General features: G+C 73.9%; 47 protein-coding genes (1 of these 47 cut by a window edge). 14 read left to right on the top strand and 33 right to left on the bottom strand.

Going from position 1 to position 56816, the window contains the following annotated elements:
• On the bottom strand, positions 1-1895 hold the 5' portion of the coding sequence (locus tag AB0Q96_RS27730; RefSeq protein ID WP_365330225.1) for a UPF0182 family protein. 1078 nt of this gene lie to the left of the window's left edge; 1895 of the gene's 2973 nt are visible here — the first part of the coding sequence; its start codon is at positions 1893-1895; the stop codon falls past the left edge of the window.
• Between the two features lie 200 nt (positions 1896-2095).
• Between AB0Q96_RS27730 and AB0Q96_RS27725 the strand changes: the two genes are divergently transcribed.
• Entirely contained in the window at positions 2096-2647 is a 552-nt protein-coding gene (locus tag AB0Q96_RS27725) for a PPA1309 family protein (protein ID WP_365330073.1), read from the top strand.
• A gap of 31 nt (positions 2648-2678) precedes the next feature.
• On the opposite strand, the gene AB0Q96_RS27720 is transcribed toward AB0Q96_RS27725, so the two are convergent.
• The 4 genes from AB0Q96_RS27720 to AB0Q96_RS27705 all read right to left on the bottom strand — a co-directional run bounded on the left by AB0Q96_RS27720 (position 2679) and on the right by AB0Q96_RS27705 (position 5890).
• On the bottom strand, positions 2679-3767 hold the full coding sequence (locus tag AB0Q96_RS27720; RefSeq protein WP_365330071.1) for a PDZ domain-containing protein: 1089 nt from the start codon (positions 3765-3767) through the stop codon (positions 2679-2681).
• Between the two features lie 43 nt (positions 3768-3810).
• Positions 3811-4047, bottom strand: coding sequence for a hypothetical protein (locus tag AB0Q96_RS27715; RefSeq protein WP_365330233.1), 237 nt, complete (start codon positions 4045-4047; stop codon positions 3811-3813).
• A 180-nt stretch (positions 4048-4227) separates the two neighbouring features.
• Positions 4228-4701: a molybdenum cofactor biosynthesis protein MoaE gene (locus AB0Q96_RS27710; protein ID WP_365330069.1), complete on the bottom strand. Its 474-nt coding sequence runs from the start codon at positions 4699-4701 to the stop codon at positions 4228-4230.
• Positions 4702-4780: 79 nt separating this feature from the next.
• A complete protein-coding gene (locus tag AB0Q96_RS27705) occupies positions 4781-5890 on the bottom strand; it encodes an SDR family oxidoreductase (protein WP_365330067.1) in 1110 nt (369 codons plus the stop codon).
• Positions 5891-6101: 211 nt separating this feature from the next.
• On the opposite strand from AB0Q96_RS27705, the gene AB0Q96_RS27700 reads away from it, so the two are divergent.
• Both AB0Q96_RS27700 and AB0Q96_RS27695 read left to right on the top strand, forming a co-directional pair.
• Positions 6102-7550 (top strand): zinc-dependent metalloprotease, encoded by a 1449-nt coding sequence (locus AB0Q96_RS27700; RefSeq protein ID WP_365330065.1) that lies wholly within the window; start codon positions 6102-6104, stop codon positions 7548-7550.
• Positions 7547-8074 (top strand): NUDIX hydrolase, encoded by a 528-nt coding sequence (locus tag AB0Q96_RS27695; RefSeq protein WP_365330063.1) that lies wholly within the window; start codon positions 7547-7549, stop codon positions 8072-8074. The genes AB0Q96_RS27700 and AB0Q96_RS27695 overlap by 4 nt, the downstream gene beginning before the upstream one ends.
• Positions 8075-8156: 82 nt before the next feature.
• Here the strand turns inward: AB0Q96_RS27695 and AB0Q96_RS27690 are convergent, their stop codons facing one another.
• The 4 genes from AB0Q96_RS27690 to AB0Q96_RS27675 all read right to left on the bottom strand — a co-directional run bounded on the left by AB0Q96_RS27690 (position 8157) and on the right by AB0Q96_RS27675 (position 11953).
• The gene (locus tag AB0Q96_RS27690) at positions 8157-8912 is read right to left on the bottom strand and encodes an AIM24 family protein (RefSeq protein ID WP_365330061.1); all 756 of its coding nucleotides are present in this window, start codon (positions 8910-8912) and stop codon (positions 8157-8159) included.
• Positions 8913-8929: 17 nt separating this feature from the next.
• Complete coding sequence (locus AB0Q96_RS27685) at positions 8930-9610, bottom strand: AIM24 family protein (RefSeq protein WP_365330059.1); 681 nt, start codon at positions 9608-9610, stop codon at positions 8930-8932.
• A gap of 14 nt (positions 9611-9624) precedes the next feature.
• On the bottom strand, positions 9625-11262 hold the full coding sequence (locus AB0Q96_RS27680) for a TerD family protein (protein WP_365330057.1): 1638 nt from the start codon (positions 11260-11262) through the stop codon (positions 9625-9627).
• A gap of 115 nt (positions 11263-11377) precedes the next feature.
• Positions 11378-11953, bottom strand: coding sequence for a M48 family metallopeptidase (locus AB0Q96_RS27675; RefSeq protein ID WP_365330055.1), 576 nt, complete (start codon positions 11951-11953; stop codon positions 11378-11380).
• A gap of 188 nt (positions 11954-12141) precedes the next feature.
• Between AB0Q96_RS27675 and AB0Q96_RS27670 the strand changes: the two genes are divergently transcribed.
• A complete protein-coding gene (locus AB0Q96_RS27670; protein WP_365330053.1) occupies positions 12142-13266 on the top strand; it encodes a ThiF family adenylyltransferase in 1125 nt (374 codons plus the stop codon).
• Between the two features lie 38 nt (positions 13267-13304).
• Positions 13305-14654: an AarF/ABC1/UbiB kinase family protein gene (locus AB0Q96_RS27665; RefSeq protein WP_365330051.1), complete on the top strand. Its 1350-nt coding sequence runs from the start codon at positions 13305-13307 to the stop codon at positions 14652-14654.
• Positions 14655-14690: 36 nt separating this feature from the next.
• Here AB0Q96_RS27665 and AB0Q96_RS27660 read toward each other — a convergent pair whose 3' ends face one another.
• From AB0Q96_RS27660 to AB0Q96_RS27640, 5 genes are all read right to left on the bottom strand, one after another.
• Positions 14691-14873 (bottom strand): hypothetical protein, encoded by a 183-nt coding sequence (locus AB0Q96_RS27660; RefSeq protein ID WP_365330049.1) that lies wholly within the window; start codon positions 14871-14873, stop codon positions 14691-14693.
• Positions 14874-14980: 107 nt separating this feature from the next.
• Positions 14981-15304, bottom strand: a complete 324-nt coding sequence (locus AB0Q96_RS27655; protein WP_365330047.1) for a hypothetical protein — start codon at positions 15302-15304, stop codon at positions 14981-14983.
• Positions 15301-15669: a WhiB family transcriptional regulator gene (locus tag AB0Q96_RS27650; RefSeq protein ID WP_046910982.1), complete on the bottom strand. Its 369-nt coding sequence runs from the start codon at positions 15667-15669 to the stop codon at positions 15301-15303. The genes AB0Q96_RS27655 and AB0Q96_RS27650 overlap by 4 nt, the downstream gene beginning before the upstream one ends.
• A gap of 173 nt (positions 15670-15842) precedes the next feature.
• Complete coding sequence (locus tag AB0Q96_RS27645; protein ID WP_365330045.1) at positions 15843-16226, bottom strand: hypothetical protein; 384 nt, start codon at positions 16224-16226, stop codon at positions 15843-15845.
• Positions 16227-16414: 188 nt separating this feature from the next.
• Positions 16415-18598 carry an ATP-dependent DNA helicase UvrD2 gene (locus tag AB0Q96_RS27640; protein ID WP_365330043.1) on the bottom strand — a complete coding sequence of 728 codons (2184 nt, stop codon included), beginning with the start codon at positions 18596-18598 and terminating at the stop codon, positions 16415-16417.
• A gap of 162 nt (positions 18599-18760) precedes the next feature.
• Here AB0Q96_RS27640 and AB0Q96_RS27635 point away from each other — a divergent pair, with 162 nt between their 5' ends.
• Entirely contained in the window at positions 18761-19003 is a 243-nt protein-coding gene (locus AB0Q96_RS27635; protein ID WP_365330041.1) for a mycoredoxin, read from the top strand.
• A 117-nt stretch (positions 19004-19120) separates the two neighbouring features.
• Here the strand turns inward: AB0Q96_RS27635 and nudC are convergent, their stop codons facing one another.
• The 6 genes from nudC to AB0Q96_RS27605 form a co-directional block, all read right to left on the bottom strand.
• Positions 19121-20068, bottom strand: coding sequence for an NAD(+) diphosphatase (gene nudC, locus AB0Q96_RS27630; protein WP_365330039.1), 948 nt, complete (start codon positions 20066-20068; stop codon positions 19121-19123).
• Between the two features lie 91 nt (positions 20069-20159).
• Positions 20160-21578 (bottom strand): dipeptidase, encoded by a 1419-nt coding sequence (locus tag AB0Q96_RS27625; protein ID WP_365330037.1) that lies wholly within the window; start codon positions 21576-21578, stop codon positions 20160-20162.
• Positions 21579-21588: 10 nt separating this feature from the next.
• Entirely contained in the window at positions 21589-25020 is a 3432-nt protein-coding gene (locus AB0Q96_RS27620) for an ATP-dependent DNA helicase (RefSeq protein ID WP_365330035.1), read from the bottom strand.
• A gap of 52 nt (positions 25021-25072) precedes the next feature.
• Positions 25073-25885 (bottom strand): hypothetical protein, encoded by an 813-nt coding sequence (locus AB0Q96_RS27615; protein WP_365330034.1) that lies wholly within the window; start codon positions 25883-25885, stop codon positions 25073-25075.
• A 191-nt stretch (positions 25886-26076) separates the two neighbouring features.
• The gene (locus tag AB0Q96_RS27610; RefSeq protein WP_365330032.1) at positions 26077-29616 is read right to left on the bottom strand and encodes an ATP-dependent DNA helicase; all 3540 of its coding nucleotides are present in this window, start codon (positions 29614-29616) and stop codon (positions 26077-26079) included.
• A 158-nt stretch (positions 29617-29774) separates the two neighbouring features.
• Positions 29775-30125 carry an MGMT family protein gene (locus AB0Q96_RS27605; RefSeq protein WP_365330030.1) on the bottom strand — a complete coding sequence of 117 codons (351 nt, stop codon included), beginning with the start codon at positions 30123-30125 and terminating at the stop codon, positions 29775-29777.
• Between the two features lie 225 nt (positions 30126-30350).
• Here AB0Q96_RS27605 and AB0Q96_RS27600 point away from each other — a divergent pair, with 225 nt between their 5' ends.
• From AB0Q96_RS27600 to AB0Q96_RS27590, 3 genes are all read left to right on the top strand, one after another.
• Positions 30351-32993 carry a lysylphosphatidylglycerol synthase transmembrane domain-containing protein gene (locus AB0Q96_RS27600; protein WP_365330028.1) on the top strand — a complete coding sequence of 881 codons (2643 nt, stop codon included), beginning with the start codon at positions 30351-30353 and terminating at the stop codon, positions 32991-32993.
• A gap of 121 nt (positions 32994-33114) precedes the next feature.
• Positions 33115-34689 carry an alpha/beta hydrolase gene (locus tag AB0Q96_RS27595; protein ID WP_365330026.1) on the top strand — a complete coding sequence of 525 codons (1575 nt, stop codon included), beginning with the start codon at positions 33115-33117 and terminating at the stop codon, positions 34687-34689.
• 54 nt (positions 34690-34743) lie between these two features.
• Positions 34744-36309, top strand: a complete 1566-nt coding sequence (locus tag AB0Q96_RS27590) for an alpha/beta hydrolase (RefSeq protein WP_365330024.1) — start codon at positions 34744-34746, stop codon at positions 36307-36309.
• Between the two features lie 83 nt (positions 36310-36392).
• Here AB0Q96_RS27590 and moeZ read toward each other — a convergent pair whose 3' ends face one another.
• The 12 genes from moeZ to AB0Q96_RS27530 form a co-directional block, all read right to left on the bottom strand.
• On the bottom strand, positions 36393-37571 hold the full coding sequence (gene moeZ / locus AB0Q96_RS27585; RefSeq protein WP_329423816.1) for an adenylyltransferase/sulfurtransferase MoeZ: 1179 nt from the start codon (positions 37569-37571) through the stop codon (positions 36393-36395).
• 71 nt (positions 37572-37642) lie between these two features.
• Positions 37643-38395 (bottom strand): spherulation-specific family 4 protein, encoded by a 753-nt coding sequence (locus AB0Q96_RS27580; RefSeq protein ID WP_365330022.1) that lies wholly within the window; start codon positions 38393-38395, stop codon positions 37643-37645.
• Complete coding sequence (locus AB0Q96_RS27575; protein WP_046910969.1) at positions 38383-39342, bottom strand: NAD-dependent epimerase/dehydratase family protein; 960 nt, start codon at positions 39340-39342, stop codon at positions 38383-38385. The genes AB0Q96_RS27580 and AB0Q96_RS27575 overlap by 13 nt, the downstream gene beginning before the upstream one ends.
• A gap of 125 nt (positions 39343-39467) precedes the next feature.
• Positions 39468-40706, bottom strand: coding sequence for a hypothetical protein (locus AB0Q96_RS27570; RefSeq protein ID WP_365330020.1), 1239 nt, complete (start codon positions 40704-40706; stop codon positions 39468-39470).
• Positions 40707-40719: 13 nt separating this feature from the next.
• Positions 40720-42534, bottom strand: coding sequence for a DUF3492 domain-containing protein (locus AB0Q96_RS27565; RefSeq protein WP_365330018.1), 1815 nt, complete (start codon positions 42532-42534; stop codon positions 40720-40722).
• Positions 42535-42725: 191 nt separating this feature from the next.
• Positions 42726-44462, bottom strand: a complete 1737-nt coding sequence (locus tag AB0Q96_RS27560) for an ABC transporter ATP-binding protein (RefSeq protein ID WP_365330016.1) — start codon at positions 44460-44462, stop codon at positions 42726-42728.
• Complete coding sequence (locus AB0Q96_RS27555; protein WP_365330014.1) at positions 44459-45448, bottom strand: ABC transporter permease; 990 nt, start codon at positions 45446-45448, stop codon at positions 44459-44461. The genes AB0Q96_RS27560 and AB0Q96_RS27555 overlap by 4 nt, the downstream gene beginning before the upstream one ends.
• Complete coding sequence (locus tag AB0Q96_RS27550; RefSeq protein ID WP_365330223.1) at positions 45445-46422, bottom strand: ABC transporter permease; 978 nt, start codon at positions 46420-46422, stop codon at positions 45445-45447. The genes AB0Q96_RS27555 and AB0Q96_RS27550 overlap by 4 nt, the downstream gene beginning before the upstream one ends.
• Before the next feature lie 23 nt (positions 46423-46445).
• A complete protein-coding gene (locus AB0Q96_RS27545; protein WP_365330012.1) occupies positions 46446-48173 on the bottom strand; it encodes an ABC transporter substrate-binding protein in 1728 nt (575 codons plus the stop codon).
• Positions 48174-48360: 187 nt separating this feature from the next.
• The gene (locus AB0Q96_RS27540) at positions 48361-48456 is read right to left on the bottom strand and encodes an Ms4533A family Cys-rich leader peptide (protein WP_329423803.1); all 96 of its coding nucleotides are present in this window, start codon (positions 48454-48456) and stop codon (positions 48361-48363) included.
• Positions 48457-48566: 110 nt separating this feature from the next.
• Positions 48567-49757 carry a DUF3152 domain-containing protein gene (locus tag AB0Q96_RS27535; protein ID WP_365330010.1) on the bottom strand — a complete coding sequence of 397 codons (1191 nt, stop codon included), beginning with the start codon at positions 49755-49757 and terminating at the stop codon, positions 48567-48569.
• Positions 49758-49801: 44 nt separating this feature from the next.
• Positions 49802-50785 (bottom strand): alpha/beta hydrolase, encoded by a 984-nt coding sequence (locus tag AB0Q96_RS27530; protein ID WP_365330009.1) that lies wholly within the window; start codon positions 50783-50785, stop codon positions 49802-49804.
• 157 nt (positions 50786-50942) lie between these two features.
• Between AB0Q96_RS27530 and AB0Q96_RS27525 the strand changes: the two genes are divergently transcribed.
• The 4 genes from AB0Q96_RS27525 to AB0Q96_RS27510 all read left to right on the top strand — a co-directional run bounded on the left by AB0Q96_RS27525 (position 50943) and on the right by AB0Q96_RS27510 (position 52836).
• A complete protein-coding gene (locus AB0Q96_RS27525) occupies positions 50943-51158 on the top strand; it encodes a hypothetical protein (RefSeq protein WP_365330007.1) in 216 nt (71 codons plus the stop codon).
• A gap of 224 nt (positions 51159-51382) precedes the next feature.
• Entirely contained in the window at positions 51383-52042 is a 660-nt protein-coding gene (locus AB0Q96_RS27520; RefSeq protein ID WP_365330005.1) for a TetR/AcrR family transcriptional regulator, read from the top strand.
• Positions 52043-52181: 139 nt separating this feature from the next.
• Positions 52182-52409, top strand: a complete 228-nt coding sequence (locus AB0Q96_RS27515; RefSeq protein WP_329423793.1) for a DUF3107 domain-containing protein — start codon at positions 52182-52184, stop codon at positions 52407-52409.
• Between the two features lie 154 nt (positions 52410-52563).
• Positions 52564-52836, top strand: a complete 273-nt coding sequence (locus AB0Q96_RS27510; protein WP_365330003.1) for a hypothetical protein — start codon at positions 52564-52566, stop codon at positions 52834-52836.
• Between the two features lie 39 nt (positions 52837-52875).
• Here AB0Q96_RS27510 and AB0Q96_RS27505 read toward each other — a convergent pair whose 3' ends face one another.
• Positions 52876-53607 (bottom strand): ferritin-like fold-containing protein, encoded by a 732-nt coding sequence (locus tag AB0Q96_RS27505; protein ID WP_365330001.1) that lies wholly within the window; start codon positions 53605-53607, stop codon positions 52876-52878.
• A gap of 481 nt (positions 53608-54088) precedes the next feature.
• Here AB0Q96_RS27505 and AB0Q96_RS27500 point away from each other — a divergent pair.
• The coding region (locus tag AB0Q96_RS27500; protein ID WP_365329999.1) for a DEAD/DEAH box helicase at positions 54089-56816 on the top strand (2728 nt) is incomplete at its 3' end.

The raw sequence follows: 56816 nt of genomic DNA, 5'->3' as shown, positions 1-56816 counted from the left end.
TTGCGGATGTAGTTGACCTGGTTCTGCTGGGCGACGACCGCGCGCTGCTGGTTGCCGACCGTCAGGGAGTCGGCCGTGGTGTCGCCGAGGGTGGTGCGCGAGGCGTACGGGTAGCCGTTGGTGGTGGTGTACGCGTCGACGATCCACTGGATGCGTCCGTCCACGACCGCCGGGTAGGCGTCGCCGTCGATGGTCAGCCAGGGGGCGACCGCCTCGACGCGCTCCTTGGGCGTGCGGTTGTACAGGATCCGCGAGCCGTCGCCGATGGCCCCCGAGTAGAGGATCTGCGGCTCGCTGAACGCGACCGCGTACGCGGCGCGGTTGAAGGCGCTGGAGAGGCTGACACCGCTGTCGCCCTTGTAGCTGGTGGTCTTCTCGCCGTTCGCCTCGTAGTCGAGCTCCTTCTGGGGCCCTCCCACGATCGAGTACTGGTCGGTCTTCTCGCCGTAGTAGATGCGCTGCTCGTACGGGCCGAGCATGCCCGTGGTCGGCAGTCCGGCCTCGGTGAAGATCGGCGAGCCGTTGGCGTCCGTCTGGGTACCCGTGGCCATGATCGCGCCGTAGCCGTGGGTGTAGGTGAAGTGGTCGTTGATCCAGTTCCGCTTCGGGATGCCCTTGATGTTGAGCTCACGCAGGCCGACGACGGTGTCCTTGCCCTGGTAGCGGTCGACGTCGAGGGTCAGCGGGAACTGGTAGTACTTCCGCTTCTGCTCCAGCTGCTGGAAGGTCGGCGACACGATGTTCGGGTCGATCAGCCGGTAGCTGGCCGCCGTGTCGGCGTCCGCGCGGAGCTGGTCCTTGGCCTTGACCGTCGACTTGCCCGAGTAGTTCTCCGCCTGGGTGGAGTCGATGTCGTACGCCTTGCGCGTCGCGTCGATGTTCTTCTTGATGTACGGCGCCTCCTTGGCCTGCTCGTTCGGCTGGACCTGGAACTTCTGCACGATGGCCGGGTACAGGCCGCCGATCAGGATCGCCGAGAGCACCATCAGGCCGAAGCCGATCACCGGCAGCTGCCAGGTGCGCCGCCACAAGGTGGCGAAGAACAGCAGCGCGCAGATCACCGCGATGCAGAACAGGATCGTCTTCGCCGGAAGGTAGGCGTTGGCGTCCACGTACCGCAGACCGGTCCAGTTGCCGGTGGCCTTGAAGTCGCTGGACTTCACCGCGAGGCCGTACCGGTCCAGCCAGTACGCCACGGCCTTCAGCGACACGAAGACGCCGAGCAGCACCGACAGGTGTCCGGTCGCCGCCGCCGTGGCGCGGGCGCCCGGGCTGGTGACCCGCAGTCCGCCGTACAGGTAGTGCGTGAGGGCCGCCGCGATCAGCGAGAGCACGGTGGCGCCGAAGCCGAAGGCGAGCAGGAAGCGGTACCAGGGCAGGTCGAACGCGTAGAACGACACGTCCAGCTGGAACTGCGGGTCCTTCTGACCGAAGGAGACCCCGTTCACCCACATCAGCCAGGTGCGCCACTGCCCGGAGGCGGAGGCGCCGGCGATCAGGCCCACCAGGGCCGTGACGGCGAGCAGCACCCACTTCTTGAAGGGGGCGAGCCCCATCCGGTAGCGGTCGAGGCTCTGCTGCTCCAGCGACATCGCGCTCAGCGGCGGCCGCAGCCGGTACGCCAGCCAGATGTTCAGGCCGACGGCCAGGGCCATGAGCAGACCGAAGACGAGGAAAAGGCCGATCTTGGTCCACAGCGTGGTGGTGAAGACGGACGAGTAATGGACGGAACGGAACCAGAGCCAGTCCGTCCAGAATCCCGCGAACATCACGAACACCATGGCGAGAACGGCCAGCACGCCCAGGGTCATGAGCAGCGTACGGGCCCGCCGGGACGGCCGGCCGACTCTGATCCTTGGCCCGGACGGGCCTGTGCCGCCGCCGCGGTCCGGCATCTGGAAAGCCAACGTGCGCCCCTCGAGGTTGATGCGTCGATAAGCAGGCTCCGCGATCGTAGAGCCCACTGATGCAACTTACTGAGGCTTTACCGAGTTCCCGGAGTCGCCGCCGTTTCCCTTCCTCCGCGGTGCCCGGGAAAGAGCTCGGCGGACCCTTCGGGCGGGACTTCGGCGAAAGACCAGGCAGGATGTTGTCCATGTCCAACGTTTCCCCCTCCGGCCCCCAGATGGCCTCGAGCCCCCTCACCCGCGCCGTGCTCGAGATCGACGAGTACGCGTCGGGCCTCGGCTGGGACCAGCCGGCCCGTCTCTTCGCCCTGGTCGACACGGCCAAGCTGCGCGCCCAGGAGCCCTCGCTCGCCTCCCAGCTCGGCCTCGGCGGCGCCACCGCCGGCTACACCCCGATCGAGCAGGACCAGCTGCCGCGCGGCAAGGCCCTCGACGAGTTCCTCGGGACCGTGGCCTGGCCCTCCGCGGTCACCGGCTGCGCGCTGACCGTGGAGCGGATGATGCTGCCGCCGTCCGCCGAGGCCGCCGTGCCCAAGGACCTGGGCGGGGCCGCGCTCGCCAAGTGGGTGGCCCGGCACCCGGACCGCCAGGAGGTCCGGATGACCGTGGCCGTGCTGCGCGACGGCTCCCGCGAGGCCGCGATCCGGCTGCGCGAGAAGGACTCGCCGAACGAGGTGCTGACCGGGCCCGACCTGGTGCCGGGCCTCGCGGACGCGCTGTCGGCGACCTTCGCCTCGTAACGGGGCCGGCCGCCCCCGCCCGGCGGTGGGGTCAGCTCTTGGAGCAGCTGGGCAGGGCGGCGGTGTCGCCCTTGCGCAGCTGCTCCAGGGCCTTGGTCGCGTCGCCGATGGTGCCGACCTTGACGAGGGTGAGTCCGTCCGGGGTGTCGGCGGCGGCGGCCGCGCAGTTGTCCGCCGGGGTGAGGAAGTACTCGGCGCCCGCGTCGCGCGCGCCGACCAGCTTCATCTCGATGCCGCCGATCGGGCCGACCTTGCCCTTGTCGTCGATGGTGCCGGTGCCGGCGATGAACTTGCCGCCGGTGAGGGACTCGGGGGTCAGCTTGTCGACGATGCCCAGCGCGAACATCAGGCCGGCGCTGGGGCCGCCGACGTCGGCCAGGTTGATGTCGATGGTGAACGGGAAGACGTGGTCGGTGCCGGCCTGGATGCCGACGATGGCCCGGTCCCCCTCCTGCGACTTCGCGGTGGTGAGGACCACCTTCTTCGTCGCCGTGGCGTCCTTGTGGGCCTTCTCCGCCGCGGCCGCCTCCTTGGCGGGGACGATCGTGAACTCCACGTCCTGACCGGGCTTGCGCTTGGTGACCTGCTTGGCGACGTCGCCCGGCTCCTTGACGGCCACGCCGTCGACCGCGCGGATCACGTCGCCCGCGTGCAGCTTGCCCTCGGCGGGGGTGTTCTTGACAACGGTGGCGACGACGACCCGGGTGGTCACCGGGATGCCCAGCTCCTTGAGGGCGGCGACCTTGGCGCTCTCCTGGGACTGGCTGAACTCCTCGGCGTTCTCCTGGCTCGACTGCTCCTCGGTCTTGCCGTCCGGGTAGAGCGTGTCGTGCGGGACGACCACGCTGTCGTGGGCGAGCCAGCCGTAGACGGCCTCGACCGCGTTCATGTTGTAGTCCGCGCCGGTGACACGGACCGTCGTCATGTTGAGGTGGCCGGTGGTCGGGTAGGTCTGACGACCCGAGATCTGGAGGACCGGCTCTCCGCGCGCCTCGCCGAGGGTGTTCACCGTCGGACCGGGGCTCATCTCCGAGTACGGCACCGGGATGAGGACGCCCACGCAGAGCAGCGTGATCAGGACCAGGGTGGAGGCGAGCATCGTCGCGGTGCGGCGTGGCATGGAACGACAGTACGGGACCGGCCTGTGAGTGCGCCTTCGGGGCTCAGCCGCTGGTGGAACTCGCGGCCGGGGTCGGCGCGGCGGCGGGGGCCGTCTCGTGCTCCGGGCGGGCCGAAACGGAAGCGGGGGCGTGGGAACGCTCCATGGCGTCCCTGAACCGCGCGTAACCCGCGAGTTCGGCGACGTCCCCGATGGTCTTGTTGCGTGAAGCCCAGCTTCCCCATATCGCCGCGCCGACGACTGCGAAAAGCGGAATCAGCAACCACGCGAGCGCTGCCATCCCGACCTCCCATCCCCAATGGTCCCCAGTGAGTGGATCAGCAGATTATTCATCCGCGGAATCAACGCTCGTACCTGGGGGGCGGTTACGCAAATCGGGGCGTTCGACTACGGCTCGTCGGCGTGGCGCCTTGCGTGATCAGCAGATCTTCAGCAGGCCCCCAGACTCGGGGTCAAAGCCTCAGCAAGCCCCGACCCACTCCTCGGTGCCGTCCGAGAAGGTCTGGTGCTTCCAGATCGGGACCTCGTGCTTGAGGTCGTCGATGAGCTTGCGGCATGCCTCGAACGCCTCGGCCCGGTGCGGGCAGGAGACGGCGACGACGACCGCGATGTCACCCACATGGAGGTCACCCACCCGGTGGACGGCGGCCAGCGCGCGGACCGGGTGGTCGGCCACGACCTTCTCGGCGACCCGGCGCAGCTCCGCCTCGGCGGAGGGGTGGCAGGAGTAGCCCAGGGCGTCGACGTCGGCACCGCCGTCGTGGTTGCGCACCGTGCCCACGAAGAGCGTCATCCCACCGGCGGCGTCGTCGCCGACGGCGCGGAAGACCTCGTCGACCGAGAGCTCGGTGTCGCGGATCGCGAGGAGCCTGATCGGGTCGTCCCCGCCCAGCTCGCCGGGGTGGTCGCTGGGGTGGGCGTGCGTGTGTGCCATGCCCACCATCGTGCCGCACCGCGCGGACAACGCGGAATAGCGTTTTCGACCGGCCGCGCCGACCCTCCGTAGGAGGGTCCTACAGGCCCCGGCGCTTCCGCATCTGCCGGACCAGGGCCGCCGTGCCGAGCAGCGCCACCGTCGCACCGGCCGCACCGGCCGCCGTCGCGTCCTTGCGCCCGAGCCGGCGTCCGGCGACGGTGTGCCGGCCCTGGACCTCCTCCAGGAGCGCGGCGAGCACCTCCTCGTTGGTCCACCGCGGCCGCCAGCCGGCGTCGTGCAGCCGCCCGACGCTGACCACCCAGGGGTGCATCGTGTACGCGAGGTCGCCCGCCGGGGACGGAGTGAGCCCGATCCGGTGCAGCCGGGCCGCCGCGCCCAGGGCGACGGCCGAGGGCAGCTCCATGCGGCGGATGCCGGACAGCTCCTCGACCTCCTCCTGCTCAAGCCAGCCCTCGCAGCCGACCGCGAACTCGCCGTCGACCTTCTCCAGGGCCGCGTACTCCAGGGCGCTGACCAGGTCGTCCACGTGGCAGAACTGCCAGGTGGGACGGGATCCGGCGACGACGAGGAGCCGGGGTGACTCGAAGTAGCGGGTCAGTGCCGTGTCCGTACCGCCGATCAGGACGGCCGGCCGCACCACGGTCACGTTGAGGCCGGGGTGGGCGCGCGGGGCGCGGCGGCCCAGGCGCTCGATCTCCAGGAGGTCGCCGACGCCGGTGGCCTCGGCGGTGGCGCGCAGCTCGGCGTCCTCGGAGAGCGGGATGTCGTTGTCGGGCAGGGCCCCGTAGACCATCGTGGAGGTGCAGAGCACCACCCGGTGCACCCCGGCCGCGGCGGCGGCCGTGAGGACGGTCTGGGTGCCGCGCACGTTGTAGGCGGTGCGGGCGGCCGGGTCGGTCTCCAGGTCGAGGTCGACGGCGAGGTGCACGACCACGTCCACACCGCGCAGCTTCTCCGCGATGGCCGGATCTCGTACGTCGAGGATGTGCCACTGCGCCTCGGGCACCTCGCCCCGGCGCTCGTCGATCGCGACGAGCTGCTTGATCTCGTCGGAGGCGGCGAGGCGCCTGGTCAGGAGGTCGCCGACGCCTGTCGCGGCACCGGTGACCGCGACGACGGGTCCGCGCGCGGCGGACCTGGCCGAGTGGTTTCGCGCTGCGCGAACCTGAGGATCTGGGGAACTCACCGGGCGTCTCCAGCGGTTGTCTTCAGTACGTACGTGAATGACGCGTACGTACCAGGTGGCGTCCATCCTGCCGCAGCCCACGGCCCGGCGGAGCACCGAGCCCGGATCCGGCACGGATGTCTACGCTGGTGGTGTGTAGTCGGGGAGGCGAGCCGAGCCGAGAACCCGCCGTCGGACGAGAAGCCGGCGGCCCTACGAGCCGAGGAAACCTGTGAGCGACACCCCATTCGGATTCGGCCTTCCGCCGGAGGAGCCGGAGAACGGCGACGAAGGCAAGAAGAAGGACCCCGCCGGAGGTGGCCAGGGGTCCGGTGGCCAGGGCGGCGACCCGTTCGGTTTCGGCGGGCTGCCCGGCATGGGCGGCGCCGGTGGTCCCGGCGGCGCGGACAACCCGTTCGCCGCGATGTTCGGATCGCTGAACCCCCAGGACCTGGGCGCGGCGTTCCAGCAGCTCGGCCAGATGCTCAGCTACGAGGGCGGCCCGGTCAACTGGGACATGGCCAAGCAGATCGCGCGCCAGGTCGTGGCCCAGGGCACGCCCGACGGCACGAAGGACGCCAGCGTCGGCCCGTCCGAGAAGGCGGCGGTCGAGGAGGCGGTGCGCCTCGCCGACCTGTGGCTGGACCAGGCGACCTCGCTCCCCTCGGGCGCGAACACCGCGGTGGCCTGGAGCCGTGCCGAGTGGGTCGAGGCGACCCTCCCGGCCTGGCAGCAGCTGGTCGACCCGGTCGCCGAGCGGGTCGGTACGGCGATGGGTGACGTGCTCCCGCAGGAGATGCAGGCCATGGCGGGCCCGCTGATCGGCATGATGCGCTCCATGGGCGGCGCCATGTTCGGCCAGCAGATCGGGCAGGCCGTGGGCGCGCTCGCGGGCGAGGTCGTGGGCTCGACGGACGTCGGGCTGCCGCTCGGCCCGGCCGGCCGCGCGGCGCTGCTGCCGCTGAACGTGGCGGCCTTCGGCAAGGACCTGGGCGTCCCCCCGGAGGAGGTCCGGCTCTACCTGGCCCTGCGCGAGGCGGCGCACCAGCGTCTCTTCGCCCACGTGCCGTGGCTGCGCTCGCACCTGTTCGGCGCGGTCGAGGGCTACGCGCGCGGGATCAAGGTCGACACCTCCAAGCTGGAGGAGGCGGTGGGCCAGCTGGACCCGACCCACCCCGAGCAGTTGCAGGAGGCGCTCCAGCAGGGCATGTTCCAGCCGGAGGACACGCCGGAGCAGAAGGCGGCCCTGGCCCGTCTGGAGACGGCGCTCGCGCTGGTCGAGGGCTGGGTGGACGCGGTGGTCCACGAGGCCGCGAAGTCCCGGCTGACCTCGGCGGACGCGCTGCGCGAGACGCTGCGCCGGCGCCGGGCGACGGGTGGCCCCGCGGAGCAGACCTTCGCCACGCTGATCGGCCTCGAGCTGCGTCCGCGCCGGCTGCGGGACGCGGCCCGGCTGTGGGCCTCGCTCACGGACGCGCGCGGGACGGACGGCCGGGACGCGCTGTGGGAGCACCCGGACATGCTGCCGACGGCGACCGACCTGGACGACCCGGACGGCTTCGTGCACCGTGAGCACCTGGACTTCTCCGAGCTCGACAAGATGCTCGGCGAGGCCGCGAAGGGCGACGGGGAGACCCCCGGGGAGCAGGGCAAGGGCGAGTCCGAGGGCGGCAAGGAGTGACGCTGCGCGACGACGCGGTCCTCGTCCTGAAGGGGTACGAGGACCAGCCGGAGCTCCGTGACGCCTATCTGGCGCACCTCGCGGAGCACGAGGGCGGCATGTACAAGCCGTGCACGGCGGGTCACCTCACGAGCAGCGCGCTCGTGATCGACCCCTCGCGCGGGCGGGTGCTGCTCACCCTGCACAAGAAGCTGAAGATGTGGCTGCAGATGGGCGGCCACTGCGAGCCGGGCGATCCGACGGTCGAGGCGGCGGCGCTGCGCGAGGCGACGGAGGAGTCCGGCATCGCGGGCCTGACGCTGCTGCCGGGCGGCCCGGTGCGGCTGGACCGGCACCCGATCCCGGCGCCCTGCCACTGGCACCTGGACGTGCAGTACGCGGCGCTGGCCCCGGCCGGGGCGGAGGCGGAGATCAGCGAGGAGTCGCTGGACCTGCGCTGGTTCGCGTACGACGAGGTGGCGGGCGTGGCGGACACGTCGGTGGTGCTGCTCCTGGAGCGGACGCTGGCGCGGCTCGCCGCGTAACGGCTCGGTCCGGCGCGTGCGTGCCGGACACGGGTAAGGGGCGGTCGCCACGGCGACCGCCCCTTACCCGTCCGCGGGTGCGTCAGCTCCAGGCGTTGTTCTGGTTCTGGGCGTGGGCGCCGTGCTGGCCGACGCCGTACTGGGCGGCGAGGCCCTGTCCGACGGCGGCGTGCTGCGGCGGCATGACCTCGCTGGGCTGGACGAGGGCGAAGCCCTGGCCGAGGAAGCTGAGCTCCCAGCCCTCGCCGGTGCCGCCGCGGCGGTGCCGGACGCCGGAGTTGTGGGTCTGCGCCTGCATCTGGACCCGCAGCCCGCTGGACCAGGCGACGATCGCGTCCGCGTCGGCACTCACGTACTTGTCGGGCGTGACCTGCATCATCAGGGGCTGGCCGGAGGTCATCAGGGCGACCTTGCCGCGGCCGGAGATGTTCAGCTGGTACTTGCCGGTGCCGGAGACCCCGTACTGGCTGTCGACGGCGATGACCTCGGTGTGCAGCGTCGAGTCGAGCGCGAGGACGTACGAGCTGTCGACGGTCAGGCCCTCCTGCTCGACCTCCATCACGTGGATGTTCTGCGCGAGGTTGGCGAAGTAGACGGTGCCCTGGCCGGAGCAGCGCATGAGGTCGAGTCCCTCACCGGTGCGGGCGCGGGCCCGGCGCTGGCCGGAGGTCTGGTACTCGCCGTCGAAGTCGACGAGCCCCTGGTAGGCGACCATCGCTCCCTTGCGGGCCAGGACGTCGTCCTGGCCGCCGAGGGTGACCCGCAGCAGCTGCGGGTTCTGGATGACGTACCGCTCCTGGCTCTGCTGTTCGGCGTGGTTGAAAAGCGGGCTCTGCATGGTGTTCTCGCTCCCCCTCAGCCCCGGGCCCGAAGGCGGTCGGAGCTGTCCTCGCTCGGCTGTACGACGACGATGCCCTGGCCGGAGAAGGCCATCTGGAAGGCCTCGCCGCTGCCCCGCCCGATGAGGGAGGAGGCCTTGAAGCTGCGCTTGCCCTTGACCTTGAGCGCCGGGGACCAGGCGACGAGCGCGTCCGGGTCGACGTAGGTCTCGTCCTCGCCGCGGCCGCAGTCGACGACGATCGGCGTGCCGCGCGAGGTGAGCGCGACCCAGCCGGTGCCCGCGACCTGGACGTTGAACAGGCCCTGTCCGGCGAACTTGGCGAGGCCCTTGACCCGCTCGACGCCCCACTGGAGGTGCGCGTCGAAGGCGAGCAGGTTGCTGCCGTTGACGGAGAGTGCCTCGTTGCTGAGGTTGATGACGACGACGTCGGCGCCGTAGTCGGCCAGGTAGAGCAGTCCGTCGCCGGAGCACTTCATGACGGGGGCGCCCTCGCCGGTGAGCCACTGCTGGGCGACCTGGCGGACGGCCGGCGGGTTGGGCTCGTAGGTGATGAAGCCCTCGTAGGCGACCATCGAGCCGGTGCGCGCGTAGAGGTCCTGGCCGGTGGCCATGGCGACCTTGAGCATGGAGCGCCCGTGGTTCTCCATGCGGGCCGTGACGGGGGTCGGGGCGTAGCCCGCGAGTTGCTGGTTCATGGTTCCGGGCTCCCTCAGACCTCGTAGGGCTGGACGACGATGAAGTTGCCGGGAGCGCCCCGGAACTGGAGGTTGACGGTCTCCCCGCTGTGGCCGGGGTACGCGTTGCGGCGCAGCCGGACCTGGCTGGAGAGGATCACCTGGGAGGCGGACGACCAGGCGACGACGGCGTTGCAGTCGGCGAAGGTGGTCGGCGTGACGGGCAGCACGACGGGCACGCCCTGGGTCTTCACGATGACGGTGCCGGTGCCCTGGAACTGCATGGTGAACAGGGCTCCGCCGGGGATGCCGTGGCCCTCGATGCGCCGCACCTCGTGGTGGAGCGACTCGTCGAAGGCGAGCACGTTCTCGGCGGAGACGCAGATGCCGTCGCCCTGGAGCTCGATCGGGTGCAGATGGGCGCCGTTCTCGGCGAGGAAGACCTGGCCGCGGCCGGTGCAGCGCATCAGCTGCATCTCCTGGCCGGTGGCGTTGCCGACGATCCGGCCGGCGAATCCGGCTCCCTTGTAGGCGAAGTCGACCTTGCCCTGGTACATGACCATGGAGCCCTGGCGGGCCAGGACGGGGGCGCCGCCCATGGCGAGGTCGACCCGCATGAGCTGCTGGTTCTGCGGCGTCCAGCGGGCGCCGGTCGGGGCCTCCTTGTACGGCGCGAGCGCGGCGGCGAGTCCGGCGCCGGTGGCGGGGGCGCCCTGGGGGACGCCCTGCGGCATGCCGTGCTGCGGGGCGAACTGGCCGGGGGCCTGGCCGTACTGCGGCTGGCCGTACGGGGCGGGGGCCGGCTGGCCGTAGGCGCCGGGCGGCGGGGTCTGGCCGGGGACCTGACCGTACTGCGGGGGCTGCGGCGGCTGCCCGTACGGCGCCGGGGCCGGGGCGGGCGGGGCGGGCGCGGGAGCCGGGGCCGCCAGCGGGGCGGCCATCGTCGGCGCGGCGTGCATCGGCGCGGGCGCCGGGGCGGGCGCGGGAGCCGGGGGCGCGGCGGGCGGGCCTCCGAAGGAGGGGGCCGGGGCGGGCGCGGGGGCCGGGGGCGCGGCGGGGGCGCCGAAGGCCGGCGGCGCGGCGGCCTGCGCGGGCGGGGCGAAGCCGGGGGCGGCGGCCGGGGCCTGCTGCGGGGCCGGCTCCTCCTCGGCGACCTCGCCGCCGAAGTTCTTGAGCAGGGCCTCCAGTCCGCCGTCGAAGCCCTGGCCGACGGCGGCGAAGCGCCAGACGTCTTTCAGGTAGAAGTCGCCGAGCATGACCGCGCGCTCGGTGGAGAACTCGGCGCCGGTGAAGGCGTAGCGGGCGACTTCCTCGCCGCCCGCGACGATCCGGATCCAGCCGGGGCCGACCTGCGACATCTGCCCGTCGCCGTCGATGGTCGCGGTGAACGACAGCTTCTGGATGTGCGCGGGCACCCGGTCGAGGGTGACGCGGAAGGACTCGGTGTCGCCGGCCTGCGCGCCGAGCAGCTGGATGGACTCCTCGGGGGACTTCGGCTGGTTGAAGAAGACGAAGTACCGGTCGTCGGAGAGCCGCTCGTCCGTGTCGAGGCCGAAGCAGCTGATGTCGAAGCTCAGGCCGGGCGCCGCGATCTGCACGCCCACGTACAGATCGGTGCCCGCCGTGAGATCACTGATCTTGGCCTTGTGGCCGCGTTGGAATTCCCTGGCCATATGTGACGACCGTCCCCCATCCCTATGCACGATTGCGTCGCGCCAGGCTAACGGCTGTCCCTGACATTCGGACAAGCCGGGACGCATTCGGTACAGAACCGGAGCCTGGCCGGAATCACTCCTCGCGCGCGGCCGGCAGGTGCGGCAGCCGCCCGGCGGCGACCACGCCCTCGAGGTAGCCGCGGGCCCGCTCGGTGCGCGGATAGGCCTCCAGGAGCCGCCAGAAGTCCGGTCCGTGACCGGGCACGAGGAGGTGGGCCAGCTCGTGGCAGAGGACGTAGTCGACGACGTACTCGGGCATGCCCTGGAGCCGGTGGGAGAGGCGGATGCTGCCCTCGGAGGGGGTGCAGGAGCCCCAGCGGGTGTTCTGGTTGGTCACCCAGCGCACGGAGCTGGGGCGGGCCCGGCCGCCGAAGTACTGCTCGGCCAGGCGTTCGGCGCGCTCGATGAGTTCCCGGTCGCCGAGGACGCCGCGGCTCTCCTGGGCCGCCAGCTTGTCCAGCATGACGGTGACCCAGCGCTGCTCCTCCGCCTCCGACATCCGGGCGGGGATGAGCACGACGGTCCGGTCGCCCTCGCGGTAGGCGGAGACGGTTCTGCTCCGGCGTGAGCTTCTCCGGACCTCGACCGCCCCCCTCCCCGAACCGCGGGGCGGATTGCTCGTCAGGCTGCTCTGTGGGTCGGCCGGCACGGCCCCGACGTTACCCGTTGGCGGCGCGGGAAGTCCCGCGCCATTCAAATGATTAATGCCACGGCCCTGTGGACAACTTTCCGCATCAGGCGCACCGCCCGGGCAATCTGACGACGGAGCCGACATCACCGATGAACGGCGCGTCACGACGAAGAAAGATCGTTTACGGATTCACGGGGGGCGGGGTCATGCATCCGATGGTCAAACCGGCGCTGCGGCGCGCCTGGCGCAATCTGCGGTACGTGCAGTTCGGGGTGACGCCCGCGCACGCGGTCGTCCTCGGCCCGGTCGACACGACCACCGGCAGCCTGATCGGTCTGTTCGACGGGACCCGCGGGACGGAGCTGCTGCGGGCGGAGGCCCGGGCCCTGGGGCTGCCCGACGGGCACCTGGAAGCGCTGCTCGGGCGGCTCGCGGCGGCCGGGCTCATCGCGGACGCCTCGGCGCGCCGGGCGGACCCGGCGTTCGACCCGGTGCGCGCGGACCTGGCCTCGCTCTCCGTCGTCCACCGCGCTCCGGACGGGGCGGCGCGGGTGCTGGCCGCCCGGCGGGCCCAGCGGGTCCAGGTCAGGGGCGCCGGGCGGGTCGGCGCGGCCGTGGCGGCGCTCCTCTCGGCGGCGGGGGTGGGCCGGGTGGAAGTCCTGGACGCGGGCACGGTCGCGCCGTGGGAGGTGTCCCCGGGCGGGCTGCCGGCCGAGGCGGTCGGCGAGCGCCGCGCGGTGGCGGCCCGGCGTCTGGTGGGCCGCTCGGCACCCGGCGGGCGCCCGCCGCGCGAGCTTCGTACCGGACCGGGTGACGGCGGTGCCGAACCCGGGCTCTCACTCGTGGTGGTGACGCCCCGGGACGGCCTCGGGGCGTACGTGCCCGACCCGCTGCCGGCCGAGAGCTGGCTCTCCACCGGCACGCCCCATCTGTACGCGGGGGTCCTGGAGGCGACGGGCGTGGTGGGCCCGCTGGTGCTGCCCGGGGCCACCGCGTGCGCCGGGTGCGCGCAGCGGGAGCGGTGCGAGCGGGAGCCCGTCTGGCCCCGGCTGCCCGCCCAGTGGCGTTCCGGCAGGCCGCATCCGCTGCCGGCCTGCGACGTGGCGCTGGCCTCGGCGGTCGCGGGTCTGGCGGCGGCGCACGCCCTGGCCTTCCTGGACGGCGACCCGCCGTCCAGCGCGGGGGCCCGCTGGGAGGTGTCGCTGCCGCTGCTGGAGTGGCGCGTGGAGCCGGTGCGGGCCCATCCGGCGTGTCCGTGCGGGGCCGGGCGCGCGCGGAGGGGGGAGCATGCCTCAGCGGCGGGGAGGGCGCAGGACACAATGGCCGGGTAGGGCCTGCCCGGCACGGCAGTCTGGGACTTGGAGGGCGCATGTCTGATCTTCCCCGGAAGGCGGTCACCCGGACCGCCAAGTTGGCCGCGTTGCCGCTGGGCTTCGCGGGCCGGGCCACCTGGGGGCTCGGCAAGCGGATCGGCGGGAAGTCGGCGGAGATCGTCGCGCGGGAGCTCCAGCAGCGCACCGCCGAGCAGTTGTTCAAGGTGCTCGGCGAGCTCAAGGGCGGGGCGATGAAGTTCGGGCAGGCCATGTCCGTCTTCGAGTCGGCGCTCCCCGAGGAGGTCGCGGGGCCCTACCGGGCGGCGCTCACCAAGTTGCAGGAGGCGGCGCCGCCGATGCCGACACGCACGGTGCACGCGGTGCTCGCGGAGCGGCTCGGCGAGGAGTGGCGGGAGCTGTTCCTGGAGTTCGAGGAGAAGCCCGCGGCGGCGGCCTCGATCGGTCAGGTGCACCGGGCGGTGTGGCACGACGGCCGCGAGGTCGCGGTGAAGGTGCAGTATCCGGGGGCGGGGGACGCCCTGCTGTCGGACCTGACGCAGCTGAGCCGCTTCGCCCGGCTGCTCGGGCCGCTGATCCCCGGCATGGACATCAAGCCGCTGATCACGGAGTTGCGCGACCGCGTCGCGGAGGAGCTGGACTACGCCCTGGAGGCCGAGGCGCAGCGGAAGCACGCCGAGGAGTTCGCGGACGACCCGGACGTGGTGGTCCCCGCGGTGGTGCACCAGTCGGAGCAGGTCCTGGTGACGGAGTGGATCGACGGCGTCCCGCTCTCGGAGGTGATCGCGGACGGCACGCCGGAGCAACGGGACCGGGCGGGCCAGCTGCTGGCCCGCTTCCTCTTCTCCGGGCCCGCGCGCACCGGTCTGCTGCACGCCGATCCGCACCCGGGCAACTTCCGGCTGCTGCCGGGACCCGTCGGGGACGAGGACGGCGGGCCGGGCGGGTGGCGGCTGGGGGTGCTGGACTTCGGCACCGTGGACCGGCTGCCCGGTGGTCTTCCGGAGACGATCGGCACCTGTCTGCGCACGACCCTGGCCGGGGACGCGGAGACGGTCTACGAGCTGCTGCGCGCGGAGGGCTTCGTGAAGGAGTCCATCGCGCTCGACCCGGACGAGGTCCTGGAGTACCTGCTGCCGATCATCGAGCCGGCCGAGGCGGACTCCTTCGTCTTCACCCGCGGCTGGATGCGCACCCAGGCGGCCCGGATCGCCGACCCCCGGTCCCCCGCCCACCAGTTGGGCAAGCAGCTCAATCTGCCGCCCTCGTACCTGCTGATACACCGGGTGACGCTGAGCACGATCGGGGTGCTGTGCCAGCTGAACGCGACGGTCCGGCTGCGGGACGAGCTGGCCGCGTGGCTGCCCGGCTTCGCCGAGGCCGGGTAGCGGGGCGGGCGGCGCCGCCGGGTGGGGGGCCGGTCCTCACCACCAGGAGGAGTCGAGGCGGCCCTCGATGGCCCTGATGTTGGCGCGGGCGCACTCCTCGCAGAAGTACTGGCGGGCGCCGTTCTCCACCGAGCAGGTCCAGGTGAGGGGCAGCTCCCGGGCGGTCCTGCCACAGCGGGCGCACACGTAGGCGGCCTCGGGGGCCGGGGCTTCGTTCACCTTTGTGACGATAACCCGACGAGCGTCCGGCGGCAGGACAACGCACCGCGGGGGCCGGTCCGTTCGGACCGGCCCCCGCGTGTTGTTCGGTACGGCTGCTGCCTGGATCAGTGCATGACGGCCATGGCGAGCGCGCGGCGGGCGCGCATCGAGACGCGCTCGGCGCGGCGCTGCATGCGCCGGGCGGCGACCAGGCGCAGGGCCTGGCGTTCCGCGTCGGCTTCCCGCAGGCGGTCGTGCATATGGGCACGGGCCAGGGCTTCTGGGATGAGTTGCATTTCGCGGGTCCTGTTCTGGCGCGAGCGGCGGGCGCCGATGATCGAAACGTCTGGGGTCGCGGAGCCGGAGGGCTCGTGGGCGGGCGAGGTCATCGGGGCCTGCTTCTGGGGATCGTGCGTGAGGGGACGGTCGATGGTTCCGGTGACGTTCATGCCGCGACCGGGTTCTTGCGCGGACGGCCACGGGGCCGCTTGCGGGCGACGACCACGCCCTGGACGAAGAGCTCGCCGCCCCAGACACCCCAGGGCTCCCGGCGCTCCTTGGCACCCGCGAGGCAGGCCGCCATCAGCGGGCAGGTCCGGCAGAGCGACTTGGCGTACTCGACGTCGGCCGGGGACTCGGCGAAGAAGACCTCCGGGTCGAACGAGCGGCAGGGGACGGGTACGCCGAGGTTCTCGATGGCGTCGTCGAGCGCGGTCAGCGCGGTGAGGGGGGTCAAGGCGGAGTCCTCCGTGAGGCCGGGCGGCGGGATCGTTTCGGAAGGCGGTACGGACGGGGCGTGCGCTTCGAGTTGCACGGGTGTTTTTCCTCGTCTGGTCGTTCCGGCCGGTGGGCCGGGGTTTCTGCTGGTACCGGATGCTGCTGGTCCCGAGGCCCCTTCGCTCCGTCGTCCCCGTTCGGGGACAAACAGAAGGGCCGCGGATCCCTGGTGGGGTTCCGCGGCCCTGAAGGCGCCGGTCTGATCGTCGATCAGACTGGATCACTCCAGGGTTCGAGCCCACGGAAGGCCCACATCGTGTGGTGCTGCGTCGTCTGCTGCTTCTGCTCAATGCCGGCACCGGTCGCCGCAAAGCCATAGGCCGTGGCCTGGGCCTTGCCCACTACTCCTGCTTCCAGTGCCTTGGTCGGTCGCTCATTGCGCTCCGGGCGATCGGCCAGCAGACCGGGCATGCCGAGAACGGGCATACCGGAGCCGGACAGACCGCTGCCAAGGAGAGCGGAGGACGCGAAGGAGGCCGGGGCCACCGAGGACACGGGCGCGCCGGCGGAGAAGCCGAGCGTGCAGGCGGAGACGACCGAGAGATCGGTCATTTTGGCGGTGCTGGTCTTGATGTTCTGGATGATGCTGATCACTGGAATCGCCTCCTCTCGGCGTCTCGGAGGGCTCGGGGTGAGCCGGACCCTCATGCTTTTAGGACAAGTACAGCCATTTGGACAAGTACAGCACGAAGACAGGGCTTCGAAGAAGCCGCCGTTTCCGTGGTTAAGAACCTATGGGGCTTGACGGGGCGGGCGCAAACTATTTTTCCGACGAGTTTTCCTCAGTTCTCGTCGTGGCTTCCTCCACTGTCCTCACCTGCGCAGATGGCGAGAACATCGGCTCCGAAGCGGTCCAGCTTGCGGGCGCCGACCCCGGAGATCACGGCGAGCTCCGCCGGGGAGTCCGGCACCCGTTCGGCGATCGCCATGAGCGTCTTGTCGGTGAACACGCAATAGGCCGGCTGGCCAAGCTGCCCCGCCTGCCCCGCGCGCCACTCGCGCAGCCGCTCGTACAGACCCTCGTCCATGTCCGACGGGCAGTCCTCACAGCGCATCAGCTTCATCTCGCCGGCCTCGGTGAGCGTGGCGCCGCAGACCCGGCAGCGGGCCGGTCCGCGCCGCCTGCGCCGCTCGGGGGCGCCGCCGATACCGCGCTCGATCCCGCCGCCGGCGCCCGCGCCGGCCGTGCCGAGGGCGCCGGAGCCGGGCCGCAGGCCCTTGAGGAAGCGGGTGGGGCGCCGGGAGGCGCGGCCCCCCGGGGAGCGCGCGAGCGACCAGGAGAGCGTCAGATGGACCCGGGCCCGGGTGACGCCCACGTAGAGCAGCCGGCGCTCCTCCTCGACCTGCTCGTCGGTCTTGGCGTAGGTGATCGGCATCATGCCCTCGGCGAGGCCGACCAGGAAGACGGCGTCCCACTCCAGGCCCTTGGCGGCGTGCAGCGAGGCCAGGGTGACGCCCTGGACGGTGGGCGCGTGCTGGGCGGCGGCCCGCTCGTCGAGCTCGGCGACCAGGTCGGAGAGGGTGGCGCCGGGCTTGGCCCGGGCGAAGTCCTCGGCCAGCCGGACCAGGGCGGCCAGCGACTCCCAGCGGTCCCGGACCGCGCCGGAGCCGGTCGGCGGCCGTTCGGTCCAGCCGGTGCTGGAGAGCACCGCGCGGACCTGGGCCGGGAGGTCCTCGACGTCGTCGAGGAGCGCGTCGTTCCCCCCGGCGCGGGCGGCGCCGCGCAGGGCCACGCCGGCCTTGCGCACCTCCTCGCGGTCGAAGAAGCGCTCGGCGCCGCGCAGCTGGTAGGGCACGCCGGCGTCGGCGAGGGCCTGCTCGTAGACCTCGGACTGGGCGTTGATCCGGTAGAGCACGGCGATCTCGCCGGCCGGGACGCCGGCGGCGATCAGGTCCCGGACGCGGCGGGCGGTGCCCTCCGCCTCGGCCGGCTCGTCCGGGTACTCGGTGTAGCCGGGCTCGGGGCCGGGGTCGCGCTGGGAGATCAGCTCCAGGCGGTGCTCGGCGGCCCGGCCGCTGGCCTGGCTGAGCAGCCCGTTGGCCAGGTGGACGACCTGGGGGGTGGAGCGGTAGTCCCGGACCAGCTTGACCACGGTCGCGCCGGGGTGGCGGGTGCGGAAGTTCAGCAGGTGGTCGGGGGTGGCGCCGGTGAAGGAGTAGATGGTCTGGCTGGCGTCGCCGACCACGCACAGGGTGTCGCGCTCGCCGAGCCAGAGGTCGAGCAGCCGCTGCTGGAGCGGCGAGACGTCCTGGTACTCGTCCACCACGAAGTGCTGGTACTGGCGGCGGATCTGGTCGGCGATGTCGTGCCGGTCCTGGAGGATGGCGACCGTGAGCAGCAGCACGTCCTCGAAGTCGATGACGTCGCGGTCCCGCTTGAGCTGCTCGTACATCGCGTAGACCTGGCCGATCTCGGCCGGGTCGCGGGGGGCGTCGCGCACCGACTTGGCGACGGCGGCCGGGTAGTCGGCGGGGACCGTCTGGGTGACCTTGGCCCACTCGATCTCGCTCGTGACGTCCCGCAGCTCGTTGCGGTCGAGCCGGATCCGGCAGCGGGCGGCGGCGTCGGCGACCAGCTGGATCTTCCGCTCCAGGAGCCGGGGCAGCTCGCCACCGACCGCTTTCGGCCAGAAGTACTGGAGCTGGCGCAGGGCCGCCGAGTGGAAGGTGCGGGCCTGGACGCCGCCGGCGCCGAGCTGCCGCAGCCGGCCGCGCATCTCGCCCGCGGCACGGTTGGTGAAGGTGACGGCGAGCACGCTCGCGGGCGGCAGGATGCCCGCCCGCACCCCGTAGGCGATGCGGTGGGTGATGGCCCGGGTCTTGCCGGTGCCCGCTCCGGCGAGGACGCACACCGGTCCGTGCAGGGCCAGGGCGACCTCGCGCTGCTCGGGGTCGAGCCCGTCGAGCACCGCGTCGGCCGTCTCGGGGACCTGCGGGAAGAGAGTGGAGTGCGTTGCTGGTGTCACTCCGCCATGCTGCCAGGTTCCCGGGGGTGGGTGCGGAGGCTTGTCCACAGGGGTGTGGCGCCGGTCATACGAACGGGGAACCGGGCCGGGTGCGGGAATGACCGGGCGACCGCGTACGTTCTCCCCTCGGCACCCGACCGCGAGACAGAGGAGCGCCAGGCCATGCAGGGCACTGTGACGATGTACAGCACGACGTGGTGCGGCTACTGCCGCCGGCTGAAGAGCCAGATGGACCGCGAGGGCATCGCCTACACCGAGGTCAACATCGAGCTGGACCCCGAGTCGGCCGCGTTCGTGGAGAAGGCCAACGGGGGCAACCAGACCGTTCCGACCGTGCTCTTCCCGGACGGTTCGACGCTGACGAACCCGTCGCTCGCGCAGGTCAAGCAGAAGGTCGGCGTCTGAGCCGGCCCTCGCGCCCTTGGCTGAGAACGGCCCCCTCCCGGCAGTGCCGGGAGGGGGCCGTCCGCGTTCCGCGAGCGCCCGGGGCGGGCGCGGGGCCGCTCGGCGGGCCCGGTCGCCTCAGACCACGTCGCCCGGCTTCGGCAGCGGCTTCCCGTACCAGAGCTCGATCAGCCGCGAGGCGATCGAGATCCCGTACGGCGGCAGGACCTCGCCCGACTCGAAGGCGGCGGTCAGGTCCTCGCGGGAGAACCAGCGGGCCTCCTGGATCTCCTCGCCGTCCACGGCGATCTCCGAGGAGGTCGCGCGGGCGAAGAAGCCCAGCATCAGGCTGGACGGGAAGGGCCAGGGCTGGCTGGCGACGTACTCGACCTCGCCGACCGTGACGCCCGCCTCCTCGAAGACCTCGCGCACCACCGACTGCTCTATCGACTCGCCCGGCTCGACGAAGCCCGCGAGGGTGGAGAAGCGTCCCTCGGGCCAGTGCACCTGGCGGCCGAGCAGCGCGCGGTCCCGGTCGTCGGTGACCAGCATGATCACCGCCGGGTCGGTGCGCGGGTAGTGCTCGGCGCCGCAGGCCTGGCAGCGGCGGATGTGACCGGCCGCGGCCACCACGGTCCGCTCGCCGCAGCGGGAGCAGAAGCGGTGCAGCCGCTGCCAGTTCTCCAGCGCCACCGCGTGCACCATCAGGCCCGCCTCGCGCGGCGACAGCAGCAGCCCCGCCTCGCGCAGCCCGGCCGGCCGCGCGGACTGGTCCATCCGGCCGGGCAGGGTGTCCTTCTGCAGCGCGAAGTAGGAGATGCCCTCGGGGTCGGTGCCCAGGAAGTAGCGGTGGGTCTCGGTGACCGGGGCCTCGAAGGCCGGGGTCATCACCAGCTCGGTCCGGCCGTCGGGTGTGTCGTCGATCAGCACCTGACCTCCCGAGACCACGAACACCCGGGTCGTCGGGTGGCTCCAGGCGGCCGCGAGCCACGCCTCGTCCAGGCGGTGGTGGGCGGCTCGGTCGATGCCGCTCGGGGCGGTCAGTCCGATCGGACGGTCCGCGGCCTCGTAACGGAAGGTGTTCACAGGTGCTTCCAACTCCCCCGGTTCGGTGGTTTCAGGCGTTCGGCGTCAGGACGGTCGGCCGGCGGGCCCGCGGGCGGGCCGCCGGGCCGGCTCAGAGGGCGGCGGGCAGTTCGCCCCACAGGTGAGCGGTGGCCTCGACGCCCTTCATGAGCAGGTCCAGCTCGACCTTCTCGTTCGGGGCGTGCCAGCCGTCGGACGGCACCGAGATGCCCAGGAACAGCACCGGCGCGCCCAGCACGTCCTGGAGGTCGGCGGCCGGTCCCGAGCCGCCCTCGCGGGTGTAGCGGACCTTGGCGCCGTCGAAGGCGAGGCTCATCGCCCCGGCCACGGCCTTCAGGGCCGGGTGGTCCAGCGGCGTGAGGCAGGGCCGGGTCGGGGCGCCGAAGACGATCTCGTACCGGACGCCCGCCGGGACGAGTCCGGCCAGCCAGCCGCGGACGGCGTTCTCGATGTGCGCCGGGTCCTGTCCGGCGACCAGCCGGAAGGAGAGCTTCAGGTGGGCGGCGGCGGGGACGATCGTCTTGCCGCCGGGGCCCTGGTAGCCGCCGCCGATGCCGTTGACCTCGGCGGTGGGGCGGGCCCAGACGCGCTCCAGGGTGGAGTAGCCGGCCTCGCCGAGGGTGCCGTGCGACTTGGCGGTGGTCAGCCAGCCGGCCTCGTCGAAGGGCAGCTCGGCGATGAGCGCCCGCTCGGCGTCGGAGAGCTCGGTGACCCCGTCGTAGAAGCCGGGGATCGCGACCCGCTCGTCCGCGTCGTGCAGGGCGGCGACGATCCGGCCGGCGACGGTGGCCGGGTTGGGCACGGCACCGCCGAAGGAACCGGAGTGGATGTCCTGGTCGGGGCCGTACAGGTCGATCTCGCAGTCGGCGACCCCGCGCATGCCGGTGCACACGGTCGGGGTGGTCTCGGACCACATGCCGGTGTCGGAGACGATCACGACGTCGGTGGCGAGCCGGTCGGCGTGCTTCTCCACGAGGGCGCGGAAGTGCGGCGAACCGGACTCCTCCTCGCCCTCCACGAGCAGCTTGAGGTTGACGGCGGGCGCGGTGCGGCCGGTGGCGGCGAGGTGCGCGCGGACGCCGAGGGTGTGGAAGAACACCTGGCCCTTGTCGTCGGAGGCGCCCCGCGCGTACATCCGGCCGTCGACGACGGTGGGCTCGAAGGGGTCGGTGTGCCAGCCGTCCTCGCGGGCGGCGGGCTGCACGTCGTGGTGTCCGTAGACCAGCACGGTCGGGGCGTCGGGCTCCCCGGACGCCCACTCGGCGAACACCGCCGGGGCGCCGTCCGTCTCCCAGACCTCCACGGTGGGGAAGCCGGTCCCGGTCAGCCGGTCCGCGAGCCAGTCGGCGCTGCGGCGCACGTCGTCCGCGCGGTCGGGCTGCGCCGACACGGAGGGGATGCGCAGCCACTCGGCGAGCTCGTCGAGGAAGGCGGCGCGGTGCTGCTCGACGTACGCGCGTACGGTCTCGGTCCGTGCGGTGCGGACGGCGTTGTCCGGGGTCTGGCTCATGGCTCCGAGCCTATCCGGCGCCGGCGGTGTCCCCGTCCGGGGAGTCCCCGCCGAGCAGCAGCCGCTCCAGCTCGGCCCGGCCGGGCAGCCGCGCGGGGCGCGCGACCTCGCCCGTCCGTACGTAGACGAAGGCGGCGGCGACCTCCTCCGGGTCCAGTCCGTGCTGTTCGGCCCAGGCGAGCCGGTAGATCGCGAGCTGGAGCGGATCGGCGGTGCGCAGCCGGCTGGTCTTCCAGTCGACGATCTCGTACGCGCCGGAGTCCGGGTCCCGGTAGACGGCGTCGATGCGGCCCCGGACCACCCGCCCGGCGAGCGAGAGGTGGACGGGGATCTCCACCCGGTACGGGGTGCGGTGGGCGTACGGGGTGCGGCCGAAGGCTTCCTTGAGCTCGTCCAGGTCCCGCTCGTCCAGGATCTCGGGCTCGCCCGCGAACTCCTCGCCGCCGGGCAGCTCGTCCGGGCCGAGCAGGGGCAGCGGCAGCTCCTCGAACCGCGACTCCACCCAGGCGTGGAACCGGGTGCCGCGGCGGGCGGCGGGCTGCGGCGGCTTCGGCATGGGCCGGGCCAGCTCCTTCGCGAAGCCGTCGGGGTCCTCGGCGAGCCGGAGGACCTGGGAGGCGGAGAGGTACGCGGGGAGGACGACGTCCCTGGTGGTGGCGCGGGAACGGTGCAGCTCCGCGGTGAGGGCGGTGAGGTCCCGGTCCCAGGAGGCGATGGTTCGTTCGTCTTCCGGGGTGAGGGCGGCCCGGGGGGCGGGGACGTCCGCGTGGCGGGCCTCGTCGTGCCGGTCGGGCTCCTCGTCCTGCCGGTCGGGCTCCTCGTCGTGCCAGTCGAGCTCCTCGGGGAGCCAGAGGTCCTCGGGGTGCGGGTCCTGGGGGGTGGGCGCCGCCGTCGCGGGGCCGTGCCCGCCCTCCCCCGGACTTCGTCCGGGGGTGCCCCCGTCGCCCTGCGGAACGACGGCCCACAGGCGGGTCAGCACCTGCTGCGCCGCCGCTCTCCTGCGCTCCAGGCTCTCCTTGTCCAGCGGCAGCGGCCAGGCCCGGTCGGCGAGGTCGGCGGTGAGCAGCGGGTTCTCGGCGTCCTCCGCCGGGGCGTCCGCCCAGGCGTCGATCTCGCCGTGGCCGGCCTCGCAGTGGGCGGAGAGGGCCTGGAGGAAGTCGGAGGGGCCGCGGGGCTTCTTCTGGGCCGGGCCCCACCAGTGGGCGGAGGCGAGGAGGAGGGAGCGGGGGCGGGTGAAGGTCACGTAGCCGAGGCGGAGCTCCTCGGTGTGCTGGTGCTCGCGCAGGGCGTTCTTGAAGGCGGTGAGGGCCTTGGAGTCCCAGCCCTCGACCGCGGGCAGGGTGGCCGCGTCGCCGCGCAGGGCGTGCGGCAGGACCTGGGGCTGCGAGGTCCAGGACTCGCGGGCGCGGGCCGACGGGAACTGCCCGGCGACCAGGCCGGGCACCGCGACGACGTCCCACTCCAGGCCCTTGGACTTGTGCGCGGTCATCACCTTGACGGTGTTCTCGCCGCCGGGCAGGGCGTGGTCCAGGCCCTTCTCGTACTGCGCGGCGGTGCGCAGGAAGCCGAGGAAGGCGAGGAGGGTGGCCTCGCCGTCGAGGGAGGCGAAGCCGGCGGCCGTGTCGAGGAAGCCGGCCAGGGTCTCGCGTCGGCGGGCGGCCAGGGCGTGCGGGGAGGCGGAGAGCTCCACCTCCAGGCCGGTGGCGTTGAGCACCCGGTGCAGCACGTCCATGAGGGGGTCGGCGAGCGAGGTGCGCAGGGCGCGCAGCTCGGTGGCGAGGCGGGCGAAGCGGACCCGGGCCTCGGCCGAGAAGGGCAGTCCGTCGTCCTCGCCGCCGGAGTCCAGGAAGGTGTCGAGGGCGTCGGCGAGGGAGACCACCTCGGCCGGGTCGACGCCCTCGACGGCGGCGGCGAGCCGCTGGTCGGGGTCGCCGGGCCCGCTCCCGGGCCGGTGCACGAGGAGCCGGGCGCGACGGCCGAGGAGGGCCAGGTCGCGGGGGCCGATCCGCCAGCGGGGGCCGGTGAGGAGCCGCACCAGGGAGGCGTTGGCCCCCGGGTCCTGGAGGACCTCGCAGACCGCGACCAGGTCGGCGACCTCGGGCAGGTGGAGCAGCCCGGAGAGGCCGACGACCTCGACGGGGACGTCGCGGGCGACGAGGGCGGCCTGGATCGCGGGGAAGTCGCCGGCCGTGCGGCACAGGACGGCGATCTCGCCCGGCTCGGTGCCGGTGCGGACGAGGTGGGCGAGGGAGTCGGCGAGCCAGTCGATCTCCTCCGCGTGGGTGGGGAGGAGGGCGATGCGGACGCCGCCGTCGTGCTCGGCGCCGGGGGCGGGCCGCAGGGCCTCGACGCCCGCGTGCATGGCGCGCAGGGGGGCGGCGAGCCCGTTGGCGAGGTCGAGCAGGCGCCCGCCGCTGCGCCGGTTCTCGGAGAGGGCGTGGCGGGCGGCCGGGCGGCCGTCGCGGTGCGGGAAGTGCTCGGGGAAGTCGTCGAGGTTGGCGACGGAGGCGCCGCGCCAGCCGTAGATGGCCTGGCAGGGGTCGCCGACGGCGGTCACGGCGTGCCCGGTGCCCTGGCCGAAGAGGCCGGACAGGAGCAGCCGCTGGGCGACGGAGGTGTCCTGGTACTCGTCGAGGAGGACGACCCGGAACTCGTCCCGGAGGATCGTGCCGACCTCGGGCCGGGTGGTGGCGAGCTCGGCGGAGAGGGCGATCTGGTCGCCGAAGTCGAGGAGGTCGCGGGAGCGCTTGGCGGCGCGGTAGCGCACGACGAGGTCGAGGAGCTCGCGGCGGGCGGCGGCGGCCTCGGGGACCTTGCGCAGGTCGGCGTTGGTGAGCTTCGCGCGGGAGAGGGCGTCGAGGAGTCCGGTGTCGTAGGCCCTGAGGTCCTGGGGGCGGACGAGGTGCTCGGCGAGCTCGGCGTCGAGCGCGAGGAGGTCGCCGACCAGGGTCGGGAAGGACTTGGTGAGCGCGGGGTACGGGCCGGGGGCCTCGCGCAGCACGCGGGCGGCGAGCTGGTAGCGGGTGGCGTCGGCGAGCAGCCGGGAGGTGGGCTCCAGGCCGATGCGCAGGCCGTGGTCGGTGAGGAGCTGCCCGGCGAAGGCGTGGTACGTGGAGATGCGGGGCTCGCCCGGGGGGTCGTCGGGGTCGATGACGTCGGGGTCGGTGACCCCGGCCCGGACGAGGGCGGTGCGCACGCGCTCGGCGAGCTCGCCGGCGGCCTTGTTGGTGAAGGTGAGCCCGAGGACCTGCTCGGGGGCGACCTGGCCGGTGCCGACCAGCCAGACCACCCGGGCGGCCATCACGGTGGTCTTGCCGGAGCCGGCTCCGGCCACGATGACCTGCGGGGCGGGCGGCGCGATGATGCAGGCCGTCTGCTCCGGGGTGAACGGGATGCCGAGGAGCTCCTTGAGCTGCTCGGGGTCGGTGATGCGTGCGGTCACTCCAAAGAGGCTAACGGGCACCGCCGACATCCCGGGCCGGGCGAGACGTCCGTCACGCCGGGGTGCCCTGGTCCAGCTTGGAGAGGTCGACGGTCTGGTCGGCGGGCGGGATCACGACCTTGACGGGCTTGTCGTACTCCGAGAGCACGATCGCGCCGGGCTCCGCACCGCCGGTCTTGACCATCTTGAGGATGTACGGCTTGCCGTGCTCGGAGACGGACACGGTGGTGGTCTCGCCGCCCGGCTTGTGCTTCACGAGGGTGGCCACGGGGGTGCCGGACACCACGCCGTCGGGCCCTCGGGTCAGTCCGGTGCGCTCGGCCTTGTTCTCGCCGAGGTCGGCGAGGAGGCCCTTCAGGTCGCAGACGCCGCTGAGGTCGCTGCTGCCGGCCTGACCGGGGGTGATCTTCAGCCAGCGGCCCTTGAGCAGTTCGATGGTGGCGGCGATCTGCGGTTCGGGCATGCCCTGGGAGGTCATGGACGCCCGCCAGAAGCGCTCGTCGCCCTTCATGTACGTGACGCCGGTGGACTGGCGCAGTTCGGCGGCGCCGCCCCCGATCCGTACGACGCCGGTGCACTGCTTCTGGTCGTTGACCGAGAAGTCGACGTCCAGCGGCTCGCCGCCGGAGACGACCCGGCCGGTCATCCGCAGCGAGGTCGCGGACTGGGTGGCGGCCACGGCCCGGTCGCCGATCTGGTCGGCGGTCAGGCCGTGGAAGGGGTCGGGCGAGGGGGCGAGCACCCGGGCGGCGGGTGGGGCCGCGGAGGGTGGCGTCTGCGCCAGGGCGGCCGGTCCCGCGCCGACGATCGCGGCGGCGCAGACGGCGGTGGCGGCGGCGCGGAACCTGGTGGTGTGGGACGCCATGCGAGCCTCCTCGCGGACTCCCCCGGGCGGCGCCCGGGGGTTCCCCGACGTTCCCCCCGCTGTTCGGCCTTCGTGTACGACCCCGGTATACGACCCCGGTATCCAAGCCTGCCGGAGCGGTCCCGTACGCGCGACTTCGCGGACGGTGTCGCGGGCGGCTTCGCGGACGGCGGGGGCCGGGCTGCGGGGGCCTAGTCCACCACGTGCCGGCCCTCCGGGCGGGCGCTGCACGAGGCGCGGAAGGAGCAGGTGGCGCAGTGCTGGCCGGTGCTGGGCGTGAAGCGCTCGTCGAGGACGCGGCCCGCCGCCGAGGCCAGCAGGTCGCCGACCCACTCGCCCGCGAGGGGCTCCTGGGCCTGGATCTTCGGGAGGGCGTCGCCGCCCTCCTTCTTGGGGGCGGCCTGCCGCAGCTGGACGAGTTCGGCGCCGCCCGCCTCGGGCGTCCGGCCGCCGAAGACCTCGTCGACGGCGCCCTCGCGGACGGCGAGCTGGTAGACGGCGAGCTGCGGGTGGTGGGCGACCTCGTCCTTGGTGGGGGCGGACTTGCCGGTCTTGAAGTCGACGACGTAGGCGCGGCCCTGCTCGTCGGCCTCGACGCGGTCCATGGAGCCCCGGATGCGCACCTGGTAGGCGCCCGCGGCGAGCGTGACGTCGAAGTCGTGCTCGGTGGCGGCGGGGGTGCGGCCGGCGCGGTCCATGACGTGCCAGCGCAGGAAGCGTTCGAGGGCGACCCGCGCGTTCTCCTTCTCCTGCGAGGACTTCCAGGGCGCGTCGAAGGCGAGGCCGTCCCACACCGAGTCCAGGCGGGCCATGAGGACGTCGAGGTCGGCGGCGGTACGGCCGGAGGCGACCTCGTCGGCCAGGACGTGCACGACGTTGCCGAAGCCCTGCGCGGCGGTGGCGGGGGCGTCGGCCTTGACCTCGCGGCCCAGGAACCACTGGAGGGCGCAGGTGTTGGCGAGCTGGTCGAGGGCGGAGCCGGAGAGCGCCACCGGGTGCTCTCGGTCGCGCAGCGGCACCTCGCCGCGGGTCGGCTCGGCCAGGCCCCACCAGCGGTCCGGGTGGGCGGCCGGGACGAGCGGGGTGCCCTCCTCGTCGGTGAGGGCGGCGAGCCGGGCGAGGCGTTCGGCGGCGGCGGCGCGCAGCTCCGGGGAGGCGTCGGGGTCGACGGTGGTGGCGCGCAGCTCGGCGACGAGGGCGGCGACGGCGAGGGGCCGGCGGGGGCGTCCGGCGACGTCCTTGGGCTCCTGGCCGAGCTCGGTGAGGAAGCGGGAGGGCTGGTCGCCGTCCTCGGCGGGGGCCTTGACGGCGGTGACGACGAGCCGGTCGCGGGCGCGGGTGGCGGCGACGTAGAACAGCCGCCGTTCCTCGGCGAGGAGGGCGCCCGGCGTCAGCGGCTCGGCGAGGCCGTCGCGGCCGATCCGGTCGGCCTCCAGGAGGGAGCCGCGCCGCCGCAGGTCGGGCCAGAGGCCCTCCTGCACGCCCGCGACGACGACCAGGCTCCACTCCAGGCCCTTGGAGCGGTGCGCGGTCATGAGGCGGACGGCGTCGGGGCGGGTGTGGCGGCGGGTGAGGGTGTCGGCGGCGATGTCCTGGGCGTCGAGCTCCTCCAGGAAGTTGAGCGCGCCGCGCCCGCCGACCCGGTCCTCGGCACGGGCGGCGGTCTCGAACAGGGCGCAGACGGCGTCGAGGTCCCGGTCGGCGTTGCGGCCGGCCGGGCCACCGCGCAGGGAGGCCCGTTCGAGGCGGCCGGGCCAGGGCGTGCCGTCCCAGAGCAGCCACAGCGCCTCCTCGGCGGTGCCGCCCGCCGCGAGCCGCGCCCGGGCGGCACGCAGCAGCTCGCCGAGCCGCCGGGCACCCCGGGCGTACGAGCGGTCGTGCGCGACCAGCCGCTCGGGCTCGGCGAGCGCCCGCGCGAGCAGCACGTCCGAGGGCGCGGGCACCGCGTTCCCCCCGGCCCGCTCCTCGTCCCGCAACGCCCGCCCGAGCCGCCGCAGGTCGGCCGGGTCCATCCCGGCCAGCGGCGAGGCGAGCAGCGCGACGGCCGTCTCGACATCGAGCCAGCCGGGAACGGGGGTTTCCCCACGAGACCCGCCGCCGGGGCGGGGGTCGGCGTCGGCGTCCGGGGTGGCGGCGTCGGCCGCGTCGGCGTCCGGGCCGGCGTCATCGGCCGGGCCGGCGTCATCGGCCGCGTCTCCGTCCGGGCCGTCGTGGGCGTGGCCTTCAAGGCCCGCGTCCGCCTCGCCGAGGGCGTCGCCAACCGGGCCCCCGTCCGCGCCGCCGCGCACAGCGCCGTCCAGGTCAGCGTCCCCGTCGGCGTCGTCGTGGGCGCCCGGGCCGTCGCCCCCCTGGGCCTCCCCGTGGGCCTCGCCCACCCCCCCGGCCGCCGCCCGCAGGGCGAGCAGCAGGGGGGCCACCGCGGGTTCGTGGCGCAGGGGGGTGTCGGCCGCGTCGGTCTCGACGGGGACGCCGGCGGAGGTGAGGGCGCGGCGGAGGGACGGGAGGTGGGCGGCGGCTCGGGTGAGGACGCCCATCTCGTGCCAGGGGACGCCGTCCTCCAGGTGCGCGCGGCGCAGGAGGTCGGCGATGTTCTCGGTCTCGGTGGAGGCGGTGGGGTACGTGTAGACCTCCGCCCGGCCCCCGTCCCGTACCGGGGTGAGCTCGCGGTGGGCGCGCGCCTTGTCGGCGGGGAGCCGGGGCAGCGGCATGCGCTGGGCGAGCAGGCGGGTGGCGGCGAGCAGGCCGGCGCCGGAGCGGCGGGAGGTGCCGAGGACGCGGACCGTACCGCCGAAGGCCGCGGGGAAGTCGAGGATGCCGTTGACGTCGGCGCCGCGGAAGGCGTAGATCGACTGGTCGGGGTCGCCGAAGGCGAGGACCGAGCGTCCGCCCGGCCCGGTCGCCTGCCCGGCGAGCGCGCGCAGCAGCCGGACCTGGGCCGGGTCGGTGTCCTGGTACTCGTCGACGAGGATCGCGTCGTACGAGGGGAGCGTGGCCGGGTCGGCGGAGTCGGCGAGCAGGACGGCGCGGTGGACGAGCTCCGTGTAGTCGAGGACGCCCTGGAGGTCGAGGACGTCCAGGTATTCGGCGAGGAAGCCTGCGGCCGCCCGCCAGTCGGGGCGGCCGACCCGGCGGGCGAAGTCCGCCAGGGCGTCCGGCCCGAGGCCCAGCTCGCGGGAGCGGGCGAGGACGGCGCGGACCTCGTCGGCGAAGCCGCGGGTGGTGAGGCAGGCGCGCAGCTCGTCGGGCCAGCCGACCCGGCCGAGGCCCGCCTTCTCCAGGTCGATCTGTCCGGCGAGCAGCTCACGGACGGCCAGGTCCTGCTCGGGTCCGGAGAGCAGCCGCAGCGGCTCGGCGAAGAGCTCGGCGTCCTGGTGGGCGCGGATCAGGGCGTAGCAGTACGAGTGGAAGGTGGTCGCCTGCGGGGGGCGCCGTCCGCCGAGCCGGGCCGCCATCCGGTCGCGGAGTTCGACGGCCGCCTTGCGGCTGAAGGTGAGGACGAGGATCCGCTCGGGGTCGGTGCCCCGCTCCAGCCGGGCCGCGACCGCCTCCACCAGCGTGGTGGTCTTCCCGGTGCCGGGCCCGGCGAGGACCAGCAGCGGTCCGCCGGTGTGGTCAACCACCGCGCGCTGCGCTGCGTCCAGCACAGGGGGCCGCGCCGGCGCCGGCGCGGTCCGCACCAGCCGGTACGCGCCGGGGCCCCGCACAGCCGCGAGGGTGGAGGAGGAAGTCACGTGGGTCGCCGGTCCTGCTGGTGGAGGGTGGGCGGGCAGCTCGGGGTGCGAGGTGTGCCCGGGGTGCGCCGGCCTCTCGGGGTGCTCGGGTGAGAAGCGCGAACTTCGACGGTACGCGATCCCCGTGGCGACCCGGGGCCGTCCCGCCCGGCACCGGCTCAGCCCCGCGGAGCGGTCCCGTCCCAGCGGGCCCTGCGCATGTCGAGGCGCGGGGTGCCGCCGCCCTGGGGCTGCCGCAGCGGGGTGCCCTCGGCGCGGTAGTGACCAAGAGCACGTGTCTCGTGGCCGGGGAGCAGGGTGCCGTCCGCGCGCACCACGCGCCACCAGGGCACCGAACCGCCGTACAGCGCCATGATCCGGCCGACCTGGCGCGGGCCGCCCTCCCCCACGTACTCGGCGACGTCCCCGTAGGTCATCACCCGGCCGGGCGGGATCTCCTCGGCGGCCTGAAGGACCCGTTCCGCATAATCGGGCAGCTCGGGCAGCTCCTGGTTCTCCATTCGGGTCATCCTGCCTCACCGCACCGACAACCCCCTGATGCCTCCGCACGGCCCCGCTTCGTGCCACCATCGTGCGGGCGGTGACTGGTGATACGAGAACAAGAACAGGCGACGGAAGCGACAGCGGCGACCACCGCGGCGTCGGTGACGTCGGTGACATCGGTGCATTCAGCGGCGACGGAAGATGAGGCGGCACGGGCCGCCACGACACGGCATGCAGAGACGGACATGGTGATGGGGCACGACATCCAGCCTCCGGGGCGGTCTCCCGGCGAGGCGCCGTCCAACCTGCCCGAGCGCGTCTCCGGCGACGAGCCGTTGCTCGCCGCCCGGGTCCACCGCCCCTCGGACCTGATGCGCCTGCTGATCGGCGTCCTCGCCATCGCCGTCGTCCTCGCCATCGCCGCCTTCGCCCACGGCACGACCTCGGGACTCGAACAGGACATCAACAAGGGCGCCGGCGGCGCCCCCGACGTCTTCGTCAAGATCGCGGGGCTCGTCTCCTCGATCGCCGTCCTGCTCGTGCCGGTCGCCTTCGCCATCGAGCGGCTCGTCAAACGCGACGGGCTGCGGATCGCGGACGGCGTGCTCGCCGCGGTCCTCGCGCACGGCGTGACCCTCGCCACCGACCTGTGGGTGGCCAACGCCGCCCCCGGCACCATCCAGGACGCGCTGACCCAGCCGCAGTCCGGCGGCGGGCTCACCGACCCCGTGCACAACTACCTCGCGCCGGTCATCGCGTACATGACCGCCGTCGGCATGGCCCGAAGACCACGCTGGCGGGTCGTGCTGTGGATGGTGCTGCTGCTCGACGCGTTCACCATGCTGGTCGCCGGGTACACCACTGCCCTCTCGATCATCCTGACCGTGCTGATCGGCTGGACCGTGGCGTACGGCACGCTGTACGCCGTCGGCTCCCCCAACGTCCGGCCGACCGGGCAGACGCTCCTCGCGGGCCTGCGCCGGGTCGGCTTCCGGCCGGTGACCGCGCTGCGCGCCGAGGGCGTGCCGGACTCGGCGGACAGCGGCGACCGGGGCCGCCGCTACATCGTGACCCTGGAGGACGGGCCACCGCTCGACGTGACGGTCGTCGACCGCGAGCAGCAGGCCCACGGCTTCTTCTACCGGGCCTGGCGGCGCATCACCCTGCGCACCATCACCACCCGCCGCTCGATCGTCTCGCTGCGCCAGGCCCTGGAGCAGGAGGCGCTGCTCGCCTACGCGGCGATCGCCGCCGGCGCCAACGCGCCGAAGCTGATCGCCACCTCCGAGCTCGGCCCGGACGCCGTGATGCTCGTCTACGAGCACCTCGGCGGCCGGACCCTCGACTCGCTGGACGACGAGGAGATCACCGACGACCTGGTGCGCAGCGCCTGGCGCCAGGTGAAGGCCCTCCAGTCGCGCCGCATCGCGCACCGCAGGCTCGCCGGGGACGCGATCCTGGTGGATCGTTCCGGCAAGGTGATCCTGACGGACCTGCGGGGCGGCGAGATCGCCGCCGGCGACCTGGTCCTGCGGATGGACATCGCCCAGCTGCTCACCACCCTCGGACTGCGGGTGGGCGCCGAGCGGGCGGTCGCCGCGGCCGTCGAGGTGCTCGGCCCCGACCCCATCGCCGACTGTCTGCCGCTGCTCCAGCCGATCGCGCTGAGCCGCTCCACCCGGGCGGAGCTGCGCCGGCTGGCCCGGGAACGGTCCGCGCGCGAGCGCGAGGCCGTGCTCGCCGCCTCCGAGGCGGCCAAGGCGGCCCGCGCCGAGGCGCGCGCCCAGGCGAACCTGGAGACCGACCGGAAGGTCGCCCGGGAGGAGAAGCTGGCCGACAAGAAGGCCGAGAAGCGGGCGCTGGACGAGGCCCTGGACGAGGCCCGCGAGGAGGACCTGCTCGCGCAGATCCGGCACCAGGTGCTGAAGATCCGGCCGCAGGCGCCGGTGGAGCCGGTCCGCCTGGAGCGGATCAAGCCGCGCACCCTGGTCAGTCTGATCGCCGGTGCCGTCGCCGCGTACTTCCTGCTGTCGCAGATCGCGCGCACCCCGCTGTCGACGATCAGCGAGGCCGACTGGCGCTGGGTCGCGGCGGCCGTGCTCTTCTCGGCGCTCAGCTATGTGGCGGCGGCGATGAGCCTGCTCGGCTTCGTGCCCGAGCGGGTCGGCTTCTGGCGGACCGTGGTGGCGCAGGTGGCCGGCTCCTTCGTCAAGATCGTCGCCCCGGCGGCGGTCGGCGGCGTCGCCCTGAACACCCGGTTCCTCCAGCGCGCGGGCGTACGGCCCGGGCTCGCGGTCGCCAGCGTGGGCGCCTCGCAGCTGTTCCAGCTCGGGGTGCACATCCTGCTGCTGCTGTCGTTCGGCTATCTGACCGGCACGGAGAAGTCGCAGTCGTTCACGCCGTCGAGGACCGTGATCGCGGGCCTGCTGACGGTCGCCGTGCTCGTCCTCGTCGTGACGGCCATCCCGTTCATGCGCAAGTTCGTCTCGACGCGGCTGCGCTCGCTCTTCGCGGGTGTGGTGCCGCGCATGCTGGACGTGCTCCAGCGGCCCATGAAGCTGGTCACCGGCATCGGCGGCATGCTGCTGCTCACCGGCGCGTTCGTGTTCTGCCTGGACGCCTCGATCCGCGCCTTCGGGCACGGCGACGTGTCGGTCAGCTACGCCAGCGTCGCCGTCGTCTTCCTCGCGGGCAACGCGCTCGGCTCGGCGGCCCCGACCCCGGGCGGCGTCGGCGCGGTCGAGGGCGCGCTCACCTTCGGTCTGGTCGCGGTGGGGCTCCCGCTGGAGGTCGCCACCCCCGCGGTGCTGCTGTACCGGCTGCTGACGCTGTGGCTGCCGGTGCTGCCGGGCTGGCTGTGCTTCAACTGGCTGAGCAAGCGCGAGGCGCTGTAGCCCCTCGGGGCACGGTGCTCCGGAACGGCTCCGGCGGCGGGACGCCGGAGCCGCCCGCCGGGTGCCACCCGCTTGGACCACCTCCCGCGCGGGGGGTCGGCGGGCGGCTCACGATGGGTCCATGCCGATCTCCGCAGCTCAGCGCGCCGCCCTGCTCACCGCGACCACCGTGCTCCTCGCCGCCGGGTGCTCGGACGGCGGCGACTCGGGTGCCGTGCCCCCGGCGTCCAGCGGGCCCTCGGGGCTCGACCGGCTGGCCGCGCAGCAGCTGGAGTGGTCCCCGTGCCTGCCGCCGTCCCCGGCCGAGGGCGGCGGGCCCGCGCCGTCACCGCTGCCGGACGGCGCGAAGTGGGAGTGCACGTTCATGACCGCGCCCCTCGACTACGCGAAGCCCGACGGCGACACCGTCGACCTGGCCCTGATCCGGGCCAAGGCGCGGGACCAGCAGCGCCGGATCGGGTCGCTGGTGTTCAACTTCGGCGGGCCCGGCGGCTCCGGCGTCACCGGGCTGCCCAGTTTCGCCTCCGACTTCGAGTCGCTGCGCTCCCGCTACGACCTGGTCTCCTTCGACCCGCGCGGCGTCGGCCGCAGCGACCCCGTCGAGTGCGCGAGCGACAAGGAGCTCGACGCCTACTACGCCCTCGACTTCACGCCCGACGACGCGGCCGAGGAGCGCACCCTGGACGAGGCGCAGAAGAAGTACGCGGACGGCTGCGAGAAGGGCGCGGGACCCGAACTCCCCCACGTCGGCACCGAGAACGCCGCCCGCGACATGGACCTGATGCGGCGGGTCCTCGGCGACGACAAGCTGCACTACTTCGGCATCTCGTACGGGACCGAGCTCGGCGGCGTCTACGCCCACCTCTTCCCGAAGAACGTGGGGCGCGCCGTGTTCGACGCCGTCGTCGACCCGGCCGCCGGCGTCGAGGAAGGCGCGCTCGGGCAGACCAAGGGCTTCCAGCTGGCGCTCGACAACTTCGCCAAGGACTGCGTGGACCGGGGCGACGCCTGCGTGCTGCCCGGCGACAGCGTCGCCGGGATCGAGGCGTTCATCACCGACCTGCTCGCCCAGCTCGACAAGAAGCCGATCCCCGGCATCGGCGACCGGATGCTCACCCAGACCCAGGCCACCAACGGCATCGCGCAGGCCCTGTACTCGAAGGAGTTCTGGCCCTATCTGGAGCAGGGGCTCGACGAGGCCGACGGCGGCAACGGCGCCCTGCTGCTCGCCCTGTCCGACTCGATGAACGGGCGCAACCAGACCGGGAACTACAGCAACATCCAGGCCGCCAACGCGGCCATCAACTGCGTGGACTTCAAGCAGCGCTACACACTGGCGCAGGCCAAGGAGCGCGTCCCGGAGTTCCGTCAGGCCTCCGCCGTCTTCGGCGACTTCATGGCCTGGGCCCTGTCCAGCTGCGCCCAGTGGCCGGTGCCCGGCGCCTGGGAGCACCCGAACGTGGCCGCCGCCGGTTCCGCCCCGATCCTGGTCATCGGCAACACCGGCGACCCCGCCACCCCGTACGCGGGCGCCCGCTCGATGGTCGACGCCCTCGGCCCGGGCGTCGGCGTGGAGCTGACGTACAAGGGGCAGGGCCACGGCGCCTACAGCAGCGGCAACGCCTGCGTGAAGGGCGCCACCGACGCGTACCTCCTGGACGGCAAGGTGCCGGCCTCCGGGACCGTCTGCCAGTAGGCGCGGGCCCGCCGCCTACGATGGCGGTCCGGTACGGATCACGGGGGGTCGTTCATGTCGGGTGCGGGCATAGGCAGGCGGGCCGGGGGCACGGTCCTCGCCCTCGTGGGGATCCTCGCCGCCGGGTGCGCGGGCCCCGGCGGCCAGGCCCCGCCGAGCGCCCCGCCCACCACTTCCGCCCCCGCTCCCCCGGCCGGCGGCGCCGCGAAGCCGTCCGGCGGGCTGCCCGCCTCGCTCACCGGGCAGCGCCTCGAATGGAAGCGCTGCGCGGCCCCCGAGGGCGGCGAGGCGCCCGGCTCGGACTGGCGGTGCGCGACCGTGCGGGTCCCGCTCGACTACGCCGCGCCCACCGGGACCACCGTCCCGATCGCCCTGATCCGCAAGGAGGCCGGCTCCAAGGAGGCCCGGATCGGTTCGCTACTGTTCAACTTCGGCGGCCCCGGCGGCTCGGGCGTCGACACCCTGCCGCGCGGAGCCGCCGAGTACACCGCCCTCAACACCCGTTACGACCTGGTGTCGTTCGACCCGCGCGGAGTCTCGCGCAGCGCGGGCGTGGTGTGCCGGGACGACGCGGAGCAGGCGCGCGCCGAGCGCGCGGTCGACGCCACGCCCGAGACCGCCGCCGAGGAGCGGGCGTTCCGCGCCGACGCCGTCGACTTCGGGCGGGGCTGTGCCCGCCGCTCGGGCACGGTGCTGCCGTACACGACGACCGACAACACCGCCCGCGACATGGACCTGATCCGGCAGGTGCTCGGGGACCGCGTGCTGCACTACTTCGGGATCTCGTACGGGACGCAGCTCGGCGCCGCCTACGCGCACCTGTTCCCCCGCGACGTCGGCCGGATGGTGCTCGACGCCGTCGTCGACCCGACGGCGGACTCGGTCGGCCATGCCCGGAACCAGACCATCGGCTTCCAGCGGGCCCTGGACAACTACCTGAAGTCCACCGGGCAGGACCCCGAGGCCGGCACCCGGCGGATCGTCCGGCTCCTGGAGCGCCTCGACCGGCGGCCGCTCGCGGTCGGCGACCGGCGGTTGACCGAATCGCTCGCCCTGACCGGCGTGGTGATGCCGCTGTACTCGAAGCAGAGCTGGCCGCTGCTCACCTCGGCGCTCGCCAAGGCGGAGGGCGGCTCGGGCGCGGAACTCCTCGCGCTCGCCGACTGGTACAACGACCGCGACACGAGCGGCCACTACTCCACCCAGTCGCACGCGCAGCGCGCGATCTCCTGCGCGGACTCCGCCGAGCGGCCGACCCTGGACCAGGCCCGCGCGCTGCTGCCGGAGTTCCGTCGCCTGTCGCCGGTGTTCGGCCCCTTCCTCGCCTGGGACACGGCCGGTTGGTGCGCGGACTGGCCGGTGAAGGGCGCGACGACGGTCATGGACGCGAGCGCGCCGGGCGCGGCCCCGGTCCTGGTCGTCGGCACCACCGGCGACCCGGCCACCCCGTACGAGGGCGCCGAGCGGATGGCGAAGGCGCTGGGCGAGGGGGTCGGGGTGCTCGTCAGCAACCGGGGCGAGGGGCACGGGGCGTACGGCTCCTCGGCGTGCGTGACGCGGACGGCCGACGCGTACCTGCTGAACGGGAAGGTCCCCGCGTACGGGACGACCTGCTCCTGACGCGCGGGCGGCCCGGCGGACACGGAAGGGCCCGGACCTCGTACGTACGAGGTCCGGGCCCTTCCGGCTGTCTCGGTGCGGTCCTAGTAGACCGGCTTCTCGGGCTCGATCTGGTGGACCCAGCCGATCACGCCGCCGCCGACGTGCACGGCGTCCGCGAAGCCCGCGGCCTTGAGCACGGCGAGGACTTCCGCACTGCGGACACCCGTCTTGCAGTGCAGGACGATCCGCTTGTCCTGCGGGAGGTCCTGGAGGGCGGTGCCCATCAGGAACTCGTTCTTCGGGATCAGACGCGCGCCGGGGATCGAGACGATCTCGTACTCGTTCGGCTCGCGGACGTCGATGATGTCGATGTTCTCGCCGTCGTCGATCCACTCCTTGAGCTGCTTGGGAGTGATCGTCGAGCCGAGCGCCGCCTCCTGGGCCTCCTCGGACACAACGCCGCAGAAGGCCTCGTAGTCGATGAGCTCGGTGACGGTCGGGTTCTCGCCGCAGACCGCGCAGCCGGGGTCCTTGCGGACCTTGACCTGGCGGTACTGCATCTCCAGGGCGTCGTAGATCATCAGGCGGCCGACCAGCGGGTCGCCCACGCCGGCCAGGACCTTGATGGCCTCGGTGACCTGGATGGAGCCGATGGACGCGCACAGCACGCCCAGCACGCCGCCCTCGGCGCAGGAGGGGACCATGCCCGGCGGCGGGGGCTCCGGGTAGAGGCAGCGGTAGCAGGGGCCGTACTCGGACCAGAAGACCGAGGCCTGGCCGTCGAAGCGGTAGATCGAGCCCCAGACGTACGGCTTGTTGAGCAGCACACAGGCGTCGTTGACCAGGTACCGGGTCGCGAAGTTGTCGGTGCCGTCGACGATCAGGTCGTACTGGCTGAAGATGTCCATCACGTTGTCGGCCTCGAGCCGCTCTTCGTGGAGGATCACGTTCACGTACGGGTTGATGCCGAGGACCGAGTCCCTCGCGGACGCGGCCTTGGAACGGCCGATGTCCGCCTGGCTGTGGATGATCTGGCGCTGCAGGTTCGACTCGTCGACCTCGTCGAACTCCACGATGCCGAGCGTGCCGACACCGGCCGCGGCCAGGTACATGAGGGCGGGCGAGCCGAGGCCGCCCGCGCCCACACAGAGCACCTTCGCGTTCTTGAGCCGCTTCTGCCCGTCCATCCCGACGTCGGGGATGATCAGGTGGCGGGAGTACCTGCGGACCTCGTCAACGGTGAGCTCGGCAGCCGGCTCGACCAGGGGTGGCAGCGACACGGAGACCTCATCAATACTCTGGTCGGTATTTCACTACGGTGGTGCTGTCGACAACACTGCCACGCCCCTCCTCATTCCGAGACACCCCGTCCGATACGCGAGACGATTTCGTCCCAGTAGCCGGGCAGGGTGTGGAATTGGTCGGTTTGTCCCGGCCGGCCCCGGCGGTCGGTGAAGAAGACCGTCGCCGCGCCCTGCCAGCGGGCGATCCGCAGGGCCTCCTCCAGATGCGTCCGGGGCACCCCGTGGACGAGGTGGACGAACTTCCCCGCCGGGTAGTCCGCCGTCCACTCCGCCACCTGCGACCAGCGGTAGTCCGTCCAGGCCCCGGAGAAGGTGACCAACTGGTCGGCCACCTCCGCGTAACCGGGGTACGGGTGGGTGCCGTGGCCCAGCACGAGGTGGGCGCCCCGGTTCCCCCGCTCCCCGTCGAGCAGCGCCTCCAGCGTCGCCGCGATCCGCCGCACCGCCGGCAGGTCGGCCCGGTCGGCGGGGGCCCGGTCCAGGTAGAAGCCGTCGGCCCGGTACCAGTCGAGGAAGCGCTGGGCGTCCGAGACGACCTCGCCGAAGGGGCGCGAGCCGTGCCGCAGGTCGATGTGGCCGAGCACCCGGACGCCCGTGTTGCGCAGCCTCCCCGCGGCCTCCAGGCAGTGCGGGTCGGGCCGGGCGCCCGGCCCCTCCGCCACGTTGAGGACGGCCCAGTGCACGGGGGTGCCGGGGCGGGTGAGCTCGGCCCACTCGACGGGGGCGAGCAGCGGGTGGGCGTAGCCGGGCACGCCCACGCCCATCGCCAGGGCCGTGCCGGTGGCGGCTAGATGCGGCATGCCGCCTCCATCCAGATGTCCGCCAGCGACTCCTCCAGGTTGATCCGCGGCCGCCAGCCGAGCCGGTCGCGGGCGGTGCGCACGTCGGCCTGCTGCCAGGGCCCGCAGCCGTCGGGGTACGGGAAGGGGGCGGCGGCGAGCTGTTCGGCGATGGTCTCGGTGCGCGGGGCGCCGATGACCGGGCGCGGCGGCGGCCCGTCCAGCTCGTGCAGCGTGCCGGCGAATCCGGCGACGCGGGCGAGGACGGCGGCGGCGTCCCGGAGCCGGACCGCGCGCCCGGTGCCGATGTTGACGACGCCCTGGGCGGCGGAGAGCGAGGCGGCGTGGACGGCGCGGGCGACGTCCCGCACGTCCACGAAGTCGCGCTGCACGCCCAGACCGCTGAGCTTGAGTTCGCCGTCGCCGGCCTGCATGGCCCGGCGCATGGCCTCGGCGAGCCGGCCGAGCGGGGAGCCCGCCGGGGTGCCGGGGCCGACCGGCGAGAACACCCGCAGGACGACGGCGTCCAGTCCCGAGCCGAGGACGAGTTCGGTCGCGGCGAGCTTGGACACGCCGTACGGGCCGCCGGGGCGGGGCACGGCGTCCTCGGCGGTGGACGAGCCGGGCTGGCTGGGCCCGTACTCGGAGGCGCAGCCGACCTGGACCAGCCGGGCGCCGCAGCCGCTGCGGCGCAGGGCCTCGCAGACGGTGGCGACGGCGACGGTGTTGTGCCGGGTCAGCTCGCGGGCCCCGCCGCGGGTGGCACCCGCGCAGTTGACGACGACTCCGGGGTGGACGGCGTCGAGGAAGCGGGTCAGGGCGCCGGGGCTGCCGGTCGCGAGGTCGAACCGTACGTCGGCGTCGTCGCCGCGGCCGAGGGCGGTGAGGTGCACCGCCGGGTCGGCGAGCAGCCGGTCGGCGACGAAGCGGCCGATGAATCCGTTGGCTCCGAGCAGCAGCACCCTCATCGTGCGGCCCCTTCGTGCCGACCGGCCGTGGTGTCGGGTTGGCGCGTCATGTCTCTTGGGTCTCCTTGGGATGGTCCAGGTAAGGGGGGACGCCCGCGGCGTCGGCTCCGCGGGTGCGCCGGGGATCAGCGGGCGGTGGCGTGCGCCGAGGCCCGGGAGAGTGCGGTGGTGGCGTGTGCCAGGAGGACGAGGGCCGCGGCGCCGCACGCGAGCGCGGGCACGGCGGCGGGTCCCCAGGTGTCGGCGGCGGCGCGGACCGGGGCGTCGAGGAAGCCGCAGCCCGGGAGCCGGGCGGCGAGGACGAGGGCGAGGGAGAGGGCCTCGGCGGCACAGGCGGCGGCGAGGCCGTGGGCGGCGGTCTCGGGCAGCCCGTGCACGGCGAGCAGCCGGGCGAGCAGCAGCAGGGCGCCGAGGGCGAGCGCGCCGGGGCTGAAGCCGGTGAGGGCGAGGAGCCCGGCGAGCAGGACGAGGGGCAGGGCGACCGTGGAGAGCAGCAGGGGGCGGACGCCCGCCGCGAAGTCGGCCAGGCCGCGGCTGGCGGCGAGCCGGCGACGGGCGCGGACGGCGAAGAGCCGGGCGCACCAGGCGGCGGGGGCGACGGCCACGGCGAGGGCGAGCAGGGGGCCGGTGTCGAGGAGCCAGGCGCCGTCGGCCGGGGCGGCGGTGCCGGGGGTGCCGAGGCTCCAGGCGCCGTCGGGGCCGCCGGTCAGGAGCTGGTCGAGGAGGCCGTCGCCGGCCACCGCGTAGGCGAGCAGCCAGAGGGTCCAGAGCCGGGCGGCGGGCGCGGTGCGCCCGTCGGCGCGCAGGGGGCCGCGGCGGACGGCGACGAGGAGGGCGGCGGCGAGGCCGAGGGCCCCGAGCGCGCCGACCGCGCCGCGCAGCGCCCCCTGGGTGAGGACGAGGCCCGCGGTGCCGAGCGCGGCGACGGCGCCGGGGGCGCAGGCGGCGAGCGCCCAGGCCGCCGTCGCGCCGGGGGCGGCCGTCTCGGGGGCGGGGCGGGCGGGTGCGGAGTCGCCGCGGGGCACGCGGGCGTACAGCTCCTCGGCGAGCGAGAAGACGTCGCGGTGCCGGAAGCGCGCGGCGGTGCGGTCGGTGACGCCGTGGGCTTCGAGTCCGGCGGCGATCTCCAGCGGGTCGACGGCCCGTTCGCACAGCTCGCGGTGGCGGTGCATCAGGGCCTTGACGGGGTCGGCGGTGGCGCGCCGGGGGGCCCGGGGGCCGAGCGCGGGAGCGGGCTGCCCCGTCGCCTCGGCGGGGCCGGCCGGGACCGGCGAGGCGAACGCGGCCGGGGCGGCGAGCCGGAGCAGGGCTTCGGAGCGGGGGTCCCAGGGACCTGGACTGGTGGGTGCGGCGGGGCCGCGCATGGGGGTGCCTCCTTCAGACATCGGTGTCTCCCGGGCCGGCCGCGGCGGTGACGGGCTGGTCGGCCCAGCTGCCCGGCACGTACGCCTCCGCGGGGTGCGCGAAGGGCACGGCCCGGGCCGTGCGTCGGCACACCGGTGCGCGGGAGAGGAGTTCGAGGTAGATGCCGCGGAACGCCGCGAGGTTCTGTTCGACGGTGAAGAGCTCCAGGGCGCGGGCGCGGGCGGCGGCGCCCAGCCGGTGGCGGCGCTCGGGGTCGCGGAGCAGCGCGAGGCAGGCGTCGGCGAGGGCCTTGGGGTTGCGCGGCGGGACGACGAGTCCGGTGCCGCCGATGACCTCGACGACCGCGCCGACGTCGGTGGAGACGGTGGCACGGGCGCAGAACATCGCCTCGACGAGGCTCACGGGGAAGCCCTCGACGACGCTGGACAGGACGACGACGGCGCTGGAGGCGTAGGCCTCCTCCAGGGTCGGGGCCTCGGCGCCGCCCAGCTCCTCGAAGGAGACGGGGTTCTCGCCGATGGCGTGCCGGCCGGCGGCCTCGTCGGGGAAGAGCTGTTCGGCGAGGTTGCGGCAGTGCGCGAGGTACGCGGCGGCGCCGGGTTCGCGGACCGGCGCGGCGATGATCCGCAGCCGGGCGTCGGGCTGGCGGCGGCGGACGTCGGCGAAGGCGTGCAGCAGGGCGATGAGGTCCTTGGCGGGCTCGACGCGGCCGATCCAGGAGAGGGTCGCCGGGTCGCCGCTCTCCTCGTCCTCGCCGGCCTCGGCGAAGCGTTCGGCGGCCATGCCGGGGTGGACGGTGCGCAGCTTGGCCCGGTCGGCGCCGCACCGTTCCTGCCAGCGGCGGGCGTGGGCGTTGCCGGGGGTGAGGAGGGCGGCCTGGCGGTAGACCTCGCCGGCGAGCCGGCCGTGGAAGGCGGCGAGGAGGGCGCGGACCGGGGTGGCGAGCGGGGCGTCGGCGGCGGCGAGGTAGTGGGCGCGCAGCTGGACGCCGTACTCGGTGACGAGCAGCGGGGTGCCGAAGAAGCGTTTGGCCAGGAGGCCGGGGAGCGCCGCGGCCCCGGCGGAGGCGGCGTGGCAGAGGTCGGCCCGGCCGAGGCCCGCGCCCTCCTCGTCGTACCAGTCGAGGGAGAGCGGGCGCAGGGCGCGCTCCAGCCGGTCGAGGAAGGCGAGGTGGTCGGGGACGGTGGCGGCGGCCAGGCCGCGGCGCGCTCCGGGGGCCCGGCCCGCGGACTCCAGGACGCGCACGGCGGTCTCGGAGCGGAGCGCGGCGCGCAGTCCGCCGTGGGAGCGGGCGAGTTCGGCGAGCCCGTAGAGCCCGGCGGCGAACCGCTCGGGGGCGTCCGCGGCGGCGGCGCCGTCGGCCCGGCCGCCCCAGGGCTCCCCGGCGACGGGGCCGCGCCCGGGTCTCTCGCCGGCCCCGGCGGTCCGGGGCCCCCGGTCGGAGGCACCGGCCCCGGCTCCGGCCCCGGCTCCGGCTCCGGCTCCGGCTCCGGCTCCGGCTCCGGCTCCGGCAGCGTCGTCCGCCGCGAGCGGCCGGTCGGCGCAGAGCCCGGCGGCGAGTTCGCGGAAGGCGGCCTCGAAGCGGCGGCGTTCGCGGCGGCCGTGGCTCCGTCCGTCGTCCTCGGGGGCCCAGAGCGAGGCGATGCGCACCTCGCGGACGTTGGGCGGGAGGGGCAGCCGGCCGGCGGCCTCGTGGCGGGCGTCGTGACTGAGGGCGTAGACGTCGAACTCGTGCGGGGCGAGGCCGCGCACGAGCCGGTCGCACCAGAGTCCGGACTCACCCGTGGCGTACGGATAGCCACCTTCCGTGAGCAGTCCGATCCGCATGTGCACACCCCCGTTCTCCCGTGACGGCGGTCACCTCTCGGTCCGGTGACCCGCAGCGGGAAGAACGTAAGCGGATATGCCGGTGGCGCGATGGACGGTTGTCCGTCGCGCCACCGGAAGGGGTGAATGCACGTAACTTTCCCACCCCGGTAGCGTTCCGTGGCGCTACGGGATGTGTCGGTCACTCTCGGTCAGGCTGCGGCCAGCTCCTTGCCGAGGGTCCGGCGCCGCTCCCGGCGGTCCGCCGCGAGCACCGGGTCGAGCGAGGGGACGGCCGCCAGGAGGCGCCGGGTGTACGGGTCCTCGGGGCTGCCGTACACCGCGTCGACGGTGCCCTGTTCGACGATCCGGCCGGCGCGCATGACGGCCACCCGGTCGCTGACCTGCCGGACCACGGACAGGTCGTGGGCGATGAAGACGAGCGCCAGGCCGAGTTCGGCCTGGAGGTCCGCGAGCAGCGCCGTGACCTGGGCCTGGGTGGTGACGTCGAGGGCCGAGACGGGCTCGTCGCAGACGATCAGGCGGGGTTCGGCGGCGAGCGCGCGGGCGATGCCGACGCGCTGGCGCTGGCCGCCGCTGAACTCGTGCGGGTAGGCGTCGTAGCGGTCGGGGTCGAGCCCCACCCGGTCGAGGAGTCCGCGCACCCGGTCCCGGATCCGCGCGTCGGACAGGCCGCCCGCCACCCGCAGCGGGTCGGCGACGGACTCGCCCACCGAGCGGCGCGGGTTGAGCGAGGAGACGGGGTCCTGGAACACCATCTGGAGTTCCCGCCGGTGCGGGCGCAGCTCCTTCTCGGACAGGCCGCCGATCTCCGTACCCCCGTAACGGAGTCCGCCGGACGTCGGGTCGAGGAGCCGCACCAGCATCCGGCCCAGGGTGGTCTTGCCGCTGCCGGACTCGCCGACGACGCCCAGCGTCTCCCCGGCGCGCACGGTCAGCGACACGCCGTCGACGGCGGTGAACCGGTCCTTTCCGCGCCCGAACTCCCGGCGCAGGTCGACGGCTTCGAGCAGCACCTCGCCCGGCGCCGGACGGGCCGGGGCGGCGGGTTCGGCGGGTGCCGTGGGTGCCGCGGGTGCGGCGGGTGCGGGGACGGTGGCCGGGCGTCGGGCCGGCCCGTCGAGGCGGGGCACGGCGGCGAGGAGTTCGCGGGTGTAGGGCCGCTCGGGAGCGCCGAGCACCCGGGCCACCGGCCCGCGTTCGACCTCGCGTCCGCCGCGCATGACCAGGACCTCGTCCACGCTCTCGGCGGCCACGCCCACGTCGTGGGTGACGAGCAGCAGGCCGGTGCCGGTCTCGCGGCGCAGCTCGTGGAGCAGGTCGAGGATCTGGGCCTGGACGGTGACGTCGAGTGCGGTGGTGGGTTCGTCGGCGACGAGGAGGCGGGGCGCGCAGGCGAGGGCCATCGCGATGAGGGCGCGCTGGCGCATGCCGCCGCTGAACTCGTGCGGGCGGGAGCGGGCGCGGCGGGTGGCGTCGGGGATGCCGACCCGGTCGAGCACCTCCACCGCGCGGGCGCGGGCGGCCTTCCGGGAGCCCTGGTGGTGGATCCGGTACACCTCGGCGATCTGGTCGCCGATGGCGTAGTACGGGTCGAGCGCGGAGAGCGGGTCCTGGAAGACCATGGCGGCCACGCCGCCGCGCAGCCGGCGCAGTTCGGCCGGTCCGGCGGTGTCGACGTCGATGCCGCCGACGGTGACCGTGCCGCCGACGCGGGCGCCCGTGCCGTGGTGCAGGCCGAGGAGGGCGCCGGCCACGGTGGACTTGCCGCTGCCGGACTCGCCGACGAGGGCGAGCGCGCGGCCGGCGTCCAGGGTGAACGACAGCTCGTCCACGGCGCGTACGCCGCCCTCGAACTCGACGGTGAGGCCGTCGACGGTGACCAGCGGGGCGCCGGTGTCGGGGAGCTGCGGGTCGGGGACGCTCATGTCAGGGCCACCCTTCGGTCGGCGAGCGCGTAGAGGAGGTCGGCGACGACGTTCGCGACGACCACGGCGACCCCCATGAGGAGCACGACGCCCACGACCACCGGCAGGTCGATGTGCCGGACGGAGTCGATGAGGGTCTTGCCGAGACCGGGGATGCCGAACAGCGACTCGGTGAGCACGGCTCCGCCGAACATCGTGCCGAGGTCGAGCGCGCTGAGCGCGATCACCGGCGGTACGGCTCCGCGCAGGGCGTGCCGGGTGACGACGGCCCGCTCCCCCACGCCGTACGCGCGGAAGGTGCGGATGTGGTCCTCGGCGAGGGTCTCCAGGGTGGAACTGCGGGTCATCCGGGCGTACTTCGCGGACTCGAAGAAGCCGAGGGTGAGCCAGGGCAGCAGCATGTTCCAGGCCCACTGCTCGGGGTCCTCGCCGAGCGGCACGTAGGTCGGGAAGGGCAGCCACTGGAGGTAGGCGCAGACCACCATGAGCAGGAGCAGGCCCAGGATGAAGACGGGCGTGCCGGTGCCGGCGAGGGTGACCACGGTCAGGGTGCGTTCGGTGAGTCCGCCGCGGCGCAGCGCGGAGAGCAGACCGGTGCCGACGCCGACGACGAGCCAGATGACCATGGCGCCGAGCGCGAGGGAGGCGGTGGCGGGCAGTCGCTCCAGGATGAGCTGGGTGACCTGCTGGTCGTTCTGGTACGAGAGGCCGAGGCAGGGCGCGTCGCAGTGGGTGAGCGCGGTGCCGGTGGAGTAGTCGCGGCCGGTCACGACGCCCTGGAGGAAGTGCAGGTACTGCACGAGGACGCCGTCGTTCAGGCCGAGCTGTTCGCGGACCTGGGCGATCTGCTGCGGGTTGCAGCGTTCGCCGCAGGCGAGCCGGGCCGGGTCGCCGGGCAGCAGGTAGAACAGCCCGTAGACGAGGACCGACAGCACGAGCAGGACGAGGGCGGCGCCCGCGAGCCGCTTCAGGAGGTAGCGGGTCATGAGGTCTTCTCCTTGCGGGCCCGCTGGGCGCGGGCGGTGCCCACGGCGAGGCGGCCGGCCTCGCGCGGGTCCAGGGCCGTCCGGACGGCGTCGCCGAGCACGGTGAAGGCGAGCACGGTCACGAAGAGCAGTCCGGCGGGCAGCAGGACGTACGCCGGGTCGGCGCGGAACCAGGTCTGCGCGGTGGACAGCATCTGCCCCCAGGACGGGGTGGGCGGGGTGACGCCCACGCCGAGGAAGGAGAGCGATGCCTCGACGACGATGTTGGTGGGGACGAGGATCGCGGCGTAGGTGATGACGGGCGCGGCCAGCGAGGGGATCAGTTCGCGCCGGGCGGTCCGCCCGCGCCCCGAGCCGGCCAGCCGGGAGGCGGCGACGAAGTCGAGGCTCTTGAGGGTGAGGGTCTGGGCGCGCACGATCCGGGAGGTGCCGGCCCAGCCGAGCAGGCCGATGACCAGGATCAGCAGCAGCGGGCGCGGGAAGTCGCGCGGCACGACCGCGGTGAGCGCGATCGCGAGGACGAGGAACGGCAGGGCGACGAACACGTCGGTGATCCGGCTCAGGACGGCGTCGACCCAGCGGCTGCCGAGTCCGGCGGCGAGGCCGATGAGCAGTCCGATGAGGATCTGCACGGCGGTGGCGCCGACGGCGACGAGCAGGGAGATCCGGGCGCCGTACAGGAGCCGGACGAACAGGTCGCGGCCGGTGCCGGGTTCGACGCCGAGCCAGTGGTCGGCGCTGATCCCGCCGAAGGAGCCGTACGGGACGCCGCCGCGGGCGGAGTCCACGAGGTCGTCGTGGTACGTGTGGGGGTCCTGGCCCGCGAGGGCCGCGAGCAGCGGGGCGGCGAGGGCCAGCAGGACGAGCAGGGCGAGCACGGCGGCGGCCGCGACGGCGGAGGGCCGGGTGCGGAGCCGCCGCCACAGCTGCCGGGCGGCGCCCGTGGCGGGGGTGACCGCCGCGGGCGCCGACACGTCGGACGGGGAGCGGAGCGAGGTCACTTGACCGCGACCTGCGAGATGTCGAGGACGCCGGTCCAGTCGCTGATGACGACGTTCTTGATGTCCTTGCCGACCAGGCGCTTGTAGACGGGGTGGAAGAGCGGCACGTCGAGCGCCTGCTCGCCGATCTTCTTGTCCAGGGCGCCCCAGCGGGCGGCGGCGGCCTTGAGGTCGGTCAGCTTGTTGATCTCGTCGATCTCCTGGTTGACCGCCGGGTCGTTCAGCTGCGCGTGGTTGTAGTTGGAGCCGTTGGTGACGATCTGGCGGCCGTCGAAGATCGGCGCGAGGAACGGGCCGCCGGCCGGCCAGTCGGCACCCCAGCGGGAGAGGAAGAAGCCGGGGGCGTTCTTGACGCTCCAGCGCTTCTCGTTGAAGGAGTTGGGCTCCTGGCCGTCCAGCTTGACGGTGATGCCGGCCTTGGCGAGGGCCTCCTGGACGGCGGTGGCGACCTCGGGGCTGGTGGCGCGGTTCTGCGCGGTGGAGTGCAGCAGGGTGACGGTCAGGCCGTTCGGGTAGCCGGCCTCCTTGAGGACCTGCTTGGCCTTCTCCGGGTCGCCGGTCTTGCCGGCCGGGAAGTGGTCGTACGGCGTGTAGCCGAAGGACTTCTGCTCGGGCAGGAAGGTGGTGGCCGCCTCGGCGAGGGCGGAGCCGCCGGCCGCGTTGACGACGCTGGTGCGGTTGATGGCGTAGGAGATCGCCTGGCGCACCTTCGGGTTGTCGAAGGGCTTCACCTTCGGGTTGAAGGCGAGGTAGTTGGTGTAGCCGAAGTGGCCGGTGCCGACGCGGGCCGCGAGCGCCTTGTCGGAGCCGACCTGGGCGAGCTCGGCCGGGCCGAGGTTGGTGTCGGTGGTGACGGCGGCGGCGTCGGCGCCCGCGGAGGTGGAGAGCCGCTGGTTGATGACGGCCTCGTCCAGGCCCGACTTGACGTCGATCGTGTCGGGGTAGGCCTTGCGCTCGGCGTCCGTCTTCGGATCCCAGTGCGGGTTGCGGTCGAGGACGAGGCGCTGGCCGTCGTTCTCGTTCTTCACGACCTTGTACGGGCCGGAGGAGACGGGGTGCTGCTCGTAGGCGGCGCCGGTGTCCTTGGCCTTCGGGACGGGGGCGAACTGGGTCTGGGTGGCGACGAAGGGGAACTCGCCCTCGGGCTTCTTCAGCTTGAAGACGATGGTCCTCGCGTCGGGGGTGACGATCGACACGAGGCCCTTCTTGTCCTTGTAGGGGCCCTGGTAGGTGTCGCCGCCGACGAGCCAGTCACGCAGGTAGGGGGCGCCGCCGGAGAGCTCGGCCGCGAAGGAGCGCTCGATGCCGTACTTGATGTCGGCGCTGGTGATGGGCGTGCCGTCCTCGAACTTCAGCCCGTCCTTGAGGGTGTACGTCCACTCGGTGGCGTCCTTGTTGGGGCGGCCGGTGTCGGTGGCGAGGTCGGGGACGACCTCGGTGCCGGCGGCGCCCGCCTCGCGGTTGCGGGTGGTGAGGGTGCGGAAGACGAGCGAGGGGACGTTGCCGCCGCCGGAGGTGTAGAGGCGGGCCGGGTCGAAGTCCTCCTGCGCCTCAACGTTCAGGACGGTGAGGGTGCCGCCCTTGCGCGGGCCGCCCTCGGTCGTGCCGGAGGCGCCCTTTCCACCGGTGTCCTGAGGTCCGGCGCAGGCGACGGCGCCCGAGGCCAGGACGAGACTGACGGCGGCCGCTGCCGCGCGGCGCGAGATGACGGACGGTTGACGCATGGGAAGGGAGCCTCTCGGAGTGAACTGCGGTGAACTGCCGGAAACGGCAAGGGATTTCCGCAGGCACGGCACAGCCGTCGCCGAGAACGCTCGGGAAGGGGGAACACGCGCCTGCGGGTCGGGGAACGGCCCGGGCGCGAAAAGAGGGGGCGGCGATGCGAGAAGGCCGACGAGCGCGCGGGCTGCGTCAGCGACAGAGGATGTCGGCGACCGCGTGTCCGGTCACGCCGAAGAGCGCCAGCTCAAGGGCGGCGCGATCGGAAACGGCGTGGCGGGGCGACATGCCGAGAAATATGGACGAACGCCAGAACGATGTCAACGCGCATCCGGGCGTTTATGAGACAGCTGTCCCACATGTCGGACAGTCGGCGCTTCGGCCGGCCCGGCCTTCCGTCAACTCCCCGGGTGGACCCACGGGTTGGGCCGGCACTTGATGCCGTCGATGTCCAGGGACTTCGTCTGCTGCTGCATCACCGGGGCGAGCGCGCCCCGCGTGCCGCAGCTCACATGCCCGTGCCCGAGGCGGTGCCCGACCTCGTGGTTGATGAGCATCTGCCGGTAGGCGTGCATCGCCTTCGGGCCGAAGGTCACCGACCCCTGCGCCCAGCGGAAGGCGTTGATCATCACGCGCTGGGTGGAGGCGGAGTCGCAGGACACGTTGTCGACGGTGGTGTCCAGGCCGGACTTCTTGCACCACTCGCCGGTGGTCCCCGGGCTGGCCAGGGTGACGACGAACTCCGGCTCCCCGGTGGAGATCCGCTCGAAGGTCATCTCGCCGTCACCGGCCCAGCTGCGCCGGTCGTTGAGGGTCTTCTGCACGGCCTGCGCGAAGAGCGCCCCGTCGAGGCCGAGGCCCTTCTCGACGTCGACCCGGTAGCGGATCTTGCGGCCCTTGCCCGGCGCCTTGTCGAAGCCGGGGACGGGCGCGAACTCCGCCGAGCCCTTCAGCTTCGGGTCGATCGGGAACTGCCGGGCCATCAGCTGCTCGTACGTGGGCGGCGCGGCCGGCACCGGCTTCGCCGGCGTGTCGTCCCGGGCCGGCGCGTCCCGGGCGTCGGAGCGGGACGCCTGGTGCGCGGCGTCGGCCCGGTCCGCGGAGCCGTCGGCCGAACGGGACTGCGGCGTCCCGTCCTTCTCGCCCTCGGCGACCTGGCCGGCGACGACGATCGCGAGGACCGTGGTGATGGCCGCCGCGGCGATGCCGGTGAGGGTGCGGCCGAGCCCGCCGGCCCGGACCGCCTGCCGTGCGCGGGTCCGCGCGACGGGCCCGGCCGGCGCGACCTGCGCCTCCCGGGCGGGAGGCGTCTCACGGCGCGGCGCGGGGATGAAGGGGGCCGCGGGCGCGGCGGGCGCCGCGGGCGGGTACGGATAGCGGGCGGGCGGCGCGGCCCGCTCGTCGTGGACCGGGTGCCCGCCGCGTACGAAGGGGTCGGCGGCCGGGTCGTACGGGCCCTGGTGGCGGGGGGTGCCGTGCGTCGGCGTGTCGTACGCGCCCGGGTGTCCGGGCTGCTGCCCCGCGCCCCGCCTGCGTCGCCCCGTCCCCGGCCCCGGCCCCGTCGTCTCCCGCTGCCCGGTGTCGGTCACCGGCGCGGCGGGCCCCTTGCGACTATGTCGTCCCACGGTCCGGTTCAGCTCCCGCCCTCGGCCGACGCCGCTTCGCCGGCATCGGTGATCAGCTCCCGCACGGCGGTGGCGACCGTCTCCGGATACTCCATCATCGCCACGTGCCCGGCCTCCGGGAGCGTGAGCAGCCGCGAGCCGCGGAACGCCGCGGCGGCCTTGCGCGCCATCCGGTACGACACGAGCTGGTCGCGCCCGCCGTACACGAGCAGCGTCGGCGCGAGCACCCGCTCCGCCTGCCGCCACAGACCGTGCTGGCCGCCCAGCGTGTAGGCGTCGACGATGCCGCGCGAGGAACGGGCCATCGCGTCCCAGAAGTACGGCAGCTCCAGGCGCCGCTCCATCTCCTCGACGGCGTGCCGGAAGCCCTCGTCGGTGACCTGGCCGGGGTCCCCGTAACAGAGCGACAGCACCCCGCGGACCCGCTGCTCCGCCGTCCACCCCTCGGTGAGCCGGGCGAACAGCGGGGCGACGCCGGGCACCGCGAGCAGCACGGTCGGCCAGGCGGTCTTCTGGGCGCGCAGCTCGGGCAGCGCCGGGGAGACCAGTGTCAGGGTGCGGACCAGGTCCGGCCGGACGGCGGCGACCCGGGTGGCGACCGCGCCGCCCAGCGAGTTGCCGACCAGGTGCACGGGGCCGCGGCCGGCGGCGTCCAGGTAGCGGATGACGGCCCTGGCGTGCCCCGTCACGGAGTAGTCGCCGTCGTCCGGCGGCGGCGAGTCGCCGAAGCCGGGCAGGTCGAGCGCCTCGCCGTCGACGAGGTCGGCGAGCAGCGGCATCAGGGCCGACCAGTTCTGCGAGGAGCCGCCGAGGCCGTGCACGTACAGCGCGGGCGGCAGACCGGGCGTCGTGCCGGGCCGGGCGCGGACGGTCAGCGTGAGGCCGGGCAGCGCGACGGAGCGCAGCTCCTCGCCGTCGGCGACCCGGACGGTGCGCGACCGGGTCGCGGGCGATGCGGCGGTCCGGGTTTCCGGCAGCTCGGTCGAGGACATGGCAGCGATATTACGAGACGATCACGCCCGGGCGCGTGTGGGTGGCGTCACAGGATCGGGTGCGGCGGGCCCGAGGAGCTCCTACGCTCGAAGAAGAGGGTCATCAGGCAGGACCCGCCAGGACCCGCGGACCCCCGTCAGCGCCGGAAGGAACCGCATGACTGCCGACCCGACCGAGCCGGACACGTTCGCCGAGCTGGAGGACGTCGTGCTCGACGAGGAGATCCCGGAGGCCGACGCGGCCGAGCAGCACGCCGAGCTGCAGCAGCGCGAGGACGAGCCGCTCCCCCGGCTCGCGCACGAGTCGGCCGACGACGCGGACGCCGTGGAGCAGACCCGGGTGGTGGCCCTCGACGAGGACGACTACCGCTGACCGCGGCGACGGCGCGGTGCGCCGCGCGTCGCCCGTCGAGGCGCGTGAGGAGGCGGGTCGGCGGGCCGGCTCCCGGCGTCCCGTTCCCCTCGATCGTGAATCCACTCTCGCCCTGGGCGTCCGGTCCGTGAAATTCTGCGTTCGCACCACACACAGCCGGGTTACCCAAAAGTACGATGGCGGCGCGACGCCAATGCGCGCATGGATCGATATTTGGAGGCGGCGTGAGCGCCATCGAGCAGACAGAGGCAGCACGCCCTCGGGGCACGCGCCTGCCGCGCCGTGCCCGACGCAACCAGCTCCTCGGCGCGGCCCAGGAGGTGTTCGTCGCCCAGGGGTACCACTCGGCCGCCATGGACGACATCGCCGAGCGGGCCGGCGTCAGCAAGCCGGTCCTTTACCAGCACTTCCCGGGCAAGCTGGAGCTCTACCTCGCCCTGCTCGACCAGCACTGCGAGGCGCTGCTCGTGTCGGTCCGCACCGCCCTGGCGTCCACCTCGGACAACAAGCTGCGGGTGGCCGCCACCATGGACGCCTACTTCGCGTACGTGCAGGACGAGGGCGGCGCCTTCCGGCTGGTCTTCGAGTCCGACCTCACCAACGAGCCGGCCGTGCGCGAGCGCGTCGACCGGGTGAGCCTCCAGTGCGCCGAGGCGATCTCCGAGGTCATCGCCGAGGACACCGGCCTGGCCAAGGACGAGTCGATGCTGCTCGCCGTCGGCCTCGGCGGCGTCTCCCAGGTCGTCGCCCGCTACTGGCTCTCCAGCGAGTCCCCGGTCCCCCGCGACAAGGCCGTGGCGCTGCTGACCTCGCTCGCCTGGCGCGGCATCGCGGGCTTCCCGCTGCACCCGGTGGACGGACAGCTGAGCGCCGAGGGGCACTGACCCCGATCCGCCCGCGACGCGCCGTCTGTTCGCTCCTGGCGTGCGGCGGCTGCGCCGTACGCGTCGCCTCACCGGGCTAATGTGTGCAGCGTACGGCGCGGTATCCCGCGCACAGCCGACCGTTCGGAGGGACATAGCCGTGGAGGTCAAGATCGGCGTGCAGTACGCACCCCGGGAGATCGTTCTGGAGAGCGGGCAGTCCGCCGAGGACGTCGAGAGCGCGGTGGCCGACGCGCTGGCCGGCAAGACGCCGCTGCTCAGCCTGACGGACGAGAAGGGCCGCAAGGTCCTCGTTCCGGCCGACAAGATCGCGTACGTCGAGCTCGGTGAGCCCGAGGTCCGCCGGGTGGGCTTCGGCGCGCTCTGAGCGACGAGAACGGCGGAAGGCCCGGTGGACAGGATCCACCGGGCCTTTCGTATGCCCACGTCAGGGGGTACGGGGAGGATTGTGTTCCGGCCCCGCCGGGTAGGACGGCTGTGACCGAACTGCCCGCCCCGCCCCGCACGCGAGGTGATCCGCCGTGTTCCTGGAAGCTCTCGGCTCCGCCCTGCTCGGCTTCGCCCTGGCCTGGGCCGCCGTGCTCCGGCTGCCCGACCGCCTCCCCGCACGGGGCACCGTCCTCGTCACGGGCTCGCTCGGCGCGGTCTTCGGCGCCCTGGTGACCCACGGGGCCCTGGGCCCCGGCCACTTCCTCGCCACCCTGACCGGCGCGGTCGCGGTGGCGGCGGTGCTGCTCTCGCTGCTCGTCCGCCCGGCCTCACGGCGCCTGCGCCGATCAGCCGCGGCGGGCTGACCGGGACGCCCGCCGGCCCCGGTCACGACCCGCGAGGCGTCAGGCCGCCAGGCCCAGCGCGGCCATCCGCTTGGTGTGCGCCTCGGTGATCCGGGAGAACATCCGGCCGACCTCGGCCAGGTCGAAGCCCGCGGCCATCCCCTCCACGCCGCCGACCAGCATCGTCGACAGCGCGTCGCGCTCGGCCACCACACGCTGGGCCTGCGAGAGCGCCTCGCCCATCAGCCGGCGGGCCCACAGCGCGAGCCGGCCGCCGACACGGGGGTCGGCGTCGATCGCGGCGCGGACCTTCTCCACGGCGAAGTTGCCGTGCCCGGTGTCGTCGAGCACGGACAGCACCAGGCCGCGGGTGTCGGAGTCGAGGCGGGCCGCGACCTCGCGGTAGAAGTCGCTCGCGATCGAGTCGCCCACGTAGGCCTTGACCAGGCCCTCCAGCCAGTCCGACGGGGCGGTCAGCCGGTGGAAGTCGTCCAGTGCCTTGGCGAACGGCTCCATCGCCGTGGTCGGCTCGGCGTCCACGGCGGCGAGCCGGTCGCGCAGCCGCTCGAAGTGGTGGAACTCGGCGGAGGCCATCTTCGCCAGCTCCGCCTTGTCCCCGAGGGTCGGCGCCAGCTTGGCGTCCTCGGCGAGCCGCTCGAAGGCGGCCAGCTCGCCGTAGGCGAGGGCGCCGAGCAGGTCGATCACGGCGGCGCGGTACTGCGGCACGGCGGAGGCCGTGGCCCAGTCCTGGGCGGCGATACCGGTGGGTGTGGCGTTGTCGGGCGTCTCCATGGAGCGCACAATAGCCCGCTCCCGCACCCCGCCCGGGCGCTGGTCAGTGACTGTGACCGTGGCCTCGTCTCGAATTCTCCCAACACACATGCGCGATTCCGGGGTACAGTGGTAATGCGCCTGCTGAGTATGCGGACATGCTTTCGCACGTTCGGACGTACCCGGTGGGCCGACTCATGAATGAGGATGCCCGGTCGGTGGCCCGATCGGCTCCGGCCCGACAACCCTTCCGGCGCACCCGCCGAGGGGTCCCTCAGCGGCACGACGCTCGAGCGACGGCAGTGGTCCCGCGCCACCCGGTCACGGCCTTCAAGGCCTGACCGGAAGTGATCCGGCACGGTACGACCCCCAGCGTTCGCCTCGCGCCGCGTCTCACAGAAGAGGCAGTTCCCTGACTACGTTCCGAGACCTCGGGATTCTTCCCGAGACGGCCGAGGCCCTGGAAGCCGTCGGCATCGTTTCCCCCTTCCCCATCCAGGAGATGACCCTCCCGGTCGCCCTCTCGGGCACCGACGTCATCGGCCAGGCCAAGACCGGCACGGGCAAGACCCTCGGTTTCGGCCTCCCCATCCTGGAGCGCGTGACGGTCCCCGCGGACGTCGAGGCCGGCCGGGCGACGCCCGAGCAGCTGACCGAGGCCCCGCAGGCGCTCGTCGTCGTCCCCACCCGTGAGCTGTGCCAGCAGGTCACCAACGACCTGCTGACCGCCGGCAAGGTGCGCAACGTGCGCGTCCTCGCCATCTACGGCGGCCGTGCGTACGAGCCGCAGGTCGAGGCGCTGAAGAAGGGCGTCGACGTCATCGTCGGCACCCCCGGCCGCCTGCTCGACCTGGCCGGCCAGCGCAAGCTCGACCTCTCCCACGTCAGGGCCCTGGTCCTGGACGAGGCGGACGAGATGCTCGACCTGGGCTTCCTGCCCGACGTCGAGAAGATCATCAACATGCTTCCGGCGAAGCGCCAGACCATGCTGTTCTCGGCGACCATGCCGGGCGCCGTCATCGGCCTGGCCCGCCGCTACATGGCGAGGCCCACGCACATCCGCGCCACCGAGCCGGACGACCAGGGCGCGACCCACAAGAACATCACGCAGCGCGTCTACCGCGCGCACTCCATGGACAAGCCCGAGATGGTCTCGCGCATCCTGCAGGCCCGTGGCCGCGGACTCGCGATGATCTTCTGCCGTACGAAGCGCACGGCGGCCGACATCGCCGAGCAGCTGGAGCGTCGCGGCTTCGCCTCCGGCGCGGTCCACGGCGACCTCGGCCAGGGCGCCCGCGAGCAGGCGCTGCGCGCCTTCCGCAACGGCAAGGTCGACGTGCTCGTCGCCACCGACGTGGCCGCCCGCGGCATCGACGTCGAGGGCGTCACGCACGTCATCAACTACCAGTCCCCCGAGGACGAGAAGACCTACCTGCACCGCATCGGCCGCACCGGCCGCGCGGGCGCGAGCGGTACGGCGATCACGCTGGTCGACTGGGACGACATCCCGCGCTGGCAGCTGATCAACAAGGCGCTCGAACTGGACTTCAACGACCCGGTCGAGACCTACTCCAGCTCCCCGCACCTCTACGCCGAGCTGGACATCCCCGAGGGCACCAAGGGCATCCTGCCGCGCGCCGAGCGGACCCGCGCCGGTCTCGGCGCCGAGGTGCTGGAGGACCTGGGCGAGCCGGGCGGCCGTCGGGCCCGCGGCCCGCGCAACGACAAGCAGGAGAAGGTCGAGGAGCGCCCCGAGCGCGCCCGGACCCCGCGCCAGCGGCGCCGCACCCGTGGCGGCTCCGAGTCCGGTCCCGAGGCCGGTACCGCGGTGGAGACGCCGGCGGCGACGCCGGCCGGGTCCGGCACGGCCGCCGAGGCCGCCGCTCCCGCCGAGGCGACCACGCCGCGCACCCCGCGCCGCCGCCGTCGCACCCGCGCCACGGGCCAGACGGGCGTGCCGGTCGCCGGCGTGACCCAGGCCCCGGCCGCCGAGCCGGCCGCCGCCGCCCCGGTGGCGGAGGCCGTCGCGCCGAAGGCCGAGCCGCGCGCCGCCGAGACCCGCACGGTCGAGGCCCCGGTCACGGAGGCTCCGGCCGCCGCGCCCCGCGCCGCCGAGGCCCCGGCCGCCAAGGCCCGCACGGCCGAGGCTCCCGTCGCCAAGGCCCCGGCCGCGTCCGCTCCGGTCGCCGAGTTCCGGTCCGCCGAGGCTCCGGCCGAGGCGAGGCCGCGTCGGCGCCGGGGGCGTGGCGGGCGTGCCGAGAGCAGCGCTCCCGTCGCCGCCGCCCCGGTCGAGGCTCAGGCCCCGGCGCCGCGTCGGCGTCGTACCCGGCCGCGTCCGGCCGAGGACACGGTGACCTTCCAGACGGTCGAGACGGCCGCCGCGGCGCTCGCCGCCGACCGCCGTACCGCCACCGTCCCGGCCCAGACGGCCCAGCCGGTCGAGGCCCCCAAGGCCCCGGCCGCCCCGGCCGCCGACGAGTCCAAGGCGCCCCGGCGTCGGGTGACCCGCAAGGCCACCGCCTCGGCCCCGACCCCGGTCCCGGCGCAGGCCGCCGAGCCCGTCGTCGCCGCTGCCGCGGCCCAGGCCGCCGAGCCGGTCGTCGCCGCCCCGGTGGCGGAGGCTTCCGTGCCGGCCCAGACGTCCCCGGCTCCCCGGGCCCGGCGCCGTGCCACCCGGCCGGCCACCAGCCCGGGCGCGGTGGTCGCCGAGGCCCCCGCGGCCCCGGAGGCTTCCGTGGCGCCCGCGCCGGTCGAGGAGGCGGCTCCCCGGCCGCGTCGTCGGGCGACCCGTAAGGCGACCAGCCCGGTCACGTCCACCGCGACGGTCGAGGCCGTCACGGTGATCGAGGCCCCGAAGGCCCCGGTCGTCGAGACCCCGGTCGTCGAGGCCCCCGCCGTCGAGACCCCGGCCCCCGCGGCCGAGGCGCCGAAGGCCCCGCGCAAGCGGGCCGCCAAGAAGGCCGTCGCCGTGGCGGCGACCGAGACCGCGGAGACCGCCGAGGCCCCGAAGGCGCCGCGCAAGCGGGCCGCCAAGAAGGTCGCCGAGCCGGTGGCCGTCGTCGAGACCCCGGCCGTCGAGACCCCCGCGGTCGAGGCCCCGAAGGCCCCGCGCAAGCGGGCCGCCAAGAAGGCCGTCGAGCCGGTGGCCGTCGTCGAGACCCCGGCCGTCGAGACCCCCGCGGTCGAGGCCCCGAAGGCCCCGCGCAAGCGGGCCGCCAAGAAGGCCGTCG

It is taken from the genome of Streptomyces sp. NPDC093111, from assembly GCF_040683955.1.
In the GTDB taxonomy this organism is placed as follows: domain Bacteria; phylum Actinomycetota; class Actinomycetes; order Streptomycetales; family Streptomycetaceae; genus Streptomyces.
The sequence above is the reverse complement of the archived record's forward strand: the minus strand, read 5'-3'. Positions and strand labels throughout refer to the sequence as shown.

What these genes read in the sequence shown, in the direction of transcription:
- AB0Q96_RS27555 (WP_365330014.1), bottom strand. Translation starts at nt 45,448, where the DNA reads ATGACCCGCTACCTCCTGAAGCGGCTCGCGGGCGCCGCCCTCGTCCTG.
- AB0Q96_RS27605 (WP_365330030.1), bottom strand. Translation starts at nt 30,125, where the DNA reads ATGACCCGAATGGAGAACCAGGAGCTGCCCGAGCTGCCCGATTATGCG.
- AB0Q96_RS27665 (WP_365330051.1), top strand. Translation starts at nt 13,305, where the DNA reads ATGTCTGATCTTCCCCGGAAGGCGGTCACCCGGACCGCCAAGTTGGCC.
- AB0Q96_RS27680 (WP_365330057.1), bottom strand. Translation starts at nt 11,262, where the DNA reads ATGGCCAGGGAATTCCAACGCGGCCACAAGGCCAAGATCAGTGATCTC.
- AB0Q96_RS27540 (WP_329423803.1), bottom strand. Translation starts at nt 48,456, where the DNA reads ATGTCGCCCCGCCACGCCGTTTCCGATCGCGCCGCCCTTGAGCTGGCG.
- AB0Q96_RS27530 (WP_365330009.1), bottom strand. Translation starts at nt 50,785, where the DNA reads ATGTCCTCGACCGAGCTGCCGGAAACCCGGACCGCCGCATCGCCCGCG.
- AB0Q96_RS27595 (WP_365330026.1), top strand. Translation starts at nt 33,115, where the DNA reads ATGCCGATCTCCGCAGCTCAGCGCGCCGCCCTGCTCACCGCGACCACC.
- AB0Q96_RS27590 (WP_365330024.1), top strand. Translation starts at nt 34,744, where the DNA reads ATGTCGGGTGCGGGCATAGGCAGGCGGGCCGGGGGCACGGTCCTCGCC.
- AB0Q96_RS27655 (WP_365330047.1), bottom strand. Translation starts at nt 15,304, where the DNA reads ATGAACGTCACCGGAACCATCGACCGTCCCCTCACGCACGATCCCCAG.
- AB0Q96_RS27635 (WP_365330041.1), top strand. Translation starts at nt 18,761, where the DNA reads ATGCAGGGCACTGTGACGATGTACAGCACGACGTGGTGCGGCTACTGC.
- AB0Q96_RS27505 (WP_365330001.1), bottom strand. Translation starts at nt 53,607, where the DNA reads ATGGAGACGCCCGACAACGCCACACCCACCGGTATCGCCGCCCAGGAC.
- AB0Q96_RS27600 (WP_365330028.1), top strand. Translation starts at nt 30,351, where the DNA reads ATGGGGCACGACATCCAGCCTCCGGGGCGGTCTCCCGGCGAGGCGCCG.
- AB0Q96_RS27545 (WP_365330012.1), bottom strand. Translation starts at nt 48,173, where the DNA reads ATGCGTCAACCGTCCGTCATCTCGCGCCGCGCGGCAGCGGCCGCCGTC.
- AB0Q96_RS27525 (WP_365330007.1), top strand. Translation starts at nt 50,943, where the DNA reads ATGACTGCCGACCCGACCGAGCCGGACACGTTCGCCGAGCTGGAGGAC.
- AB0Q96_RS27615 (WP_365330034.1), bottom strand. Translation starts at nt 25,885, where the DNA reads ATGGCGTCCCACACCACCAGGTTCCGCGCCGCCGCCACCGCCGTCTGC.
- AB0Q96_RS27575 (WP_046910969.1), bottom strand. Translation starts at nt 39,342, where the DNA reads ATGAGGGTGCTGCTGCTCGGAGCCAACGGATTCATCGGCCGCTTCGTC.
- AB0Q96_RS27715 (WP_365330233.1), bottom strand. Translation starts at nt 4,047, where the DNA reads ATGGCAGCGCTCGCGTGGTTGCTGATTCCGCTTTTCGCAGTCGTCGGC.
- AB0Q96_RS27625 (WP_365330037.1), bottom strand. Translation starts at nt 21,578, where the DNA reads ATGAGCCAGACCCCGGACAACGCCGTCCGCACCGCACGGACCGAGACC.
- AB0Q96_RS27725 (WP_365330073.1), top strand. Translation starts at nt 2,096, where the DNA reads ATGTCCAACGTTTCCCCCTCCGGCCCCCAGATGGCCTCGAGCCCCCTC.
- AB0Q96_RS27580 (WP_365330022.1), bottom strand. Translation starts at nt 38,395, where the DNA reads ATGCCGCATCTAGCCGCCACCGGCACGGCCCTGGCGATGGGCGTGGGC.
- AB0Q96_RS27685 (WP_365330059.1), bottom strand. Translation starts at nt 9,610, where the DNA reads ATGAACCAGCAACTCGCGGGCTACGCCCCGACCCCCGTCACGGCCCGC.
- AB0Q96_RS27670 (WP_365330053.1), top strand. Translation starts at nt 12,142, where the DNA reads ATGCATCCGATGGTCAAACCGGCGCTGCGGCGCGCCTGGCGCAATCTG.
- AB0Q96_RS27720 (WP_365330071.1), bottom strand. Translation starts at nt 3,767, where the DNA reads ATGCCACGCCGCACCGCGACGATGCTCGCCTCCACCCTGGTCCTGATC.
- AB0Q96_RS27690 (WP_365330061.1), bottom strand. Translation starts at nt 8,912, where the DNA reads ATGCAGAGCCCGCTTTTCAACCACGCCGAACAGCAGAGCCAGGAGCGG.
- AB0Q96_RS27560 (WP_365330016.1), bottom strand. Translation starts at nt 44,462, where the DNA reads ATGAGCGTCCCCGACCCGCAGCTCCCCGACACCGGCGCCCCGCTGGTC.
- AB0Q96_RS27565 (WP_365330018.1), bottom strand. Translation starts at nt 42,534, where the DNA reads ATGCGGATCGGACTGCTCACGGAAGGTGGCTATCCGTACGCCACGGGT.
- AB0Q96_RS27710 (WP_365330069.1), bottom strand. Translation starts at nt 4,701, where the DNA reads ATGGCACACACGCACGCCCACCCCAGCGACCACCCCGGCGAGCTGGGC.
- AB0Q96_RS27570 (WP_365330020.1), bottom strand. Translation starts at nt 40,706, where the DNA reads ATGCGCGGCCCCGCCGCACCCACCAGTCCAGGTCCCTGGGACCCCCGC.